31 protein-coding genes are annotated in these 43,803 nt (G+C 66.8%); 21 read left to right on the top strand and 10 right to left on the bottom strand.

What is annotated here, in order from left to right:
* Nucleotides 1–213: 213 nt before the first annotated feature.
* Nucleotides 214–726, top strand: a complete 513-nt coding sequence (locus B1964_RS17715) for a DNA/RNA non-specific endonuclease (protein WP_253194048.1) — start codon at nt 214–216, stop codon at nt 724–726.
* Nucleotides 723–1,433 carry a hypothetical protein gene (locus B1964_RS17710; RefSeq protein ID WP_079930675.1) on the top strand — a complete coding sequence of 237 codons (711 nt, stop codon included), beginning with the start codon at nt 723–725 and terminating at the stop codon, nt 1,431–1,433. Before B1964_RS17715 ends, B1964_RS17710 begins: the two co-directional genes overlap by 4 nt.
* Before the next feature lie 79 nt (nt 1,434–1,512).
* Here the strand turns inward: B1964_RS17710 and B1964_RS17705 are convergent, their stop codons facing one another.
* The 4 genes from B1964_RS17705 to B1964_RS17690 all read right to left on the bottom strand — a co-directional run bounded on the left by B1964_RS17705 (nt 1,513) and on the right by B1964_RS17690 (nt 6,804).
* Nucleotides 1,513–2,217 (bottom strand): GntR family transcriptional regulator, encoded by a 705-nt coding sequence (locus B1964_RS17705; RefSeq protein WP_079930674.1) that lies wholly within the window; start codon nt 2,215–2,217, stop codon nt 1,513–1,515.
* On the bottom strand, nt 2,214–4,397 hold the full coding sequence (locus B1964_RS17700; RefSeq protein WP_079930673.1) for a prolyl oligopeptidase family serine peptidase: 2,184 nt from the start codon (nt 4,395–4,397) through the stop codon (nt 2,214–2,216). Before B1964_RS17700 ends, B1964_RS17705 begins: the two co-directional genes overlap by 4 nt.
* Nucleotides 4,394–6,196, bottom strand: a complete 1,803-nt coding sequence (locus B1964_RS17695) for an N-acetylglutaminylglutamine amidotransferase (protein ID WP_079930681.1) — start codon at nt 6,194–6,196, stop codon at nt 4,394–4,396. Before B1964_RS17695 ends, B1964_RS17700 begins: the two co-directional genes overlap by 4 nt.
* 77 nt (nt 6,197–6,273) lie before the next feature.
* Nucleotides 6,274–6,804, bottom strand: a complete 531-nt coding sequence (locus tag B1964_RS17690) for a hotdog fold domain-containing protein (protein ID WP_006367906.1) — start codon at nt 6,802–6,804, stop codon at nt 6,274–6,276.
* A 349-nt stretch (nt 6,805–7,153) separates the two neighbouring features.
* Between B1964_RS17690 and B1964_RS17685 the strand changes: the two genes are divergently transcribed.
* From B1964_RS17685 to B1964_RS17675, 3 genes are all read left to right on the top strand, one after another.
* Entirely contained in the window at nt 7,154–7,456 is a 303-nt protein-coding gene (locus B1964_RS17685; protein WP_079930672.1) for a hypothetical protein, read from the top strand.
* 288 nt (nt 7,457–7,744) lie between these two features.
* Complete coding sequence (locus tag B1964_RS17680) at nt 7,745–8,074, top strand: hypothetical protein (protein WP_253194047.1); 330 nt, start codon at nt 7,745–7,747, stop codon at nt 8,072–8,074.
* A gap of 177 nt (nt 8,075–8,251) precedes the next feature.
* A complete protein-coding gene (locus B1964_RS17675; RefSeq protein ID WP_253194046.1) occupies nt 8,252–9,550 on the top strand; it encodes a GDSL-type esterase/lipase family protein in 1,299 nt (432 codons plus the stop codon).
* Between the two features lie 149 nt (nt 9,551–9,699).
* On the opposite strand, the gene B1964_RS17670 is transcribed toward B1964_RS17675, so the two are convergent.
* A complete protein-coding gene (locus tag B1964_RS17670) occupies nt 9,700–10,119 on the bottom strand; it encodes a hypothetical protein (protein ID WP_079930671.1) in 420 nt (139 codons plus the stop codon).
* Between the two features lie 437 nt (nt 10,120–10,556).
* On the opposite strand from B1964_RS17670, the gene rpsJ reads away from it, so the two are divergent.
* The 11 genes from rpsJ to rpsQ are packed head-to-tail and all read left to right on the top strand — an operon-like array spanning nt 10,557 to nt 15,858.
* A complete protein-coding gene (gene rpsJ, locus B1964_RS17665) occupies nt 10,557–10,862 on the top strand; it encodes a 30S ribosomal protein S10 (protein ID WP_003938093.1) in 306 nt (101 codons plus the stop codon).
* A 17-nt stretch (nt 10,863–10,879) separates the two neighbouring features.
* A complete protein-coding gene (gene rplC, locus B1964_RS17660; RefSeq protein ID WP_006367911.1) occupies nt 10,880–11,539 on the top strand; it encodes a 50S ribosomal protein L3 in 660 nt (219 codons plus the stop codon).
* The gene (gene rplD, locus B1964_RS17655) at nt 11,536–12,207 is read left to right on the top strand and encodes a 50S ribosomal protein L4 (protein WP_006367912.1); all 672 of its coding nucleotides are present in this window, start codon (nt 11,536–11,538) and stop codon (nt 12,205–12,207) included. The genes rplC and rplD overlap by 4 nt, the downstream gene beginning before the upstream one ends.
* A gap of 2 nt (nt 12,208–12,209) precedes the next feature.
* A complete protein-coding gene (gene rplW / locus B1964_RS17650) occupies nt 12,210–12,515 on the top strand; it encodes a 50S ribosomal protein L23 (protein WP_006367913.1) in 306 nt (101 codons plus the stop codon).
* A 30-nt stretch (nt 12,516–12,545) separates the two neighbouring features.
* The gene (gene rplB, locus B1964_RS17645) at nt 12,546–13,382 is read left to right on the top strand and encodes a 50S ribosomal protein L2 (protein WP_006367914.1); all 837 of its coding nucleotides are present in this window, start codon (nt 12,546–12,548) and stop codon (nt 13,380–13,382) included.
* Between the two features lie 20 nt (nt 13,383–13,402).
* Complete coding sequence (gene rpsS, locus B1964_RS17640; RefSeq protein ID WP_006367915.1) at nt 13,403–13,684, top strand: 30S ribosomal protein S19; 282 nt, start codon at nt 13,403–13,405, stop codon at nt 13,682–13,684.
* The gene (gene rplV, locus B1964_RS17635) at nt 13,684–14,097 is read left to right on the top strand and encodes a 50S ribosomal protein L22 (RefSeq protein WP_006367916.1); all 414 of its coding nucleotides are present in this window, start codon (nt 13,684–13,686) and stop codon (nt 14,095–14,097) included. Before rpsS ends, rplV begins: the two co-directional genes overlap by 1 nt.
* A 2-nt stretch (nt 14,098–14,099) precedes the next feature.
* On the top strand, nt 14,100–14,906 hold the full coding sequence (gene rpsC, locus B1964_RS17630) for a 30S ribosomal protein S3 (protein ID WP_006367917.1): 807 nt from the start codon (nt 14,100–14,102) through the stop codon (nt 14,904–14,906).
* 3 nt (nt 14,907–14,909) lie between these two features.
* Nucleotides 14,910–15,326: a 50S ribosomal protein L16 gene (gene rplP, locus B1964_RS17625; RefSeq protein WP_006367918.1), complete on the top strand. Its 417-nt coding sequence runs from the start codon at nt 14,910–14,912 to the stop codon at nt 15,324–15,326.
* The gene (gene rpmC, locus B1964_RS17620; protein WP_006367919.1) at nt 15,326–15,559 is read left to right on the top strand and encodes a 50S ribosomal protein L29; all 234 of its coding nucleotides are present in this window, start codon (nt 15,326–15,328) and stop codon (nt 15,557–15,559) included. Before rplP ends, rpmC begins: the two co-directional genes overlap by 1 nt.
* Nucleotides 15,556–15,858, top strand: coding sequence for a 30S ribosomal protein S17 (gene rpsQ, locus B1964_RS17615; RefSeq protein WP_006367920.1), 303 nt, complete (start codon nt 15,556–15,558; stop codon nt 15,856–15,858). Before rpmC ends, rpsQ begins: the two co-directional genes overlap by 4 nt.
* A gap of 83 nt (nt 15,859–15,941) precedes the next feature.
* Here rpsQ and B1964_RS17610 read toward each other — a convergent pair whose 3' ends face one another.
* The 5 genes from B1964_RS17610 to B1964_RS17590 form a co-directional block, all read right to left on the bottom strand.
* Nucleotides 15,942–17,012 (bottom strand): hypothetical protein, encoded by a 1,071-nt coding sequence (locus B1964_RS17610; RefSeq protein WP_079930678.1) that lies wholly within the window; start codon nt 17,010–17,012, stop codon nt 15,942–15,944.
* A 47-nt stretch (nt 17,013–17,059) separates the two neighbouring features.
* Nucleotides 17,060–18,067, bottom strand: a complete 1,008-nt coding sequence (locus tag B1964_RS17605; protein ID WP_253194045.1) for a polysaccharide pyruvyl transferase family protein — start codon at nt 18,065–18,067, stop codon at nt 17,060–17,062.
* Between the two features lie 98 nt (nt 18,068–18,165).
* The gene (locus B1964_RS17600; RefSeq protein ID WP_079930677.1) at nt 18,166–19,572 is read right to left on the bottom strand and encodes a serine/threonine-protein kinase; all 1,407 of its coding nucleotides are present in this window, start codon (nt 19,570–19,572) and stop codon (nt 18,166–18,168) included.
* Nucleotides 19,573–19,831: 259 nt separating this feature from the next.
* Nucleotides 19,832–20,188, bottom strand: a complete 357-nt coding sequence (locus B1964_RS17595) for a GNAT family N-acetyltransferase (RefSeq protein WP_079930670.1) — start codon at nt 20,186–20,188, stop codon at nt 19,832–19,834.
* 54 nt (nt 20,189–20,242) lie between these two features.
* Nucleotides 20,243–21,085 (bottom strand): glycosyltransferase family 2 protein, encoded by an 843-nt coding sequence (locus B1964_RS17590; RefSeq protein WP_172398878.1) that lies wholly within the window; start codon nt 21,083–21,085, stop codon nt 20,243–20,245.
* 513 nt (nt 21,086–21,598) lie between these two features.
* On the opposite strand from B1964_RS17590, the gene B1964_RS31090 reads away from it, so the two are divergent.
* From B1964_RS31090 to B1964_RS17565, 5 genes are all read left to right on the top strand, one after another.
* Nucleotides 21,599–23,203: an ATP-binding cassette domain-containing protein gene (locus B1964_RS31090; protein ID WP_253194044.1), complete on the top strand. Its 1,605-nt coding sequence runs from the start codon at nt 21,599–21,601 to the stop codon at nt 23,201–23,203.
* 1 nt (nt 23,204) lies between these two features.
* Nucleotides 23,205–24,011 (top strand): ABC transporter permease, encoded by an 807-nt coding sequence (locus B1964_RS17580; protein ID WP_079930668.1) that lies wholly within the window; start codon nt 23,205–23,207, stop codon nt 24,009–24,011.
* Entirely contained in the window at nt 24,008–24,856 is an 849-nt protein-coding gene (locus tag B1964_RS17575) for an ABC transporter permease (protein WP_079930667.1), read from the top strand. Before B1964_RS17580 ends, B1964_RS17575 begins: the two co-directional genes overlap by 4 nt.
* 332 nt (nt 24,857–25,188) lie before the next feature.
* The gene (locus B1964_RS17570) at nt 25,189–33,444 is read left to right on the top strand and encodes a non-ribosomal peptide synthetase (RefSeq protein WP_079930666.1); all 8,256 of its coding nucleotides are present in this window, start codon (nt 25,189–25,191) and stop codon (nt 33,442–33,444) included.
* Nucleotides 33,441–43,803 (top strand): non-ribosomal peptide synthetase (locus tag B1964_RS17565; RefSeq protein ID WP_139765780.1); only part of this gene is annotated, 10,363 nt, incomplete at its 3' end. The genes B1964_RS17570 and B1964_RS17565, both read left to right, overlap by 4 nt.

The following is a 43,803-nucleotide window of genomic DNA, read 5'->3' as shown; positions in this document are numbered from 1 at the left end:
CGTATTTTTTGGTTGGTGATGATGGTGGGGTGTTTCCGGTGTCGTCGGGTGAGCCGCCGGGGGAGGCGGTGGCCAGGTTGCTGGGTGGGCGGTAGCTGCTTGGGCTTGTTGATGTCGACCTATTGTTGGTCGGCTTGTGGGGGTTGGCGGAGATGGTGAAGGTGCTTGGTGAATTGTGGGCATGCGTGCTGTCCGGGGGAGGCGGAGAGCGCGTTGACCACTGCGTTCGGGGAGAACGGTGTGGAGGTGCCGGTGGGTGGAAAGGTGGTGATTGGTGAGGTGTTTGATCGGGTGGATCGGCCGGGTGCGGAGGAGGCGGCGCAGAAGTGGGCTGCGCGGGGGCAGGGTGTGCAGGAGGTGTTCGACACCGATCAGGGTGGGCATGTGTTCGGTTTCCGGTTTGTTTTGGCGCAGGGGTTGCGCAACATGTTTGCTCAGGACGGGCATTCCAATACGCAGCCGTATCGGGTGATGGAGAATGAGTGGGCTGATTTCGCCCGGTATGGGGCACGGGTGGAGGTGACGATCGACCTGGATGCGCCGGTGGTGGGGGAGAGACCGGAGGAGGTGATCGTCGCCGGTAGAGCCTATTCGGCCGCGTCCGGTCGGCCATTACTAGGTGTTAAGCTCGGTGATACCTTCGACAATAAAAGTCGGCAAACCTATACTCGTCAGTACTATAAACGCGAAATCTTGTCCAGGATCGAGAGGGCGGATGCGATATGACTGGAAGCGGCTCGCTGACAATGTTGCTCGAACGTCTTGGTGCTCAAATTGGTCAAATTGTCGTGGGCAGTTCGGGTGAGCTCTCTGATGGTCCTTGGGGCAGGTTTGTCTGGGTCGGACACTTTGATCCTGGCCATTCTCGTTGGACTGATATTGCCCTCTTTGAGGGACGGGTAATTGATGATCGGTTCGCGGATTTGTCGATGGTTGATACAAAGCGCGTGCTAAGGCTTGTTAAAGAGCTTCGCCATGATTACCCGGTGCCTTTGTGGTTGTTTGATGCGTTGGTGGTGGTGGTGGATCGGGATCCGGTGCGGGGTGTGGTGCATGTGTTGTGTGGTGACGTGGCCGCGGATTTTGAGGCGTCGATGGCGACGGCGGGCGTGGTGCAGGATCGGGCGGTGGCGATGTTTGGGGATTTGGTGGAGCCGTCGGTGGTGTGTGGTCGGCCGATTGTGGTGGCTGATGGTGCGTCGGCGGTGGATCGGGTGGCGGCGTTTGTGGCGGTGAGTCCGGTGTTGGGGTTTGTGGTGGAGGATGCGGTGGTGTCTCGGGTGGATGGTGGGTGGCGGGTGTTTGTGCGGGATCGTCCGGGTGAGGTTCGGGTGGATCGGATGTATTTTTTGGTTGGTGATGATGGTGGGGTGTTTCCGGTGTCGTCGGGTGAGCTGCCGGCGGATGCGGTGGCCAGGTTGCTGGGCCGGTGACGATTACGGAGTGACTCCCCGGCAGGGTGCTCCGCGTTCGTCGGACGGGTGCGCGCTGATCCGATCGGCGGCGCGTCCGTCACTCGGGTGGAAGGCCGAGACGGCCCGCGGTCTCCAGGATCGCGGTCTCCAGGCGAGCGTGGTGAGTATTCGCCACGTCGAGTACGGCGCTGACGTCGCGAGCGGTGAATCCGTCCAGCAGAGCCGCATGGTCGTCGTTCAGGAGCTCCTGGGTGGCCGAGCTCACGCTGCGCATGACCTGGAACGGCTCGGTCAGATTCCACGTCGACTCGAACATCGACAACAAACGTGGCATCGCGCACGGCGCGGTCAGACACATGTGGAACTGCCTCGACACGTCGTGAAACGACTTGCCGTCGCCCCACTTGGTGGCGGTCACCAGTTGCTCGTGGCAGCCACGTGCGGCTGCGATATCGGCCTCGGAGGCACGGTCGACGGCCTGGGCGAGCGCGGCCTGTTCGAGGACGCCGCGAACGAAGTAGATCTCCTTGAGTTCGTCGGTCGACAACGAACTCACCCGATATCCGGAATTACGCTGGTGGACAACCAGTCCCTCTCCGACGAGAGTCTTGAGTGCCTCCCGCACCGGGATCGGACTCACACGAAAGGCGTCGGCAACCTCACCCGGGGGAATGACGGTGCCCGGCGGTGCACCACCGGAGAGGATCAGTCGGCGCAACTCCTCCTCGATGTTCGCGTGCTCGTGATGTGATCGGACCTCGACGAGTTTCGCAACCAGGAGATTGGGCCGCCGGCGGTTCACGACAGCCGGGCCTGATCCGACACCGAATCCGCGGCATCCCAGCCGAATTCGGCGGCGCGGGCCAGCCGGTGCGATTCGGCGTGGGCGGCCGCGGCCGAGGGATGACGCAAGACCCAATCGGCAACCGCATTGGTCAGTCGCTGCTGATTGTCGCGCTTGACGATCTCGTGGCCCTCGTCACCGAACATCAGCAACTCCGCCACCCGACCACGCGACCGCAATTCGTGCACGATCTGCTGCGATTCACTGACCGGAACGTTGGTGTCGTGGGCGCCGTGAATCACCAGCAACGGAGCGCACACCTCGTCGATCCGGTGGATCGGGGACAGGTCACGCAGCAGTTCGCGATCCGACTCCGGATGACCGTACTTGGTGTAGGCGGCCACCGCGATCCACGGCTCGGTGTTGCGGAAGAACGACTCGAGATCGCTCATACCGCAGATCGCGATGCCGGCCGCGAAGAGCTGGGGGTGAAAAGTCAAGCACGCCAATGTCAGATAGCCACCATAGGACCGCCCCGACACGTAGAGCGCGTCGGGATCGGCGATACCGGCATCGACGAGATACTCCGCGCAATCGGCCGCGTCGTCGATCCCCGCGTACCGGCCGTAGCGGTCGTCGGCGTGCGAGAACAGACGCCCGTACCCCGAGGACCCGCGCACGTTGGGAGCGAACACCCCGATGCCGGCGTCGACGAGCGGACCGAACAGGAAGTGATAGTCGGGCCGGGTCTGTGCCTCGGGACCACCGTGAAAATACAACAGGTACGGGGTCGGACGGTCGTCGGCGTCGGATGAGCGCTGTGCTGGCCGAAACAGCCAGCCCGACAACGGCATCCCATCGCGCGCGGAGAAATCGTGCAACTCGGGCCGCAGGGTGTGCGACGGGCCGGTGCCGGTCACCATGTCGTCGCGGACCGGGGTGACCTCCCGGCTCGCGGTGTTGATCAGATGCACCAGCGGCGAGCGCTGCGGACTAGACACCGTCACCGCGATGAGAGTGCCCGCCGCGCTGATCGACAACTCCGACGCCACGTCACCCGGCAGTGGAATCGGATCGTGCAGTGTCTGATCGGGAAGCGTCATGATTTGTAACTCGCTGTGCCCGTCGGTGTTCCACAACATCGCGACCGTTGATTGGTCGTGGGAGACCGCGAAGGCGTCGAGGCCGCAGCCCGCGCGCTGTGCCAGCACCCGGAAGCGGGTTCCGGTGCGGGCCACCTCCACACCGAGTAGGCGCGGATACTTGGCATCGAAGTCACTGCGCACCACGGCTTGTACCGAGTCGAGATCACGCTCGGCGTCACCGGGCGGCCCGACGAACACCAGCGACGGGTGGTCGAAGCCCTGGTCGAGTATGTACCCGTCGTCGGTCACCGAACCCGGATCGTTGGGCAACAGTGTGCTCATCTCGACCTCCGGCTCGTCCTCGCGGGCCCCGACCGCGAGCGCCGGTCGAAGCGGACGCGCCGAACGCCGGACGTGACCATCGAGCGGACCGGCCGATCCCGTGCCGTCCTGGCGATCCCGGCGTCGCAGCAGCAGCATGTCGTGGTAACCGCGCGGGCCGACACGCAGCAGCGTGGCGCCCTTCCACGAGTCGATCAGTGCGCCACCGACACGCACGTCGAGGGTCTGGGTGGTGCCCGTGCTCGGATGAATCCGCAGCGAGTGCGCGGTGCCGTCGGTCGCCGTGGCGGTGATCAGGACCCAATCGGTGTCCCAACCGACAAGGGTCACCGTACCGAAAGACCGCCCGGCGCCCGCGGTGTAGGGATTGCCGTCGGGACGGATCGCGGCGACGCGATGTGCGGTGTCGTCGTCGGGATCGGTCGTCACGACCCACACCTGGTGGTGCTCACCGCCGCCGGGCGCCAACTCCACCGCGAGCCACTGGCCGTCGCTGGAATGCACGAGCTTGCGCACCGGTCCGGTCGCCGGTACCCGCACCCACCGCAGTTCGCCGACCCCGTCGGGAGTCAGAACCCGCTGTGCCGCACGCGGATAACCGGTCCCGTCGTCGACGATGTAGGCGAATGCCGACCCGTCCGGCGAGACCGACGGACCGTACGTGTGCCACCCGTTCTCGTCGAAGCGCACCGAGAACGCGGGGTCGGGGACGCCGGCGGCGATGGAATCGGGTGTCGACGCCTGCGCGCCGGGCGGAACGGACGGCGTCACGGTGCGGTGAGACCTTCCATGGTCTGCAACCACATCTCGAGCATCGCGACCTGCCACAGCTCGTTGCCGTCGAGGCGAGTGCGAATCCCGTTGGGATCTGCGAACAGTCGGTCGAGCGCGGCCGGCCGGTACAGCCCGCGGTCGGTTGCTGAGCGCGTCTTGAGTACATCGGCGACGAGATCGAAGACCTCGCCCTCGAGGTGCCGGATACCCGGCACCGGAAAGTACCCCTTGGTGCGGTCGATGACGGCCGAGGGCAGCAACGCGCGACTGGCCTCCTTCAGTACGCCCTTACCGCCATGTGCCAGTTTGAGATCCGGCGGGCAGGTGGCGGCGAGCTCGACGAACTCGTGGTCGAGGAACGGCACGCGTGCTTCGAGTCCCCAGGCCATGGTCATCGTGTCGACCCGCTTGACCGGGTCGTCGACCAGCATGACCGTGGTATCGAGGCGCAGCGCTGCGTCGACCGAGGTGTGCGCGCCCGGGGCCGACTGATGGGCCAGTGCGAACTCCCAACTGGGGTCGAAATCGCGCTCCTCCAACAGATAGTCGTCGGCGAGGATCGCGGCGATCTCCTCGTGCGACCGATCGAAGAAGACCTCACGGTAGGCCTTCGTCGTCTCCGGGCGCGCGATACCGGCCAGCGGCGGATACCAGGAGTAACCGCCGAGGATCTCGTCGGCACCCTGCCCGGACTGCACCACTTTGATGGACTTGCTCACCTCCTCGGAGAGCAGATAGAACGCGACGCAATCGTGGCTGACCATCGGCTCACTCATCGCGGCGATCGTGTCGCCGACGGCGGGCAGCAGCCGGTCGGTGCCGATGTGGATCTTGTGATGATCGGTGCCGAAGGTATCGGCGATGAGGTCGGAGTAGCCGTACTCATCGCCCGATTCGCCTGCTGCGGAATCGAATCCGATGCTGAATGTGGCGAGGTCGGTCTGGCCCTGCTCGGCCAGCAGCGCCACCACCAGTGACGAGTCGATGCCCCCGGACAGCAACACCCCGACCGGGACGTCGGCGACCATCCGACGCCGCACCGAGGTGCGCAGGGAATCCATCAACTCGTGCTGCCAGCGCTTCTCGTCCCAGTCGGCCCGATCGGCATGTGGGGCGAACACCGGCTCCCAGTACCGGCGCTCGGTGCTGCGGCCATCACGGGTGATGGTCCGGACGGTGGCCGGAGGCAGTTTGCGGATGCCGTTGTACATGGTGTGCGGTGCCGGAACCACCGCGTGAAAGCTGAAGTAGTGGTGCAGCGCGACCCGGTCGATGGAGGTGTCGACGTCCCCGGCCCGCAGCAGCGCCTGCAACGACGACGCGAACCGCAGCCGCCCGGGCGTTTCCGCCAGATACAACGGCTTGATGCCCAGACGATCGCGAGCCAGGGTCACCGTGCCCGAATCGGTGTCGACGACGGCGAACGCGAACATCCCGATCAGGCGCTCGACGCAGTCGGCGCCCCACGCGTGAAAGGCCTTGAGGATGACCTCGGAATCGGCGTAGGAGAAGAATCGGTAGCCCTTGCCCTCGAGTTCGTGGCGCAACTCCTGATAGTTGTAGATGCAGCCGTTGAACACCAACGCCAGCCCCAACTCGGGATCGACCATCGGCTGACCGCCCCGCTCGGACAGGTCGATGATCTTCAGACGCCGATGCCCCAGCGCCACATTGCCTTTCATGTAGACCCCGGAGGCGTCCGGGCCCCGTCGCGTCATCGCGGCGGTCATCGCGTCGACGGAAGAGACGTCGGGCGCGGACCCGTCGAAGCGGATCTCGCCGCAGACTCCACACATGAAATAGCAACCTTTCGTCTCCATGTCGCGGCAGACGCGACATCATCGTCCCAGCCTAGGAGTTTTGTCCCGGTGCGTCAGCGTGAGTCGTCGCCCGCGCGTGGCGTCACCCAGGTGGTGATGTCGGCGTGGACCACCTCGGTGCCGTGCGTGTCGAGGATGCGGACGGAGACGACGACGTCGGTTCCGGTACTGATCGCCTCGACGTCGATCGGTTCGGTCAGGGTCGCCTCCGCCGTCAGTCGCGTGGTGGCCTTGGCCAGGTATTGCGTCGACATGGCCTTGGGCAGCCAGCGATGCGACGGCGGCAGGCTGGCCTCCATCAGCATGCCCATCGCGGCCTCGGCGAGGTTGCACGCCGCGATCGCGTGGAACGTGCCGATGTGGTTGTACACGCCGAACCACTTGGGCGCGCTCACCTTGCAGTACCCGGGGCGCATCTCCTCGACGATGGGCAGCACGGTGCCGAAGTAGGGAACGCGCGCGACCATACCGAGAGAGAACAGGGCGTGGCCGAGAACGTTGTCGGGCAGGCGCCGGCGCAGGGCGTAGGTCGCGGTCATCGCCGATGGTCGAGCATCGTCGGTGTGCGAGGGCTTGGTCGTCATGGAACCGACCCTAACCGCCCACCCGTGCGGGGCGAGCGGCCGTGCTCGGCTGAGATCGCTGGCGATCGGCTGTGAGCACTGCGGCCTTGTCTGTGGCGGTCCTGACAGGACGCTTCGGGTGTACCGGGCTAAACGGTCAAACCGGCATGAACCGCACAGAAACCTCGCAGCGTGCGCGACGATTTCGGCCCGAAAGTGGTTGTAGCGTAATGGCTTAGACACGAAGCGGACGTTGCGCCGGGGAGTGGATCGGTTCTCCTGATCACACCGATGGCGACGTCGCCGTGGCTGTGGACGGCGGTCTTTCGACCTCGTCGTCCGTCCGTAGATCCGAGAAAGGGAAACCCAGATGACAACAGCGACCGCCAAGCGTTCGGGCATCACCATCAAGCGCACCGTGGCCGGTGTCGTAGCCGCCGGTGCCATCATCACCGGCGTCGGAGCAGGGGCGGGTCTCGCCTCGGCGGCGCCGACGGCCCCCAGCCACCAGCAGACCCAGCAGCAACCGCAGCGTCAGCAGCAGCCCCAACCGCAGCGTCAGCAGCAGCCGCAGCCCCAGCGTCAGCAGCAGCCCCAGCGTCAGCAGTGGGCGCCGCGTCAGACCAGCCCGCGCGGGTTCTGGTTCTTCGGGTTGTGGATTCCGCTGCCCTGACCGATCGCAGGAGCGCTGTGGGGTTGCTGGGAGCAAAACGAACATTGATGTGATTCGGCTGGCAATCAGCTCTTCGCGTTCGGATCAAAGCACCTAAAAGGCTCAGCCTCCCACAGTGAACCTGCAGGTCAGGTTCGATTTTCTGTCCCTGGGACGGCGTAGCGTCAGCACTGGCCGACGACTCCGTCGACTCCCGACCGACACGGTCGGGAGTTGTTGGTCGTCGCGGCTGTCGAGCCGGCGCCGTCCGACGCCGTCGACGATCATCGTCGTTCGAAGGGACATCTCATGAACACCGTCAGCAGTTCGGGGACCGAGGCGCGGTCGGTGAAGTCGCGCTCAGTGCCCGCAAAGCGGATCGTGGCGGGCGTCATCGCCGCCGGGGCCATCGTCACCGGCATCGGCGCCGGTGCCGGCATCGCGTCGGCCGCACCGCCGCCGCCGGGAAACCATTACCAGCAGCCCAACCGGTGGCAGCCGCAACCACAGCCGAACCGGTGGCAGCCGCAACCGCAGTGGCACCCGCAGCCGCAGTGGCATCCGCAGCCGCGTTGGCAGCCGGGTCAGTACACCCCGAACGGGTTCTGGCTGTTCGGGTTCTGGATTCCCCTGCCCTGATACCGCATTCCTCCGACCACCGGGTCGGATCGTCGACGACGTCGGAGACCTCCACGGTCCCGGCGTCGTCGGCGTCTGCGGCGGCCAATCGCCGCAATCCGTTGCACCGGGCGCGACGAGCCCCGATAGTCGAATGACTTGACCGTATGGTCAACTCGAGTCCGGGGAGGGACATCCATGAGGAGACCGACAGGACGGGCGCGACGCGGTGCGGTTGCGATCGTGGTGGCCGCGGTACTGGCGACAGCCGGTGTTGGTGTCGTGCAAGCACATCCGTCGGATCGCGGCCCCGGCGTCGGGGCGCATTGGGTGGCCGGCTGGATGGCGGCGCCGAGTAATCGCGGCGACATCTCGCTGGAGAACCCGATTCCCTCGGCGCCTGCCGACCACACGTTGCGCGTGATGACGACGCCGCACCTGTCGGGATCGGTCGAACGGGTACGCCTGACGAACCGGTTCGGCGCCAAGCCGATTCGTATCGGCGGCGTCACCGTGTCACGCCGTGTCCGCGGCGCGCAGGTCAAGAGGATCGTGCCGGTGACCTTCGGCGGCAGCGACTCGGTGTCGATCGCACCGGGTGCCGACGTCGCCAGCGACCCGGTCGACGTCGACGTCACGGCGTGGCGGTCGCTGGCAGTGTCGGTGTTCCTCCCCGACGCGACCGTGCCCACCGTCCACTACGTCGGTAACGCCACGAGCTTCGCGACCGTCGCCGGCAGCGGCGACCACAGCCGCGACACCTCCGGCGCTGCATTCACCGTCCCCACCGACCAGGTACCGCTCGTCAGCGGAATCGACTTTGCTGCAACGACTTCGGTGACCAGTGTCGTCGCCGTCGGCGACTCGATCACCGACGGATTCATGGCAGCCCAGTACCTGGGTCTCACCGAGGATCGGTCGGTAATCGATACCAACGTGCGCTACCCGGACTTCTTGCAACGACGTCTCGATCGGGCGGGAATCGACCGGCCGGTCCTCAACGCGGGGATCAGTGGCAACCGCGTGACCTTGGGGCCTGCGATCTTCGCCTACGGTCCGTCGCTGATGGACCGGGTGGCGGACGACGTCATCGGGGTTCCGGGCGTCCGCGACGTCATCCTGCTCGAAGGCATCAACGATCTCGGGATTCCGCCGGGTACCGATGCGGCCACGGTGATCGACGGACTACGCAAGGTCATCCTGCGGCTTCATGCGGCAGGCCTTCGAGTCCACCTCGGAACCCTCCTGCCCGCGGCGACCTCGCTGTCCGACGGGTGGAGCACGCCGGCGGCCAATGGGCAACGGCTCGTGGTGAATGCGTGGATTCGCCGACAACACCTGTCCGACAGTGTCATCGACTTCGAGTCCGCGATGCGCGATCCGCATGATCCAAACGGTTTGAACCCGCGGTTGAGTGGGCCGGACCTGCTGCACCCGAATGCCGCCGGCTACTCGACGATGGCCGCACAGGTCGATCTGGCCACGCTGGCGTCCTGATCGTGATGATCGAATGATCGATGTGTGAGACGGATGTGCATTCCGGGAGCCTCCTCGCTTCGCCCGGTGGTGCCGTCGGCGACGGGCGTGGCCGTGATGGCCGACGATGCATGCGACTCCGTGGTCTGCGATGCGGGTGATCGGCCCCGTCACCCGTCGCCACAGGGCAGCCCGGTGCCATCGGTGCCGAAGCCCGCGATCAGGTGCGACGGGATGTCGAGTACCGAGGCCAGCGACGCCGCGAACATAACGGCACCGACGATCACCAGCAGAATCGCGAGGGGCACCCATGCCGCACGCACCTGGATGCCACACACCGCCACCTTGAGGACGAGCGCGCCGCCGGCGAGCACGCCGAGCGCGGCCGCACAGGTGGCCGCCCATGAGATGGGACGCAGGTCCGGCAGCGCAGCGACCGGATGACACCTGATCGCGAGCATGTGCGCGTTCCAGTCGTTCTCGAGCTGCACGCGATGAAACTGGCAGAGCATCGACCCCAGAACCCCGGCCGCAGCCAGGGCGACCATGGTCGGCCCCCACGGTGAGCCGGTCTGATCAGAGCGCATCATGGCTACGGTTCTAATGCCGCGGCCCCCCGACGGCGGGTGACGCGTCGTTCGCGCAGCTGACGACGCGGTTGTTGCAGGTCGGGTGGCATCAGGGGCCGATTTGAATCCACCCCCCGCCCTGGTGCATACTTGTCGGGTTGCCTGGACGGCAGGTTGCGGGATTTTCCGCGGCTTCGCTCAGGTGAATGACTCCCAGGCCCGGAAATCGGGGACTGGGCGTGTAACGCGTGCGCCGGTCTCGGTTCACGGACTCGACACGCCCGACCGCGGGTGCCGGAGCAAATCGGTTCGTCTGATGGGCGAGCCAACGTACAACGACAGATGAACAGCGTCGATCCCGACTCTCACGCGGTGATCTATGTGCCCGCCGGCGGCTAGTGCCGGCCCAGGTGCGCGGTGTTCGTCTGTCGAGAACAACTGACGGAAGAGGACACAGCGTGGCGGGACAGAAGATCCGCATCAGGCTCAAGGCCTATGACCACGAGGCGATCGACGCTTCGGCGCGCAAGATCGTGGAAACCGTGACCCGTACCGGGGCACGCGTGGTCGGCCCGGTGCCGTTGCCCACCGAGAAGAACGTGTACTGCGTCATCCGTTCGCCGCACAAGTACAAGGACAGCCGCGAACACTTCGAGATGCGTACCCACAAGCGACTCATCGACATCCTCGACCCGACGCCGAAGACGGTCGACGCGCTCATGCGCATCGACCTGCCGGCCAGCGTCGACGTCAACATCCAGTAGGGCGGGGGCGAAGAATCATGAGCAACCAGAGTTCAACCAAGGGCATCCTGGGCACCAAGCTCGGCATGACCCAGGTATTCGACGAGAACAACCGCGTCGTCCCGGTCACCGTCATCGCGGCGGGCCCGAACGTCGTGACCCAGCTGCGCACCGCGGAGCGTGACGGCTACACCGCCGTGCAGGTCGCCTACGGCGCCATCGATCCGCGCAAGGTCACCAAGCCGGTTGCCGGTCAGTTCAGCAAGGCCGGGGTCACCCCGCGCCGGCACCTGGCCGAGATCCGCGTGGCCGATGTCAGCGAGCTCGAGGTCGGTCAGGAATTGACCGCCGAGATCTTCGCCGACGGTGCGCTGGTCGACGTCACCGGCACCTCCAAGGGCAAGGGCTTCGCCGGTCCGATGAAGCGTCACGGCTTCTCCGGTCTGGGCGCCAGCCACGGTGCACACCGCGTGCACCGCGCGCCGGGTTCCATCGGTGGCTGCGCCACCCCGGGCCGCGTGTTCAAGGGCATGCGGATGGCCGGACGTATGGGTAACGACAAGGTGACCACGCAGAACCTCACCGTCCACAAGGTGGACGCCGAGGCCGGCCTGCTGCTGATCAAGGGAGCGATCCCGGGTCGTCGGGGCGGCATCGTGGTGGTTCGCGACGCAGTGAAGGGTGGTGCTGACAAGTGAGCGCCGAAACCACAGTCAAATTGACGCTGGACGTCCGCAACGCCGACGGCACGACCAACGGCACCGTTGATCTGCCCGCCGAACTGTTCGACGCGCCGGCCAACATCGCGCTGATGCACCAGGTCGTGGTGGCCCAGCAGGCCGCCGCGCGCCAGGGCACGCACGCCACCAAGACCCGCGGCGAGGTTCGCGGCGGTGGCGCCAAGCCGTACCGGCAGAAGGGCACCGGTCGCGCCCGTCAGGGTTCGACCCGCGCACCGCAGTTCGCCGGTGGTGGCACCGTGCACGGTCCGCAGCCGCGTGACTACAGCCAGCGCACCCCGAAGAAGATGAAGGCGGCCGCCCTGCGCGGCGCGCTGAGCGATCGGGCTCGCAACGAGCGCATCCATGTGATCACCGAGCTGGTTCCCGGTCAGGTCCCCTCGACCAAGACCGCGCGTCAGTTCCTCGAGAGCCTGAGCGATCGTCGCAAGTTCCTGGTGGTGCTGGGCCGTGAGGACCTCACCGCATGGAAGAGCGTCGCGAACCTGCAGAACGTGCTGCCGATCTCGGCCGATCAGCTCAACACCTACGACGTCCTCGACGCCGATGAGGTGGTGTTCAGCGTGGAGACGCTCAACGCGTACATCGCTGCCAACGGATCCAAGACCGACCAGAAGGAGGCGTGAGCATGGCTATCCAGGCCAACCCGCGCGACATCATCCTGGCGCCGGTGATCTCGGAGAAGTCCTACGGGCTCATGGAGGAGAACGTGTACACCTTCCTGGTGCACCCGGACTCCAACAAGACGCAGATCAAGATCGCCGTCGAGCAGATCTTCGACGTGACCGTCGACAGCGTCAACACCGCGAACCGGCAGGGCAAGCGCAAGCGGACCCGCTTCGGCTACGGCCAGCGCCGCTCCACCAAGCGCGCGTTCGTGACGCTGACCGCCGACAGCAAGCCCATCGAGATCTTCGGAGGCTCGGTCAGCTGACCGGGACTCTTGGAATAGAGGGACTTTCACATGGCTATTCGTAAATACAAGCCGACGACACCCGGTCGTCGCGGGTCGTCCGGCTCGGATTTCGCCGAGATCACCCGTGACCATCCGGAGAAGTCGTTGGTCCGCCCGCTCCACGGACGCGGCGGTCGTAACGCGCACGGTCGCATCACCACTCGTCACAAGGGTGGCGGTCACAAGCGTGCCTACCGTCTGATCGACTTCCGTCGTAACGACAAGGACGGCGTCAACGCCAAGGTCGCACACATCGAGTACGACCCGAACCGCACCGCGCGGATTGCGTTGCTGCACTACGTCGACGGCGAGAAGCGCTACATCATCGCGCCCAAGAACCTCAAGCAGGGCGACGTGGTGGAAAGCGGTCCGACCGCCGACATCAAGCCCGGCAACAACCTGCCGCTGCGCAACATCCCGACCGGTACCCAGGTGCACGCCGTCGAGTTGCGCCCGGGTGGCGGCGCGAAGATGGCCCGCTCGGCCGGTGCGTCGATCCAGCTGCTCGGCAAGGAGGGTGCCTACGCGACCCTGCGTATGCCCTCCGGTGAGATCCGTCGCGTCGACGTGCGCTGCCGCGCCACCGTCGGCGAGGTCGGCAACGCCGAGCAGAGCAACATCAACTGGGGCAAGGCCGGCCGCATGCGGTGGAAGGGCAAGCGCCCGACCGTCCGTGGTGTGGTCATGAACCCGGTCGACCACCCGCACGGTGGTGGCGAGGGCAAGACCTCCGGTGGTCGTCACCCGGTCAGCCCGTGGGGTCAGCCGGAAGGCCGCACCCGCAAGAACAAGGCGAGCGACAAGCTCATCGTCCGTCGCCGTCGTACCGGCAAGAACAAGCGATAAGCACAGGAGGGAGTTAGAGAATGCCACGCAGCCTCAAGAAGGGCCCGTTCGTCGACGACCACCTGCTTGCCAAGGTCGACGCACAGAACGAGAAGGGCACCAAGCAGGTCATCAAGACCTGGTCGCGCCGTTCGACCATCATCCCCGACTTCATCGGACACACCTTCGCCGTCCACGACGGTCGCAAGCATGTCCCGGTGTTCGTCTCGGACAACATGGTCGGGCACAAGTTGGGCGAGTTCGCCCCCACCCGTACCTTCAAGGGTCACATCAAGGATGACCGGAAAGCGAAGCGCCGGTAATGACTACGCAGACCGATAATCCCACCGCGAAGGCCACGGCCAAGTTCGTGCGCGTGACGCCGATGAAGGCACGTCGCGTGCTCGACCTGATCCGCGGCAAGAACGTCGACGAGGCCCTCGACATCCTGCGGTTCGCCCCGCAGTCGGCGTCGGAGCCCGTGTACAAGGTGCTCGCCAGCGCGGTCGCCAACGCCGAGAACAACCAGGACCTCGATCGCCGGAGCCTGGTCGTCGCCACGGCTTACGCCGACGAGGGCCCGACCATGAAGCGGTTCCAGCCGCGTGCGCAGGGCCGCGCGTTCCGTATCCGCAAGCGCACCAGCCACATCACCGTGGTCGTGGAGAGCCTGCCGGAGAAGGCCGCCGCCGGCGGTCGCGGTCGTTCGCGTCAGCCGAAGAAGAAGGGAGCCTAGTAGTGGGCCAGAAAATCAACCCGCACGGCTTCCGTCTGGGCATCACCACCGACTGGAACAGCCGGTGGTACGCCGACAAGCAGTACGCGGAGTACGTGAAAGAGGATGTCGCCATCCGCAAGCTCCTCTCGCAGGGGCTCGAGCGCGCCGGCATCGCCAAGGTGGAGATCGAGCGCACCCGTGACCGGGTTCGCGTCGACATCCACACCGCCCGCCCGGGCATCGTCATCGGTCGCCGCGGCGCCGAGGCCGATCGCATCCGCGGCGAGCTGGAGAAGCTGACCGGCAAGCAGGTCCAGCTGAACATCCTCGAGGTCAAGAACCCTGAGTCCGAGGCCCAGCTGGTGGCCCAGGGTGTCGCCGAGCAGCTGAGCAACCGTGTGGCGTTCCGTCGCGCGATGCGCAAGGCCATCCAGTCGGCGATGCGTCAGCCCAACGTCAAGGGCATCCGGGTGCAGTGCTCGGGTCGCCTGGGCGGCGCGGAGATGAGCCGCAGCGAGTTCTACCGCGAAGGCCGTGTGCCCCTGCACACCCTGCGCGCCGACATCGACTACGGCTTGCACGAGGCCAAGACCACCTTCGGCCGGATCGGCGTGAAGGTGTGGATCTACAAGGGCGACATCGTCGGTGGCAAGCGTGAGCTGTCCGCAGCCGCGCCGGCCGCAGAAGACCGTCGTCCGCGTCGGCCGAGCCGTCCCCGCCGCAGCGGTGCCTCGGGCACCACGGCCACGAGCACCGACGCCGGTCGCGCTGCCGAGGCCCCCGCTGAGGCGACGGCAGCAGCCGGTGCAGAGAAGCAGGAGGGCTAGGCAATGTTGATCCCACGGCGGGTCAAGCACCGCAAGCAGCATCACCCGAGCCTGAAGGGTCAGGCGTCGGGCGGTACCAAGGTGACGTTCGGTGATTTCGGCATCCAGGCTCTGGAAGGCGCCTACATCACCAACCGTCAGATCGAGTCCGCTCGTATCGCCATCAACCGGCACATCAAGCGTGGCGGCAAGGTCTGGATCAACATCTTCCCGGACCGTCCGCTCACCAAGAAGCCGGCCGAAACCCGCATGGGTTCGGGTAAGGGTTCTCCCGAGTGGTGGGTGGCTCCGGTCAAGCCGGGTCGCGTGCTGTTCGAGATGACCTACCCGAACGAGGAGATCGCTCGCGAGGCCCTGCGCCGCGCGCAGCACAAGCTCCCGATCAAGACCCGAATCGTGACCAGAGAGGAGCAGTTCTGATGGGACTCGGAGTTGCCGCAGCCGAGCTGCGTGACCTCAGTGACACCGATCTGGTCGACCGCTTGAAAGAGTCGAAGGAAGAGCTCTTCAACCTTCGGTTCCAGATGGCCACCGGTCAGCTCGACAACAACCGGCGTCTGCGGACGGTGCGTCGCGAGATCGCGCGCATCTACACCGTGATGCGGGAGCGCGAGCTCGGTCTGGCGTCGGGACCGGATGGTGATGACGCATGAGTGAGGACCAGAAGGTGACCGAAACCCAAGAAGCATCGGCGACCGCCGAGCGTAACCGCCGCAAGGAGCGGATCGGCTACGTCGTCAGCGACAAGATGCAGAAGACCATCGTGGTCGAGCTGGAAGACCGTAAGCGTCACGCGCTGTACGGCAAGATCATCCGGACCACGAGCAAGGTCAAGGCCCACGACGAGAACGGCGATGCCGGCGTCGGCGACCGTGTGCGGATCATGGAGACCCGCCCGCTGTCGGCGACCAAGCACTGGCGACTCGTCGAGGTGCTGGAGAAGGCCAAGTAAGGCGTTCTCGCAACAGGATGCACGCGAAGCGGCCCGTTCCCTCAGGGGAGCGGGCCGCTTCGTCGTCTTCGTATTCGCGAGTGTTATCGGCGCTGGGGAAAGTACTGAAGTACGGGTCCGCGACGGATCGCAGTGCGGATGGCCCGTTCGAGTTCCGGATCGTCGATGCTCCCGGCGCGAAGCTCGTCGAGTACCTGCCGGAGATGGAATCGTTCGCCCGAAGCGGCGTGGATGTGCTTCACCTGATCGGCGCGAGGTCGGTCCGGCAGAGTCGTGCAATTCCCGCCGGCCACCAGCAACTCCAGCATGGTGCGCAGACACTTCGAGCAACGACCACAGTTGAACCGCCCGTCGCGATTCTCCCAACACACGCGGAGATTCCTCATCGCGGTGGACGATTTACTGATCGTCCTGACCTTCTCGAGCCTCGTCACGTCGATGGAATCGTGCTCGAGTGTCACCGACGAACTCGACCATAGAGGGTCGAGTTCGGGATGAGAGCCCCACCGGTGGATACAGCCGGTGGAGTACGACGACGGGACGATGACCGTGCCGAGCACCGGCGAGAGCGCGGTGGCCACATGGGCGAGGGCGGGCCCGTGGAAGACCCACCCCCACGGCACGCGGACGAGGTCACCGAACGCGCTCCGCAGGGTGGTGCGCACCTCGATGAGAGGCTTGCCCAGTTCGACTGCGGCTGATCGAGCCGAATCCAGCGCCTGAGTCGCCAATACCTCGTCGTCCATGATGTCGAAACCCAGGACGAAGACGAGGTGGGTGAGTCGGTCCAGGTGAGTGAGGGCGGAATAGAAGCTGTCGACACCTCCGCTGAAAAAGCAGCCGACGCCATCCGCGGGGGGCGCGGTCGGCCCCTGGTGGGCGTGAATGTCGGCGGGTGCGAGGTGCCGTGGATACCACTCGGCGAGCACTCGCTGCGCCTTACCCGCGTTCTCAAGGGCTACAGGATCGACCGCGCCCTCGATGGTGAGATCGGCGGACAGCCACATCGCCGTCGGAATGGTCGGCGCCAGCCACGGCGTCGCCGAGCTGTCCAACGGGTGCGAGGACTCGGTGGCGACAGTCATCGCGGTGCCGTCGGGAGCCTGGATCGTTGCGGAGATGCGTTCTGCGGACGACGCCTCGGCACGGACCACAAGTTGAGGTTTGGCGCGGGTACCCCAGAGACGTCTCGCGACCCGAGTCACAACGTGGAAGCCATCGATTTGGCGACGTCATAGCCTTCGTGGAAGTCGCGGGCAAGGGCAACGTGAGCGAAGGTGGCCAGGTAATCGCGGAACGCCGCCGACAACTTGCTGTTGGCGTTGTCCACCATGACGACCGGCTTCTCGAGCAGAACACCGAGGACTGCACCGTGGAGTCGGTCGGTGAGGACGACACGACCGCGTGAGAGGGCATCGACTGCCGAGTGCACGATCAGTTCGGACTGGCGGTCGAAGGCTCGTTTGGCCCATCGGTGGATCCGACGCCGGAACACCGGAACCATACTCAGACTCACTATCGCAAGCGACTGCGGCCACCATTTGAGGTCGTATCCGAACCACTCCATACGCCAGTCATGGGTGAACGCCTCATCGATCAAGCTCTGCGGGATGTCGTCGACGGAGAACGCCGACTCGTCGTCAGTCCGTTTGAGGAAGACAACGTCGTGGTCGGGTTCGCGGGCGGGGTCGATGCGCCCGGTTCCGAGGGCGGTATCCGGGCAATAGCGGACCTGGTTCGCTGGAAAAAGTTCGGTGACTCGCTGTAGAGCGCTGCGATCGCGAATCAGCAAGGTGAGGTCGGGATGTTCGCCGTACACCTGCTGGGTGTGGGTCAAAGCGCTCTGGTCGGTGTATTCGAACGTTTGCGGCAGACAGATGATCGGGCGATCACGATTCTCGCCGATCACCCGTTCCCGAAATGGCTGATAAATGGGGTACCTGTCACCGAAGTTGCCTCCACCATGAAGAAGGATCGGGCCCGTGGAGACGGCGGAAGCGAGAGCGCCTTTGTCGTAGGTGTTGAACGTTGCCGTGTAGGCGATCTCGCACCCCAGCCGCTGGAGATAGGCGAGTTCGCCTCGATAGATGAGGACGTCTCCGGCGTTGGCGTGGTTGGGGAAATCGAGGAGGGCGACCGTGCTGCCAGCTGGAATCACCGTCCGGAGGATGTCGAGAGTTTCGGCCTGGATCGAAGAGATCGCGGACATGTCGGAAATCATAGCTTGGCGCGCAACGGGTGATTCGCGAAGTTGTGAAAGTGGATTCGAAGCGGACGGTGTCGTCGTGCTCTTGGAGTTCGACCTGATCACGGACTGCTGGGGGCGAGGGCCGCGATGAGGACACCGATATTCCACACGAGGCCGAGACCGGCGACCACGAGTCCGGCGATCGCCAGGCCGCGATTGTGCTGCGCCGGCGGCACGTCGGGGCGTGCCTTGGAGATTTTGAGGCTCGAGAGTCCGAAGAACACCGCCAGAGCAGCCGCGGCGAATCCGACGACAACCAAGCAGACGCCGGGGAACGACAGCACCGCGCAGATCATTGACCACAGGGCGTAACTCTTGGCTTTGGGGTCAGGTGGCGACGGGTATCCCGATGGTTGCCGATGTTGATTCTGTGGACTGCCGTGTGCCTGATACGACACGACCGGATTCGACCGTTGCGCAGTCCCGTGCGTCGTGTACGGCGGCGGTGTCACGCCTGGCGAGATCGGGGGGAGTGAGGTCTGACCGGGTTGGGGCGCGCCACCTGAGGACGGACCGGGTTTCCCCAGTTCGACGGCAGGTTGTGGATACGAGGCCGGAGCACTTTGCGTGCGCTGATGACCGACGGTCGAGGGATCGGGCGGAGGTGCGACGGTGGGTGCGGCCGGATGTGCTGCGAGTGCTGCGGTGAGTTCGGTCGCGAATTCCGTGCAGGTCCGATACCGGTGGTTCGGATCCTTCTCGAGCGCACGGTGAAGGACCTGGTCGACGCGCGGAGACAGATCGCGTCGGCGGGTGGTGATCGCCGGTGGGATCTCGGTCAAGTGCTGACGGATCAATGCCGCCGCATTCGTGTTCGCGAAAGGTGTTGAGCCACTGAGTAGCTGGTAAGCGGTGCAGGCGAGTGAGTACTGGTCGGCGCGCCCGTCGAGCTTCTCGGCGGCAAGCTGCTCGGGTGAGGAGTAGGCGAACGACCCGACCGTGAGGTTCGTGGCGGTCAGGCGGGTGTCGTCGAGGATGGGGCGCGCGATGCCGAAGTCGGCGAGCAGGACGCGGCGGTTTCCGGACGGGCCGGCGGCGTCGGTGAGCAGGATGTTGGCGGGCTTGACGTCGCGGTGTAGCAGGTTCTGGGAGTGAGCGTGGTCGAGAGCGTCGGCGACCGCGGAGACGATGTGCACGACCTCGTCGGCCCGCAGACCACCCGGATGCGACGACAAGAGCGCGGCGGCGTCGAGGCCTTCGACGTATCGCATGGTGATCCAGAGCTGACCGTCGTGCTCGCCGCGGTCGTAGACGTCGACGACGTTCGGATGGTCGAGGCGTACCGCGAGATCGGCTTCACGGGTGAACCGACGTCGGAAGGCCTCGTCCGACGAGAGATTCGCCGGCAACACCTTGAGCGCGTCGAGGCGTGGCAGGCGCGGGTGTTGGGCCAGGTACACCTCGCCCATGCCGCCGGCGCCCAGTACCCGGACGATCCGATATCCCGCGAATTCTTGACCAACCATCAACGCCACGCCGTCAGTCTAGGGTGCGAGTCCGACATGTCCGATGGTCGCCGGCAGGGTCCGGATGCGACTCGGCCCGCCCGACGCAGAGCGTCGGACGGGCCGGTGATCGGTTGCGGTGCCACGCCCGGAGAGGTGGCCGGCGGGTCTGCCCAACCGTCGCGGTGAGCGGTCGTCCACCCCCGCTCACAGGTTCAAGAGTAGGGGACTGCCGCGGGGACCGACAGGGACTTAGGGCCCCACATCGGTGAAAAGTTGATCAATTGATCTGACCTTGGAGCCAGTTGATCGTCTCCTCGTGCACGGGACGGGTGTCGCCGTCGAACTCGTGGTGCTTCTTGAGGAACGCCGCGACCAGCGGGCACACGCCGACGATGACCTTGCCCTGCGCCCGCGTGTCGGTGAGAGCCTGCTCGATCAGGATGGTGGCCAGGCCGCGTCCACCGAACTTCTCGTCCACCTCGGTGTGGAAGAAGATGCGTTCGGTCGCCCCATCGTGCTCGCGTTCGCGGTAGGCGGTGAAGCCGGCGATCTGTTCATCGACGCTGATCTGGTAGCGCTGCGAGTCTGGGAGCTGGGAGATGTCGGCTTCTGCGCCGGTTTTGTCGAGAGGCATGCGTTCGAGCGTAATGTGCGCGTCGGCGCGCGCCCGGTCGCTGCATGTCCGAGGCTAGAAGTCCGGCAGTCGGGTGAAGTACCGATGCGGTCGCCACGTGCGGCTCGCGTTGTCCCACGGCCGCAGAAGCACCCAATAGTAGGTATGGGCGAAGATTCGCAGGGGAAAGAAGATCGTCATCATCCTGGCGAGTTGGTGTTCACCGTGGGCCCGCGCAGTGATACGACCACCCACCATGTATCGGCGGTTCCCCCATGGAGACACCTGCAAGCGTCGACATGAGCTGTCGGCGAGGAGGTGTGGTTCGATCGCGGTCTGCAGGCCCTTTTCTTTCATCGCGAGACCGATGTCGAGGTCCTCCCAGACGCCCGGCTCGTCATCGTGCAGATGATCTCTGATCTCCTGCCAGGCCTCGCGTCGGAGTACATACCCCGGACCGTGAACGGATCCGATCGGCTTGTCGGTGTCGAGCTTGCGGAAGCCACGTTCGGCCAGCCGCTTCTGAAAGCCGTAGAGCGGCGCGTCCCACATGAGGAACGGGCCGGTGAGTGCGGAGAATGCCGAGCCGCGATCGCTATCGAAGAACTCGACGACCACCTGCGCCCAGTCGTTACCGACATGGGTGTCCGCATCCACCTTGGCGATCAGGTCCGACTTCGCCTCGTCGAGCCCTCGCCGTCGGGCGGCATGCACCCCCGGCTTGGTCTCGTTTACCCGACGAACCCGAGGATCACGAGCAGAGTACTTGTCGATGATCTGGGCGGTGGCGTCGGTCGAGTTGTTGTCCACGACGATGATTTCATCAATCGGAAGCGTCTGGTCGAGCAGTTTATTCAAACACTCATTGAGGTTTGATTCTTCGTTATGGGCCGGAACCACGACCGAAAGCGTCGCCACTCAATACTCCCCGGGGTAACCATTCGCGACCAGTGTCCTTCATGGAGCATACCCGACATATTTCGTGGTTCTCCGTCGGCATTACGCCAGGTCGTCGGCGTGAATACTTCCTCCTGAATGCGCCCACAGCGACACGGCCCCCGGGAATTGTTGCCGAGGAGGTGGATTCATCACGTATCTTGACCGTTGGTTGAGAAGTGCCCGATTGTGCGAGCCGACAATTGCGAAGCAAGTGCTTTCGTCGCTGGTTGGACGACCACGGACGGTGTCCTCAGGAGGTCGCCTCCCGGTGGGCGTGCGACGCCGCCGGGAGGTACCGGTAACTCTTGGGCCTCGATGGGCGACAGACATGCAGGGTGGTCGGGAAGGTGGCGTGCGTGCGTACGTTTGGACGGAGAGGTGGCGCCATGTGTGTGAGTGCCCTCGGCGGGCTCCACGCCGGGACACTGCTCTGATGCAGGCCTGCGCCGACCCAGTTGCGAGCCCGTGCGTCACCGACCGCAGAGGAACCACATGTCCGATACTCAGAGGCCTGGCGCAGTGAGCGAGCCACGGCATCGTCGGAACACGAGTGCGCCGGGCGCCGACGAACCCGATCCGTTCCAGAGCCCGGATCCGGTCGAGGAACAGTTGCGTCGGTGGCGACAGGAGCGTGCCAACGGCGAGGCCCGTGCTCCGATGCCCGACTCCGCGCGAACGATCGCCGGAGAAGCGGTGACGAACCGACCATCCGGGCCGGTCCGCGCTCCGGGGTCTACGGCGACGTCGCCCGACCGCGGCGAGTACGGCGCGTCCCCGAAGTCCCGAAATGGGCGCCCTGTCAGCACGAATGGCCATGTGCCGGACTCGCAGAGCCGTCCGGACTCGATGAGTACGTGGGCGCGCGCAGCGCCGATACCCGGAGCTGACTCCGTGACGGACCCTGCCGTCGCGACGCCACGGGAGACCAGGCCCGCTCCGAATCCACCGGAATCGTTCGCGACGGCAGCTCCGCCGACGTGGGCGGCGCCACCACCGCGCCCTGCACCTGTCGGTCCCTCGACGTCCGACCCGTTGCGGCCGGGTCGCGATCAGCCACCGCGCCCGCCTGCGGCACGGCCACAGCCACAGGCGTCCTACCGCGAGGACGTCGGTGCTGTCGCCGATGCTCGCACTCGGTCATCCGACGAGCCGCCGGCGATCGTCGCGAGCGGCCTGCACAAGCGGTTCAAGGACATGGTGGCCGTCGAGGAGGTGAGCTTCACCGTTGCGCGGGGGAGCATCGTCGCCATTCTCGGTCCGAACGGGGCGGGTAAGACGACCACCGTGAACATGCTGTGCACTCTTCTCCAACCGGACAAGGGCTCGGCGTCGGTGTACGGCCACGACGTGGTCTCCGACGCGGCAGCGGTACGTCGTTCGATCATGCTGACGGGGCAGTTCGCTGCGCTCGACGAAGCGTTGACCGGCCGCGAGAACCTGGTGCTGTTCGGGCGGCTGCTCGGCTTGTCGAAAGCTGTTGCCCGCGCCCGCGCCGACGAGTTGCTCGAGATGTTCTCCCTGACCGACGCCGGTGCCAAGCGCGTCGGGCAGTACTCCGGCGGGATGCGACGGCGCATCGACATCGCCTGCGGTTTGGTCACCGAGCCCAAGGTCGTGTTCCTCGACGAGCCCACGACCGGCCTCGACCCGCGTAGCCGCCAGGAGGTGTGGGCCCTCGTCGAACGCCTCAAGTCCGACGGTGTGACGATCCTGCTGACGACGCAGTATCTCGAGGAAGCCGATGTGCTGGCCGACAACATCGTGGTCATCGACAAGGGCCGGGTGATCGCGGAGGGGTCTTCGGACCAGCTCAAGCAGTCCACTGGTGCCGCCTATTGCGAGGTGACTCCCACCGATTCTCGGGATCTGGGACGCTTGCGCGAGTTGTTCGCCGACCTCATCGGACCCGACGCCCCGGCGGAGGACGACCACGTCGTGTCGGTCCCCGCGCCGCTCGGGCCGGAGACCCTCGTCGAGGTGATCCGCCGGACCACCGACGCCGGCATCGCCCTGTCCGATGTGGCCATGCGCAGACCCTCGCTGGACGAGGTGTTCCTGGCGTTGACCGACCCACGCCGCGATCGGGCGGGGTCGTGACATGAGCGTAGTCGCCCCGCCGCACTCGACGGGATCGCTGCAGGCACGTGAACGCCCGCTGGCTCAATGGTGGGCGCTCACCGGGCGCGGCGTGGCGAAGGTCGTCCGCAATGGCGAGCTGATCTTCGCCTTCCTCTCGCCGGCCTTTCTCGCGGTGTGTTTCTACCTGCCGCTGCGCAGCATCATGGACTCCGCGCCCGGCATGAACTACGGCCAGTTCCTGATGCCGATCATCGTTCTGCAGTCGGTGGGCTTCGCCGCGTCGTCGGCGGCGATGCGCGCCGCCAATGACGGTGCCGAGGGGATCAACACCCGGTTTCGGGTTCTGCCCATGTCGGCGGCGGTACCGATGCTCGCGCGGACGGCGACCAACCTCGTGTTGCTCGTCGTTTCGCTGATGTGCGCATCCGTCGCGTGTCTGTTGATCGGCTGGCGAGCCGACGGTGGAGTGGTCGGAACCGTGGGTCTGTTCGCCCTCGCCGCGGCGATCGGAGTGTTGTTCTCGATGCTCGCCGACGGAATCGGGCTGGTCGCGCGGACCCCCGAGGCGACCAGCCAGGCGATGACGCTGCCCACCCTGATCCTGGGCATGCTCTCGACCGGCTTCGTGCCGCTGTCGCAGTTTCCCGAATGGATTCAGCCGTTCGTGCGCAATCAGCCGATCTCGCAGTTCGCCATCGCGATGCGCGCGCTCGACTCCAACACGGCCACGTGGGACATCGTGCGGCCCTCGATCGCTTGGTGCGGCGGACTACTCGTCGCCGCGGTGGTGCTGCTGATCCTCGGGAGCAGGAAGGCATGGAAATGAGCGCCCCGTCGACCAACAGCATCGCCGGCGATCACCTCATCCCGGTCGCCGCGAACGTTCCGAGCGAATCCTCGTTGCGCGGCTGGTGGACACAGAGCATGCCGTTGACCGGCCGCCAGGTACTCGTCTTCGTCCGGGATTTTCCGACGCTACTGCAGTCGCTCATCTTCCCGGCCCTGAGCATGTTGATGTTCAAGGTCGTGCTCGGTGACGCCATCGGGTCGGCAACCGGTGAGAACAGTGCATACGGCACGGTGCCGCTGGTGATCCTCGTCGGGGCGATGTTCGGTTCGATCGCGTCGGCGACCCGGCTCAACCGGGAGCGCGCCACCGGGCTCCTCGCGCGCCTATATGTGCTGCCCATCAACCGAGCCGCGGACCTGACCTCGAGGATCGCCGCGGAACTCATTCGCATTCTCATCACGACGGTGATCTTGTTGGCGGCCGGATTCCTGATCGGCTTCCGGTTCACCCAGGGCCCCGGCCCGGCGATCGGGCTCGTCGCGGTCGCGCTGGCCTACGGGGCGGCGTTCTCGACGATGACCCTTGCCCTTGCCGTCAATGCCAAGCCCGGCGCCCCGATCGTGCCCTACCTGGGTCTGTTCTCCAGCCTGCTGATGTTCTTCAATTCGGGGTTCTCTCCGGTGAGCGCGTACCCCACATGGTTGCAGCCGGTGGTCGAGAACCAGCCCATGACGCCGGCCATCGAGTCGATGCGGGCGCTGGCCGCGGGCGGGCCGCTGACCGAGAACCTCATCAAGGTCGCCATCTGGGTGGTGGTGCTCATCGCGGTGTCGATTGTGCCCGCTTTGCGTGGATATCGGCGGGCAGCGCGCGATCGATGACATCCTGTCAACCACGCGACGAAGTGTCCAGCAATTTCACAGCAGAGATGTGGTATTCGGGGCCGCGCATCATCGGAGCCCGGTACTCGCTGGTAGTGCGACATGTCGGATTTCGTTCGGTGTACAACAGCCGACGTAATTTATCGCGTAACGTCGTGCCTAATTGCCAGCGATTGAAAGAATGGACTGCGTCCACGGTTCACTCTTCCGCGCGACGCAGGGAATGGCCTCACGTGCTCGTTTGAGGTTCAGTCCGTGGCGTGGAAATGTGAATTGTCGGTGTAATTCCGGGTCGGGGCCACGGCCCATCGGATGACGTTCGAAAACGAGAGGTGTCGGTACAGGTGGCGATCGCCGAGCATCGCGCGAAAGCGCAGGTCGCAGCGGAGACCCCGCTGCAGTACCTGCCGCTCACCGCGGCTCAGCGAGGCATGTGGTTCGCCGAGTCGCTGGCACCGGACTACTCGGTCAACATCGCCCAGTACCTCGACATCCGTCATCCTCCGGGCGGTCTCGACATCGAGTTGCTCGCCGAGTGCTCCATCCACGTCGGCAAGCACCTGGAGTCGCCCTACACCCGCCTCGCCGAGGTCGACGGTGTGCCGATGCAGTTCGTCGACCTCGATTTCGACCAGCAGGTCGACATCCTCGACTTCCGCACCGAACCGGACCCGGCCGGCGCGGCACTGGCGTGGATGCGCGCGGAGTACCAGCGACCCGTCGACCTGCTCAACGACCAATTCGTCATTGCCGCAATTCTGCAGGTCGGCGACGAACGAACGTTCTTCTACAACCGCGCCCATCACATCGTTCTGGACGGTTACGCCGCGCTCACCGGGGTGCGGCGGACCATTGACCGATACAACGCGCTCCGGCGCGGTCTGGTTCCCGACGACAAACAGCTCGCCACGATGGCCGAGATCGTCGAGTACGAGCAGAGCTACCAGAACAGCAGTCGACGCGACACCGATCGTGCGCACTGGCTCGAGCGGGTCGTCGACCTTCCCGAGCGGGTCACGCTCTCGACGCGGTCGGCGGCGGTTGCGCCGCTCTCGTTCGCCAATGTCGTGTCGAGTCAAGAGCTCGAGCCCGCGTCGCAACGCCGCCTGGAAGCCCTGGCCGCAGAGCTGAACAGCTCGATTGCCGTGTTGCTCACCGCCGCATTCGGCGCCTACCTGTCGCGGGTGACGGCCAACGACGACATCGTGATGAGCCTGCCGATCACCGGGCGCACCAACGTGAAGATCAAGCGGTCGGGCGGCATGGTGTCCAACATCGTGCCCATCCGGCTGCGCGATCCCCAGGGCAAGTCCGTCCGCGATCTCATCGCCACTGCGCAGCTCGAGCTGACCGGAGCGCTGCGCCACCAGCGATACCGGTCGGACGACATCCGGCGCGACGCCGGACTCGACGCCGGTTCGACCTCATTCGGCCCGGCGATCAACATGGTCTTCTTCGACGAGCCGGTCGCCATCGACGGCACCGAGTCCGACTACCGGATCCTGACGTCGGGAATTCTCGAGGACCTGCTGATCAACATGTATCAGTCGGGGCCCGCCGCGCCGCTGGTCGTCGATCTCCACGGCAATCCAGGCCTGTATACCCAGGCCGAACTCGACGCCCACCACGCTCGCTTCCTGCACTTCCTCGAGGACTGCCTGGCGCCGGAGTCGCTCGATCGACCTGTCGGCGCCATCGAGATGTTGACGCCCGCCGATCGGGCGATGCTGGCTGCCTTGCCCGAACCCGCAGCACACGGCTCGGGCGAGCCGGCGACGATCGTCTCCCGATTCGGCGAGGTTGCGCGACGCCATCCGGATCGACCTGCGGTCACCGACGCGCGCGGCGTCACCGTCACCTATCGCGAACTCGGGGCGCAAGCGGCCGCGGTGGCTGCAGCCCTGCGGGCCCGCGGTGTCGGGCCCGGCGACCTGGTGGGCGTGGCCACGGCACGCCACACGACGCTGGTCGCGGCCATCATGGGTGTGCTCACCGGTGGCGCGGCATATCTGCCGCTGGACACCAGCAACCCCGTCGACCGGCTCTCGTTCATCGTCGGTGACGCGGCTCCGGTGTGTGTCATCGTCGACGACGACGCCTCGCGACCGGACTGGAGCGGAACGTTCCCGGTGGTCTCGGTCGACCAGCTGATCTCCGAGGGTGCGACCGCGCCGGCACCGCCCGCGGTGCCCGACGACACTCTCGCCTATGTCATCTACACCTCGGGGTCGACCGGCCGACCCAAGGGTGTCGAGATCACCCACCACAACGTGATTGCACTGCTCGACGCGGCGCAGGAGCACTTCGAGTTCGGCGCCGACGATGTGTGGTCGGTGTTTCACTCCTATGCGTTCGACTTCTCGGTCTGGGAGATCTTCGGTCCGCTCCTCACCGGGGGGCGTGCGGTGATCGTGGATCGCCAGGTCGCGCGTGCGCCTGCCGAGTTCCTGGAGGTGCTCGCGCGCGAGAATGTCACGGTCGTCTCGCTGACCCCGTCGGCTTTCGGTGTCCTGGCCGAGGCACGTCGACGCACACCGACCCCGTTGTCGTTGCGGTACATGGTGTTCGGCGGCGAGGAGCTTCGGTTCGACGAGGTCGAGCGCTGGTATGACGCCTTCGGCGACGACGTCGCTCTGGTCAACATGTACGGGATCACCGAGACCACGGTGCACGTGACATACCGTCCGCTTGATCCCGAGTTGGTCCGGGGCGAGAGCAGCAGCTTGATCGGACAACCGTTGTCCACGTTGGGTGTGCGCATCCTCGACAACCGTCTCCAGCCGACTCCCGAGGGCGCGATCGGTGAAATCTACGTGGTCGGTGAGCAATTGGCCCTGGGATACCGCAATCGTGCGGCGCTCACCGCGAGCCGATTCGTCGCCGACCCCGACGGCAGTGGCCGTCGGATGTACCGGTCGGGCGATCTCGGCCGCCGCGTCGGTGACGACGTCCAGTATCTGGGCCGGGCCGACACGCAGGTGCAATTGCGTGGGTTCCGTGTGGAACTCGGCGAGGTCGAGACCGCTCTGCGGTCCGTCGGCGGCGTCACCGCTGCGGCCGCCGTGGTCCTCGACGCCCGAAATGCCGGTGGCGCCAAACTGATCGGGTACGCGGTGGTCGATCCCGCTGCGGGCCTGGACGACTCCTCGATCCGCGATGCGGTACGAGCGGCGGTGCCCACCTACATGGTCCCCGACCTCGTGATGCTGATCGACGAGCTGCCGATCACCGCCAACGGAAAGCTTGATCGCCGCGCCCTGCCGACGCCGCGGTTTGCCCGTGATGAGCGGGTCGCCTTCATCGCACCGTCCACCGCGCGGGAAATCGCCGTCGCCTCGGTCATCGGTGACGTCCTGGACGTGACGCCCATCGGCATGCACGACAACATCTTTGCGCTCGGCGCCGATTCGCTGACCGCCGCTCGCATCGTCTCGCGGTTGCGGAGCGTGGCGCGGCTGTCGGTGTCGTTGTCGGACGTGTTCGAAGCGGGCACGCTCGCCGAGATCGTCGCCGCAGCGGTGCCGACGCAGGACGCCGCTGCCCTTCCGCTCCCCGGGCAGGTCGAGCGGCCGGTGCGTATCCCGTTGTCGCTGAGCCAGCAACGTCTCTGGTTCATCAATCGGCTCGATCCGGCTTCGGGGGCCTACAACATCCCGGGTGCGGTTCGGCTCGGCAGCGACGTCGACACGGACGCCCTCGCCGCCGCCGTCGGTGACCTCGTGTCCCGCCATGAGCCGCTGCGGACCACGTTCCCCGATGACGACGGCGAGACCTTCCAGTCCATCGGCGAGATCGACGACGTCACCGCTGCAGGTGTTTTCGGTGTGGAGGCGGTCGACGCTTCAGCCGTCGACGCTCGGATCGCAGACCTGTCGGTGACCGGTTTCGACGTCACCAAGGACTGGCCGCTGCGAATTCGGTTGCTCGCGGTGTCCGACTCTGCGGACAGTGCCTCTGGAGAGACAGTCGGCGGCAGCGTTGATCACGTGCTGGTCGTCGTCGTACATCACATCGCGGCCGACGGTGCGTCTCTCGGGCCCTTGATCACCGACCTGTTGACCGCGTACGCCGCCCGCGCTCAGAGGCAGGCTCCCGAGTGGACGTCGTTGCCGGTGCAGTTCGCCGACTTCGCCGTGTGGCAGCGTTCGGTGCTGGGGGAGGAGGCCGATGCCGACTCGGTGATGGGTCGTCAGATCGCCTTCTGGCGCAAGGAACTCCAGGGCATGCCGGAGCTCATCGGGCTGCCGACCGACCGCCAGCGGCCCACGCGTCCCACGGGCGCCGGCGGCTACGTCGACACGATGCTCGACGCACAAACCGTCGAGCGGCTGCACGCCCTCGCCGCGCACCACGGCGTCACCTTGTTCGCGGTCTTCCACTCGGCGCTCGCGGTGCTGCTGTCGCGGCTCAGCGGTGGCGAGGACATCGCCATCGGCACCGCCATCGCCGGTCGTGACGAACCCGAATTGGCCGATCTCGTCGGGATGTTCGTCAACACCGTGGTGCTGCGCACCCGGGTGCAGCCCGCCGACGGTCTCACCGATCTCCTCGCCTCGGCTCATCACACTCGCGCACAGGCGCTCGGTCACGGCGACGTGCCCTTCGAGCAGGTGGTGAATGCGGTGGGGGCCCGACGATCCCGGTCGCACTCGCCGTTGTTCCAGGTGGAGCTGGTCATGCAGCACGATCAGGTGGTGGGCCGGCTTGATGCGGAGTCGGGACTCGGGTTGATCGACGCCCGCCCGCCGTTCGCCAAGTACGACCTCTCGCTGAACGTGATCGAGTTCGGTCCGGTTGCCGACCACTCCGAGCAGATCTCGTTGTCCTTCTGCTACTCGCGAGAGCTCTTCGACCACAGCACGATCGAGCGCTTCAGCCACTACCTGCACGACATCCTGGACCGCATGGCGGCGACCCTGGAGGAGGCGCAGGACCGACCGCTCGACGACTTGTTCTGGTTCCCCGATTCGGAATTGGACGTCGTCGCCGGCTGGTCGAGGGGATACTCCGAGGAGATCACCCGGCCCCTGCTGCTGGCGGCAGCGGCGTCCGAGCGGCGCGCCACGGCGCTCGTCCACGACGGTCGGCGGGTGTCGTACCGCGAATTCGCCGACCGCGTCAACAGCCTGGCCAGGGAACTGATCGGTGTCGGAGTCGGTCCCGATGTGGCTGTCGCCGTGTGTATCCCGAGGTCGGTCGAGCTATTGGTCGCGCTACACGCGGTGATCACGGCCGGTGGGCAGTATGTCCCGATCGATCCCGACGCACCGCTCGACCGCGGCGAGTACATGGTCGAGATGGCCGGCGTCGGCACGGTGCTCGTCGGTCCCGGTGCGCTCCCGCCCGTGATGTCCGGCCTCGCCGACCGCGTCTGGGTGCACACGGTGGATGCTTCCGCGCCGATCGAACACGCCGTCGCCCCGGTGACGACCGACGAGCTGATCGCGCCACTGCTGCCCGATCACGCCGCCTACACCATCTTCACCTCCGGATCGACCGGAAAACCCAAGGGCGTCACCGTCTCCCATCGGGCGATCGTCAATCGACTCGAATGGATGCAACGGCATTACCCGCTGAGCACATCCGATGTGGTGTTGCAGAAGACGCCCATCACCTTCGACGTGTCGGTGTGGGAGCTCTTCTGGCCGTTCATGGTCGGTGCCAGTCTGGTCATCGCCGAACCCGGACGTCATGGTGACCCGGAGTATCTGGCGTCGCTGATCGAATCCGAGGGCGTCACCACGATGCACTTCGTGCCGTCGATGATGTCGACGTTCGCCGACGTGACCGGGCCGACCCGGATGGCCGAATTGAGTTCGCTGCGACTGATGTTCACCTCGGGGGAGGCCCTTGCGGCGCCGACTGCGCGGTCGGTGCTGTCCGCATTGCCCGGCCTGGGGCTACACAACCTGTACGGTCCCACCGAGGCCGCGGTCGACGTCACCGAGTATCACGTCGGGGCCACCGATACGGCGATCCCGATCGGGCGACCCGTCGCCAACACCACCACGTTCATCCTCGATCGCCGGCTGCGACCGCTCCCGGTGGGTGTCCCCGGCGAGTTGTATCTCGGTGGCGTCCAGCTCGCCCGCGGATACGCCGCACAGGGCAGGCTCACGGCGGAACGGTTTGTGGCGGACCCGTTCGGACCTCCGGGATCCCGTCTGTACCGCACCGGCGACCTGGCACGGTGGAACACCTCGGGCGACATCGAATACCTGGGACGCAACGACTTCCAGGTGAAGCTCCGGGGACAGCGCCTCGAGCTCGGCGAGATCGAGGCCTCGCTGGTCAACGTCCCGGGTGTCGTGCACGCTGCGGCGACGGTGATCGAGTTGGCCGCCGGTCAGAACCTGGTCGCCTACTATTCGCCCGACACCGTGGCGCCCGACACGGCCGCGGCCCACCTCGCCGAGCATCTGCCGGAATTCATGGTGCCGACGATCTGGATGCCGATGGAGCAGATGCCGCTCAACTCGGCGGGCAAGGTCGACCGTCGTGCGCTGCCCGAACCGGTACTGGCCACCGCCCCGTTCGTCGGCCCGAGCACCGATACCGAGCGGATCATCGGGGCGGTCTTCGCCGAGGTCCTCGGCGTCGAGAAGGTCAGCGTCACCGAGTCGTTCTTCGATCTCGGCGGAAACTCCCTGAGCGCCACCAAGGTTGCCGCGCGATTGTCCGCCGAGCTCGGGATCAAGGTCCCGCTGGCGGCAGTGTTCGACGCGCCGTCGGTCCGCGAGGCCGCACAGCATGTGCGCGGTATGGACACGCCACACCACCGGCCGGTGCTGGCCCCGGCCCGGCGCGGCACGAGCGCGCCGCTGTCGGCCGTCCAGCGCGGCATGTGGCTGGTCAATCGAGCCGATCCCGCATCGCCGGTCTACAACGTGGCGATCGCGCTCCGATTGTCCGGAGCGCTCGACCGGACGAGCGTCGACCACGCCTTCGCGGACCTGGTGAGCCGGCACGAGTCGTTGCGGACGATGTATCCGATGCTCGACGGTGAGCCGGTACAACTCGTCCTCGACCCCGAGGACGCACTGACGCGCATCGAACGCTCGGTGCGCGACGTCCGCGATGATGTCGATGCCGAGATCGCGACGGTCACCGGTGGCGGGTTCGACGTCACGGCCGGGCCGCCGCTGCGACTGGCGCTGCTGGCGGTCGCTCCCGACGACCACATCCTCGTCTTCGTGGTGCACCACATCGCCGCCGACGGCGCGTCGATGATGCCGCTGGCCACCGATTTCATGGCCGCATACACCGCTCGGGTGAGCGGTGTCGCACCGGCGTGGGAACCGCTCGCCGTGCAGTACGCCGATTATGCTGTGTGGCACCATGATTGGCTTGACACGCAAGGCCCCGACGGCCGGACCGAGGCGACGCGGCAGCTGGACTACTGGACCGGGCGGCTGGCCGGTGCGCCGGCGAGGCTCGAGTTGCCGACCGACCGGGTGCGGCCGCGTGTACCGACATTCGCCGGTGACGAGGTCGTCTTCGAGGTTCCCGGCGAGTTGGTGGGCAGGCTCGACGCCGTTGCCCGCCAGAACAATGCCACCCTGTTCATGGTCATGCATGCGGCGTTCGCGGTGCTGCTCAGCCGCCTCACGGCGCAGCGCGACATCGTCATCGGTACGCCGTTCGCAGGTCGCGAACAGGCCGAGCTCGACGGCGTGATCGGGATGTTCGTCAACACATTGGCCTTGCGTACCCAAATCCGCGAGGAGGAGAAGTTCGCCGAACTACTCCAGCGGGTTCGCCACGATGACCTGGCGGACATGGCCAACGCCGACATCCCCTTCGACTCCATCGTGTCGTCGGTTGCGGCGGCGCCGGCGACCAGCCATCACCCGATTTATCAGGTGATGTTCGCCTATCAGAACTTCGCTTTCCCGACAGTGGATCTGGCCGATCTGACCATCACCCCGGTGTCCGAACAACTGGTGCCGGCCAAGGTGGATCTGCAATTGACACTGTTCCCCGACGATCCGCACGCAACACCTGGCACGAAGGACTCCGATGTGATGAAGGGTCAACTGATCTACGCCAAGGATCTCTACAACCGCAGTTCGGTTGAGCTGCATGCGCAGCGGTATCTGCGGGTGCTCGAGGAAGTCGCCGAGAACCCGCAGGTGCTCGTCGACGACATCTCCATCGCCACCGATACCGAGGCGCAGGCCGCACTCGACGCGGCGGGCCACGGATATCATTCGCTGTCGATCCCCGAACTCGTCGCGGCGGCCGCGAACGCCGCGCCGGATGCGGTGGCGGCCAGTCACAACGGAACCGAGGTGACCTTCGCGGTGCTGTCGGCGATCACCGATACGATGGCGAGCGCACTACCGGATGCCGACTCGGCGCTGACGACCGCGCTCATGAGCCTGATCCCCGACGTCGCCGTCTCCGGACCGCAGGCGCTCGGGGACGTCCTCGGCGATCTGCGATCGAATTCGCTGGTCGCCGTGGGCGATTCGGCAGGTGCCGGCAGGAGTGCGACCAACGGCACTGCGACCAACGGCACGGCGATCAACGGGACCTCGATCAACGGGGTGGCGAACATGGCGAACAAGGGAATGACTCCAACGTGACAGAAGTCGATTCAAGGGCCTCAGCGATAGCCAAGACCTGGGGTCCGCGCCCGTCGACTCTCCATCTGATCGCCTTCGCAGCCGGATCCGTACCGAATTCGATTGCGATCGATGCGCCCGCCGGCCCGGTGACCTTCGCCGACCTGCACGCGCAGGTCGCGGCGACGGCGCAGGTGTTCGCCACCCAGGGACTCGACACCGAGGCAGCGGTGGGTGCGGGCGTGACGCGGGCGCTCATGTCGCCCGGGCACAGCCCGCAGGATCTCGCCGAGGCCACACGACGCGCGATCGAGCAGGTGCGCAGCCGCGCGCTCGACGTCATCGGCAGTCACGATCTGGGATCGCTTGTCGGACTGTTCGGATCGGCGGTGGCACGCTTCGGCGGCCGGACCGCGGTGAGCGACACCCATCGCCACCTGACCTACCGTGAACTCGACGAGCGGTCGGCGCACCTCGCCGACGCATTGCGGCATGCGGGTGCCGGACCGGGCCGCCTGATCGGTGTCGCGCTGCCCCGCGACGTCGACCTGATCGTTGCCCTCGTGGCGATTCTGCGCACCGGTGCCGCGTATCTGCCGCTCGACCGCGGCCAGCCGCCCGCGCGTGCACTGTCCATCATCGGCGACGCCGAACCCCTCATGGTCCTGGTCGACGACGAACTCGCCGCGCAGTGGGCGGAGGCCGCAGCGCCACTGGTCTCCCCGGCCGACATCGAGCGTCGGTTCGCCGACGGGACAGCCGAGCCTGCCGAATCGCCGGACGCCGCAGCGGCGATCGACGACCGCCTGCCCGCATACCTGATCTACACCTCCGGTTCCACCGGAAAACCCAAGGGCGTGGTGGTGTCCCACCGTCAGGTGGTGGCCCTGCTCGCGGCGGCCGCGGACGACTTCTCCTTCGACCACAACGATGCGTGGACGCTGTTCCACTCGTACGCGTTCGATTTCTCGGTATGGGAGATCTGGGGCCCCCTGACCACCGGTGCGCGGCTGGTGATCGTCGACCGCGACGTCTCCCGTGACCCCGGAGCGTTCCTCGAATTGCTGGCTGCTCAGCGGATCACAGTTCTCAACCAGACACCGTCGGCGTTCTACCAGCTGGTCGCGCAGCGTCGCCGCGCGCCGCTGGACCTGTCGCTGCGCTATGTCGTCTTCGGTGGAGAGGCACTGAGTTTCGAGCAGGTTCGCCGATGGTTCGACGACAACCCCGCCGATCACGCGCAACTGGTGAACATGTACGGCATCACCGAGACGACAGTGCATGTCAGCTACCGGCCGCTGGATCGGGACGCCGTCGCCGCCGCCGACGCCTCCTTCATCGGGCGTCCGCTCTCCTCGCTCGACATCCACATCCTGGATGGCCGGCTGCGGCCGGTGCCCGAGGGCGTCGTCGGTGAAATGTACGTCACCGGAACACAACTCGCACAGGCATACCGCAAGCGGCCCTCGCTGAGTGCGACTCGCTTCGTCGCCAACCCGTTCGCCGCGGACGGTTCACGGATGTACCGGACCGGTGACCTCGCGCGTCGAGTCGGGGAGGACATCGAGTATCTCGGACGTGGCGACGATCAGGTGCAGTTGCGCGGATTCCGCATCGAGTACGGCGAGATCGAAGCAGCCCTGCTGGGGGCAGCGGGGGTCAGCGCAGCAGCCGCTCGCGTGATCGACCTCCCCGGGCGCGGTGAGATCCTCGTCGGATACGTTGTCGCGGACGAGGACGCGCACGGCGCCGCCGGTGACGGCAGTGCTCTCGACGTCGCGCAGGTACGACGGGTCGCGGGACGAGCGGTCCCGGACTACATGGTCCCCGATGTCGTCGTCGAGGTGAGCTCGTTGCCGTTGACCGGCAACGGGAAACTCGATCGCGCGGCCCTCCCGCGCCCGAATCTGACCGCCGACACCGAGATCGTCGCGCCCGCGACGGCCACCGAGACCGCGCTGAAGGCGATCGTCGTCGAGGTGCTCGGGCTCGACGACATCAGTGTGACGACCTCGGTCTTCGACGTCGGCGGCAACTCATTGCTCGCGGCGCGGATCGTCGGCCGGGCCGCGGAGACGCTGGGGGTCGACCTGAGCGTGCGGGATCTGTTCGAGGCGCCCACAGTCCGCGAACTCGCGATCACCGCCGACGCCACCCGCCCGGGACTGCCGGCCATCGAGGCCGTCGTGCCCCGCCCCGAGCGAATTCCGTTGTCCCTGGCCCAACAACGGATGTGGTTCATCAACCGCTTCGACCCCGCGTCGGCTGCCTACAACATTCCCGCGGTGCTGCGGCTCGACGGCGATGTCGACACCGACGCCCTGCGCGCGGCACTGCTCGACGTCATGCGCCGGCATGAGGTGCTCCGCACCACCTACCCCGAGACCGAGGGCACGGCGGTCCAGCAGGTCGCGGACATGACCGTGGCCGAAGCCGCACTTGACTGGCGCATCGGTGACGAATCCGAAGCGCGCGCAGCGCTTCTCGCCGGATTCGACCTGCGCGACGAGCTACCCGTCCGAGTCCGGCTGACCCAGGTGTCGGCAACCTCCTGGGCGATGGTGCTCGTGTTGCACCACATCGCCTGCGACGGTGAGTCGTTGGCCCCGCTGGTCGCCGACCTGATCGCGGCGTACGAGGCGCGCTCACAGGGCCATGCACCCGAATTCACGCCGCTGCCGGTCCAAATGGCCGACGTCGCGCTCTGGCAGGAGCGGGTCCTCGGTGCCGCCGACGACCCGGATTCCCTGATCGGCGCGCAATTGTCGTATTGGGCAACCCAACTCGACGGCGCGCCCGATGTGATCGAGCTACCGACCGACCGGCCTCGCCCGGCGATCGCCTCGCAGCGCGGCGCCCGAGTCGATTTCGACGTGCCCGCCGAACTGTCCGAACGAGTGGGTGTGCTGGCACGCGAACGCGGCCTGACGCCGTTCATGGTGGCCCATGCCGCGCTGTCGGTGGTGCTCGCGCAACTCTCGGCGACCGACGACATCACCGTCGGCACCCCGATCGCCGGCCGCGGCCAATCGGTTCTCGACCCGATGGTCGGCATGTTCGTCAACACACTGATCTTGCGGACGACCGTCGAGCCGCACATGAGCTTCGACGACCTCCTGGCCGAGACCCGACGGATCGATCTCGAGGCGCTCGCTCACGCCGACCTGCCGTTCGAGGCGATCGTCGAGCGGGTGAACCCCATTCGGTCCCAGGCGTATGCGCCGCTGGCGCAGGTGTGGTTGTCCTTCGATCAGTCCGCGATCACCGAGTTGGCTTCGCAGAGCGTCGATATCGGTGTTGCGGGCGGGTTGCGGGTCAGTGCCGCCGAGCCGTCCGAGATCTCGTCCAAGGTCGATCTGACCGTCGGTATCGCCGACTCGTCGAGCGGATGGCAGGGATCGATCGTCTACGCGACCGACCTCTACGATCCCGGAACCGTCGCGGTGTTCGCCGAGCGGTTCGTCCGTGCGCTCGACGGGCTCACCGGGGACCCGGCGCGACCGGTCGGCGACGCCACGATTCTCTCCACGCCGGAAGCTGCTGCGCTGCAACGGTGGACGTCGGGCGGCTTGGTCCGCCCCGGCGCGGCCACGGTTGCCGACGCGCTCGGTGCGGCGCACCTCGCCCACGCCGAGCAGATCGCTGTCGTCGACGCCGGGAACCGTGCTGAGGGTTCGAGTCCGGGGGGTTCGAGTCCGGGGGGTTCGACGCAGTGGACGTACGCCGGATTCGGTGCTCTGGTCAACTCGCTCGCGCGGCGGTTGATCGACCTCGGTGTCGGCCCGGACGTTGCTGTTGCCGTCGGGATTCCGCGTTCGCCGGAGATGCTCGTGGCCGTGCACGCGGTGATCGTCGCCGGCGGTCACTATGTGCCGGTGGACCCGGAGGCTCCGGCCTCGGTGGTCGCCCATCTGCTCGATACGGCGCAGGTGGCCGCGGCCCTGACGATGTCCGACGCCTCGGGTGTCTTCGCCGACGCGGCTGATCGCCTGCCGGTCACCATCGTCGACCTGACCGAACTCGAACGCGCGGATGGGCGCCCGGTGACCGATCGGGATCGGCTCGCACCCCTGCGCCCCGATCACGCTGCCTACACGCTGTTCACCTCAGGCTCGACCGGACAACCCAAGGGCGTCACCGTCTCCCACGGGGCCCTCACCGCGCTGCTCACGTGGTTCGCGCCCGCCGGCATCGAACCGCGGGACGAGCGCGTCCTCGTCAAGACCCCGTTCACCTTCGATGCGTCGGTGTGGGAGTTGTTCTGGCCGTTGATCGTCGGCGCACACGCCGTCGTGGCGGGTGTGGACGACCATCGCGAACCGACCGCCGTGGCCCGCAGCCTCGCCGAGTACGACATCACCATGGTGCAGTTCGTCCCGTCGATGCTCTCGGTATTCCTCGACGAGGTCTCCGACGCGGCCGCCGCGCTGTCGACGGTGCGCCGGATCTACACCGGCGGTGAGGCATTGACGCCGGCGTTGACGCAGTACACGCTCGCCGCGGCACCGCACGCGACGGTGATCAACCAATACGGGCCCACCGAGATGACCGTCGACACGACGATCGCGACGCTCAGCGAGCCGGTCGAGACCGTCACGATCGGCCGGCCCGCCCCGGGTGTGCTGGTCCGAATCCTTGACCGACGTCTGCGTCCGGTCCCACCGGGTGTGCCCGGCGAGCTCTATCTCGGCGGCCCTCAGATGGCCCGTGGTTACGCCCGGGCGTCTGCGCTGACCGCGGAGCGATTCGTCGCCGACCCCTGCGGTCCGGACCTGTCGGGTGCGCCGGGACAGCGTCTCTATCGCACCGGTGATCTGGCGCGGTGGACCACCGACGGCGACATCGAGTACCTGGGGCGCACCGACTTCCAGGTCAAACTGCACGGGCAACGGATCGAACTCGGTGAGATCGAGTCGGTGGTGTCGTCGGTTCCCGGCGTCGTCGCCGCAGCAGCCGACGTCCGATCGTCGGCGGCCGGGGACGCACTGGTCGCCTACGTGGTCGGTCACCCCGGCGACACGCTTCGCACCGAGGTCATCGCCGATGCAGTGGCCGACCGGCTGCTCGCGCACCTGCGGCCGTCGGTCTGGGTGGTACTCGATGCCATGCCCCGCAACAGCGCGGGCAAGATCGACCGCCGAGCGCTTCCCGATCCGGCGCCCGCGGCGCACACCGAGGTCGTCGCGCCGTCGACGCCCGCCGAGACGACCATCGCCGCCGTCGTCGCCGAGGTGCTCGGCGTGGACCAGGTGTCGGTGACCGATTCGTTCTTCGACATCGGCGGAAATTCGTTGGCCGCCATGCGCGTCGCCGCCCGAGCGGGTGCGGCACTGGGCGTCGACATCGCCGTCCGCGATCTCTTCGACGCACCGACGGTCGCCGATCTCGCACGCCGGGTGGCCGGCCGTGGTGTCGGGCTTCCGCCGGTGCGGGCGCATCACCCGCGCCCGGAGCGCATCCCGCTGTCCTACGCGCAGCAACGGATCTGGTTCATCAACCAGTTCGACACCTCCTCGGGCGCCTACAACATCCCGATCGCGCTGCGCCTCACCGGCAAACTCGACCTGGCGGCGCTGCGCGCGGCCATGGTCGACGTGATCGACCGCCACGAGGTGTTGCGTACCACCTTCCCGTCCGTCGAGGGCGCGCCGCGTCAGGTGGTGACCGACCGATCGCTGACCGGCTCGCGGCTGGACTGGGCGGTCGTCGACGACGAGTCGGAGCTTTTCGCTGCCGCGACAGCGGGATTCGACGTCACCGCCCACCATCCCATCCGCGTCCGGATTCGGCGCGTCGAGGATCTCGAACACATCGTGCTCATCGTGGTGCACCACATCGCCGGCGACGGCGAGTCGATGCGCCCGTTGGTCACCGACGTGGTGACCGCCTACCATGCCCGCTCACGCGGTCGTACACCGCAATTCGCGGAACTGGCAGTGCAATTCGCCGACGTGGCACTGTGGCAGCAGGAGGTGCTCGGCTCGGCCGAAGACCCGCGGTCGGTGGTGTCGGCGCAATTGGCGTACTGGACCGACCGGCTCGCCGGTCTACCGGATGTGCTGAGCCTGCCGACCACGCACCCACGCCCGGCCGTCGCCTCGATGCGTGGCGCCGAGATCGGCTTCGAGATCCCCGCCGGCACCACGGAATCGGTGCGCGCGCTCGCCGCGGCACGCGGGATCAGCGAGTTCATGATCATCCACGCCGCGCTGGCGGTGCTGTTGTCGCGGCTGGCCGCCACCGATGACATCGCGATCGGTACCCCGATCTCGGGCCGGGGAGATCAGGCTCTCGACCCGCTCGTCGGGATGTTCGTCAACACCCTCGTCCTGCGGACCGCGGTCGACGGTGCCGCCACCTTCGCCGACTTCCTCGACGCGGTCCGCAAGACCGACCTCGACGCGTTCGACCATGCCGATGCACCGTTCGAGACCGTCGTCGACGCCGTATCGCCGACGCGCTCGGAAGCTTTCGCGCCGCTGACCCAGGTCTTGCTGACGGTGGAGCAGAATCCCGTTGACCCGTCGGCGATGGTTGCCGACCTCGACGACCTCGCCGTCGGCGTCCTGGAGATCGAGGAGACCTCCGCGAAGGTCGATCTGACGGTCGGTGTGCGCGCCGGACGCACCGGCGCGTGGACCGGACGGGTGAACTACGCGACCGACCTCTTCGACGCGCGCACCGTCGAAACCATGATGTCCCGGTTCGTGGATCTGCTCGGACACCTCGTGGCCCAGCCCGAGACAGTGATCGGCGACGCGCCGCTCCTCGCCCCTGCCCAGGCGGCGGCACTGACGCCGGTCGCCGGGCCACGTGGCCGCGCACCGATGCTGCTCGCCGACATCTTCGACGAGGCCGTCCGCAGGTTCCCCGCCTCGGTCGCCGTGTCCGACGAGACGCGCACCCTGACCTACGCCGAGCTGGATGAGGCGGCCAACCGACTCGCACGCCACCTCCTTGCCGCGGGCGCTGCACCAGAAGCCCTCGTGGCCTTGGCGATTCCGCGGTCGGTGGACCTGACGGTCGCGATCTGGGCGGTCGCGCGCACCGGCGCGGGTTACCTACCGATCGACCCCGATCACCCCGAGCAGCGGATCGCCGGCATGCTCGCCGATGCCGGTGTCGCACTGGGCCTGTGCCCGCGTGCGTCGGGGCAGCGGTGGGAGAACACCGAGATCGCCACGGCGACCACCTGGATTCACCCCGACACACCGGAGGTGGCCGAGACGATCGCCGGACTGTCGCCGGAACCGCTGCACCACAATGAGCTACACGGCGAGCCGACGCTCGATTCGCTCGCCTACGTCATCTACACCTCCGGCTCCACCGGTCGCCCGAAAGGGGTGGGCGTCACCCACCGGGGCATCCGCAACTTCGCCGACACGGAAACGAGGATCGCGCGCGCACAACCCGATTCGCGAATCCTGGGATTCGCGTCGCCGAGCTTCGACGCGTCCGTACTGGAACATCTGCTGGCCGTCACCGCAGGGGCGGCACTGGTGTACCGCCCGGCCGACGCCGTCGCCGGTGCACCGCTACAGGAGTTCGTGGCACACGAACAGCTCACCCATGTCTTCCTCACACCGACGGTGCTGGCGTCGCTCGGCCCGGCCGAACTGCCCACGGTGGGTACCGTTCTCGTGGGCGGCGAAGCGATGCCGGAAGCACTGCGGGACAGGTGGGCGCCGTCGGCGGAGTTGCACAACATGTACGGGCCCACCGAGACCACCGTCGCCGTCACGATGAGTGCGGCGATGACCGCGGGTGGTCCCGTGCTCATCGGATCACCGATCGAGGGGACCGAACTGCTCATCCTGGACGAGCGGCTGCATCCCGTTCCGGTGGGCGTGCTCGGTGAGCTCTATGTCGCCGGACCCAGTCTCTCGCGAGGCTACCTGCACCGTCACGCCTTGACCGCGGAGCGGTTCGTCGCCAATCCGTACGGCGCTGCGGGGCAGCGGATGTACCGTACCGGTGACGTCGTCCGGTGGGTCGAGGGCGACGGCGGGTTGTCCGTCGGTTACGGCGGTCGCAGCGACGATCAGATCAAGCTGCGTGGCCTGCGCATCGAACTGGGCGAGATCGAGTCCGCCCTCGCGACACATCCGGCGGTCGACTCGGCGATCGTGGTCGGCGTCTCCGCGGACGGAGCCATCGCCGGCAGCGGTGAGTCGGTCGTGTCCGGTCTCGCCGCCTATGTCGTGCTCCGGTCGCCGGTCGATACGGCAACCCTCGGCGAGCATGTCGCGCAGCGACTTCCGCTGTACATGGTGCCCGGCAGCATCACGACGCTGGACGCACTGCCGTTGACCGTGATCGGCAAACTCGACCGCAGGGCACTGCCCGCCCCGACCCCGACGCTCGACGCCGCCTACGTCGCTCCGCAGGACCCCGTCGAGCAGCAGCTGGCCGGTATCGTCGCCGGACTGCTCGGCATCGAACGGGTCGGCGTGACGGACTCGTTCTTCGGCCTCGGCGGAGACTCGATCATGTCCATCCAGCTCGCCTCCGCAGCGCGGGCCGCAGGACTCGAACTGTCGCCGCGGGACATCTTCGAACACAAAACGATTCGTGGGATGGCTCGCGCCGTCGCACGCCGCGGCGACGCCGTCGCAGCGCTCGAGGAGCCCCACGGCGGTGGCGTCGGGCCGATGCCGATCCCGCCCGTCGTCTCGTGGGTCCTCGAACACGCCGACGCGCCCGAGGATTTCGCCGACTTCTCGCAGTCGATGGTGCTCCACGCCCCGGCCGAACTCACCGTGTCGGCGCTCCGCGAGGTCATCGGTGCCGTGGTCGCCAACCACCCGATGCTCACCGCCGCACTCACCGAGATCGACGGTCGGCCGCACCTCGAGGCAGGGGCCGGGCGATTCGACGGACAGAGCGCGGTCACCGAGTCCACCGGTTACGGCGGAGGGGCCGATGGTGCTGCGCTGATCACCGCGGCGTTCCGCGAGGCCTCCATGCGACTCGATCCCGCACTCGGGCAACTGGTATCGGCGGTTCTTGCCGGGACCGGGGAACTGCGTCGCGTGGTCATCGTCATCCACCACCTCGGTGTCGACGCCGTCTCGTGGCGCGCGATCATCGAGGATCTGGTGACCGCTTGGGGCCAATACCTCGCCGGTGAGCCATTCGCCTTGAGGCCGGAGGCGACCTCGGCACGGGCCTTCGTCGGAGCGGTGCAGAGCCAAAAGCGTGCTCGGCAGTCCGAACTCACCTACTGGCTCGCCCGTGCGCGCGCCACCGATCTCGGCGTCGAGATGGACCGCGGACGCGATCGCATGTCCACCACCGCCGAGATCGTGCACACGATCGACACGTCCCTCGCCGAACCGTTGCTCACCTCGGTACCCGCAGCCTTCCGCGGCAACGCCAACGACGCACTCGTCGCCGCGCTCGCTCGCGCGGTGCGGTCCTGGCAACGAGACCGCGGTATCGCCGACGAGCAGCCGGTCACCATGCTCATCGAGGGACACGGACGCTACGAGGAGGTGCTGCTGCGCGGCGCGGCCCCGCGCACCGCGGACCTATCGCGCACCGTCGGATGGTTCACCAGCGTCGCCCCCATCGCCATCGATCCCGACGGTGACGCCGCTCGAACCGTGAAGAGCGCCAAGGAGGAACGCGTCGGCCGGCCCGACAACGGCATCGGTTTCGGTCTGCTCCGCGCGGATCGTGGTGGCGCACTCGCGCAGGCGCCGCTGCCGTCCATCGCATTCAATTACCTCGGCAACGTGGCGGGGGATTCCGCCGACGGCCTCGTCGGGACTCTGCTCCCGGACCCGGATGCGCCACGACTTCCCGGCACGGTCACCGGTGCGATGGTGGCCACCGCCCTGATCACCATCACCGCAGGGACCGTCGTCGGCCCGGAAGGCCGCCGACTGCAGGCCGGGTTCGGCTTCCCGGCAGGCGCACTGAGCCATGACGACGTCGACGACCTTGCACGGCGCTGGGAGAACGAACTCGCCGCGATCGTCGAACACGTTGCCTCCGAGGGCGATCCGGGCCTTTCGCCGTCGGATGTCGTCGGTGCCGCGGTGACGCAGGACGACCTCGACGAGCTGGCCCGACGTTACCCGCGCGCCGACATCTGGGCGCTGTCTCCGTTGCAGCGCGGGCTGCAGTTCCAGGCCGAACTCGCCGCCGCCGGGCGGGAACAAGGGGCCGTCGACGTCTACATCGCACAGGCGGTGCTCACCCTCGACGGAGACGTCGATGCCGAACGTCTCCACGCCGCGGTACGCGCGGTCTTCGACGAACATCGCGTGCTGCGTTCGTGTTTCGTCCGGGTGGGAAGCGGCGAGGTCGTCACGGTCGTCCCCGAGACGGTCGAGGTGCCGTGGCGGGTTGTCGACATCACGGACCCGGACGCGG

The organism is Gordonia sp. i37 (assembly GCF_002043085.1).
GTDB classification, from domain to species: Bacteria; Actinomycetota; Actinomycetes; order Mycobacteriales; family Mycobacteriaceae; genus Gordonia; species Gordonia polyisoprenivorans.
This window is presented reverse-complemented; position numbering and strand designations above follow the sequence as displayed.

Excerpts from the sequence above, each read along its gene's own strand:
- B1964_RS17690 (WP_006367906.1), bottom strand. The coding sequence starts at position 6,804 with ATGACGACCAAGCCCTCGCACACCGACGATGCTCGACCATCGGCGATG.
- rplP (WP_006367918.1), top strand. The coding sequence starts at position 14,910 with ATGTTGATCCCACGGCGGGTCAAGCACCGCAAGCAGCATCACCCGAGC.
- B1964_RS17695 (WP_079930681.1), bottom strand. The coding sequence starts at position 6,196 with ATGTGTGGAGTCTGCGGCGAGATCCGCTTCGACGGGTCCGCGCCCGAC.
- B1964_RS17605 (WP_253194045.1), bottom strand. The coding sequence starts at position 18,067 with ATGTCCGCGATCTCTTCGATCCAGGCCGAAACTCTCGACATCCTCCGG.
- B1964_RS17680 (WP_253194047.1), top strand. The coding sequence starts at position 7,745 with ATGAACACCGTCAGCAGTTCGGGGACCGAGGCGCGGTCGGTGAAGTCG.
- rplW (WP_006367913.1), top strand. The coding sequence starts at position 12,210 with ATGGCTATCCAGGCCAACCCGCGCGACATCATCCTGGCGCCGGTGATC.
- rplB (WP_006367914.1), top strand. The coding sequence starts at position 12,546 with ATGGCTATTCGTAAATACAAGCCGACGACACCCGGTCGTCGCGGGTCG.
- B1964_RS17580 (WP_079930668.1), top strand. The coding sequence starts at position 23,205 with ATGAGCGTAGTCGCCCCGCCGCACTCGACGGGATCGCTGCAGGCACGT.
- B1964_RS17685 (WP_079930672.1), top strand. The coding sequence starts at position 7,154 with ATGACAACAGCGACCGCCAAGCGTTCGGGCATCACCATCAAGCGCACC.
- rplC (WP_006367911.1), top strand. The coding sequence starts at position 10,880 with ATGAGCAACCAGAGTTCAACCAAGGGCATCCTGGGCACCAAGCTCGGC.
- rpmC (WP_006367919.1), top strand. The coding sequence starts at position 15,326 with ATGGGACTCGGAGTTGCCGCAGCCGAGCTGCGTGACCTCAGTGACACC.
- B1964_RS17595 (WP_079930670.1), bottom strand. The coding sequence starts at position 20,188 with ATGCCTCTCGACAAAACCGGCGCAGAAGCCGACATCTCCCAGCTCCCA.
- B1964_RS17575 (WP_079930667.1), top strand. The coding sequence starts at position 24,008 with ATGAGCGCCCCGTCGACCAACAGCATCGCCGGCGATCACCTCATCCCG.
- B1964_RS31090 (WP_253194044.1), top strand. The coding sequence starts at position 21,599 with ATGTCCGATACTCAGAGGCCTGGCGCAGTGAGCGAGCCACGGCATCGT.
- rplV (WP_006367916.1), top strand. The coding sequence starts at position 13,684 with ATGACTACGCAGACCGATAATCCCACCGCGAAGGCCACGGCCAAGTTC.
- rpsS (WP_006367915.1), top strand. The coding sequence starts at position 13,403 with ATGCCACGCAGCCTCAAGAAGGGCCCGTTCGTCGACGACCACCTGCTT.
- B1964_RS17600 (WP_079930677.1), bottom strand. The coding sequence starts at position 19,572 with ATGGTTGGTCAAGAATTCGCGGGATATCGGATCGTCCGGGTACTGGGC.
- rpsQ (WP_006367920.1), top strand. The coding sequence starts at position 15,556 with ATGAGTGAGGACCAGAAGGTGACCGAAACCCAAGAAGCATCGGCGACC.
- B1964_RS17710 (WP_079930675.1), top strand. The coding sequence starts at position 723 with ATGACTGGAAGCGGCTCGCTGACAATGTTGCTCGAACGTCTTGGTGCT.
- B1964_RS17670 (WP_079930671.1), bottom strand. The coding sequence starts at position 10,119 with ATGATGCGCTCTGATCAGACCGGCTCACCGTGGGGGCCGACCATGGTC.
- B1964_RS17675 (WP_253194046.1), top strand. The coding sequence starts at position 8,252 with ATGAGGAGACCGACAGGACGGGCGCGACGCGGTGCGGTTGCGATCGTG.